Source organism: Anaerosolibacter carboniphilus (assembly GCF_014205875.1).
Classification (GTDB): Bacteria; Bacillota; Clostridia; order Peptostreptococcales; family Thermotaleaceae; genus Anaerosolibacter; species Anaerosolibacter carboniphilus.
Window position 1 is genome coordinate 1 of the sequence record NZ_JACHEN010000024.1, and the last position, 57671, is coordinate 57671.

The 57671-nt window shown below is 38.7% G+C and carries 55 protein-coding genes, 1 tRNA gene and 1 other annotated feature (1 of these 57 running past the window's edge); of the genes, 44 read left to right on the top strand and 12 right to left on the bottom strand.

Going from position 1 to position 57671, the window contains the following annotated elements:
- The first annotated feature begins 166 nt into the window (after positions 1 to 166).
- Positions 167 to 1684, top strand: a complete 1518-nt coding sequence (locus HNQ80_RS17360) for a M1 family metallopeptidase (RefSeq protein ID WP_184311943.1) — start codon at positions 167 to 169, stop codon at positions 1682 to 1684.
- Between the two features lie 75 nt (positions 1685 to 1759).
- Here HNQ80_RS17360 and HNQ80_RS17365 read toward each other — a convergent pair whose 3' ends face one another.
- The 6 genes from HNQ80_RS17365 to HNQ80_RS17390 all read right to left on the bottom strand — a co-directional run bounded on the left by HNQ80_RS17365 (position 1760) and on the right by HNQ80_RS17390 (position 8809).
- The gene (locus HNQ80_RS17365) at positions 1760 to 3016 is read right to left on the bottom strand and encodes a TRAP transporter large permease (RefSeq protein WP_184311944.1); all 1257 of its coding nucleotides are present in this window, start codon (positions 3014 to 3016) and stop codon (positions 1760 to 1762) included.
- 2 nt (positions 3017 to 3018) lie between these two features.
- Positions 3019 to 3519 carry a TRAP transporter small permease gene (locus HNQ80_RS17370; protein ID WP_184311945.1) on the bottom strand — a complete coding sequence of 167 codons (501 nt, stop codon included), beginning with the start codon at positions 3517 to 3519 and terminating at the stop codon, positions 3019 to 3021.
- A gap of 102 nt (positions 3520 to 3621) precedes the next feature.
- On the bottom strand, positions 3622 to 4656 hold the full coding sequence (locus tag HNQ80_RS17375) for a TRAP transporter substrate-binding protein (protein WP_184311946.1): 1035 nt from the start codon (positions 4654 to 4656) through the stop codon (positions 3622 to 3624).
- Positions 4657 to 4682: 26 nt separating this feature from the next.
- Positions 4683 to 6692 carry an FAD-binding protein gene (locus tag HNQ80_RS17380; RefSeq protein WP_330602930.1) on the bottom strand — a complete coding sequence of 670 codons (2010 nt, stop codon included), beginning with the start codon at positions 6690 to 6692 and terminating at the stop codon, positions 4683 to 4685.
- Complete coding sequence (locus HNQ80_RS17385) at positions 6692 to 7447, bottom strand: 3-ketoacyl-ACP reductase (protein WP_184311947.1); 756 nt, start codon at positions 7445 to 7447, stop codon at positions 6692 to 6694. Before HNQ80_RS17385 ends, HNQ80_RS17380 begins: the two co-directional genes overlap by 1 nt.
- A complete protein-coding gene (locus tag HNQ80_RS17390) occupies positions 7448 to 8809 on the bottom strand; it encodes an oxidoreductase (protein WP_184311948.1) in 1362 nt (453 codons plus the stop codon).
- A 146-nt stretch (positions 8810 to 8955) separates the two neighbouring features.
- Between HNQ80_RS17390 and HNQ80_RS17395 the strand changes: the two genes are divergently transcribed.
- The 6 genes from HNQ80_RS17395 (at position 8956) to HNQ80_RS17420 (ending at position 14879) form a co-directional block, all read left to right on the top strand.
- A complete protein-coding gene (locus HNQ80_RS17395; RefSeq protein ID WP_184311949.1) occupies positions 8956 to 9783 on the top strand; it encodes an AraC family transcriptional regulator in 828 nt (275 codons plus the stop codon).
- A 420-nt stretch (positions 9784 to 10203) separates the two neighbouring features.
- A complete protein-coding gene (locus tag HNQ80_RS17400; RefSeq protein WP_184311950.1) occupies positions 10204 to 11409 on the top strand; it encodes a D-alanyl-D-alanine carboxypeptidase family protein in 1206 nt (401 codons plus the stop codon).
- A 72-nt stretch (positions 11410 to 11481) separates the two neighbouring features.
- On the top strand, positions 11482 to 11766 hold the full coding sequence (locus tag HNQ80_RS17405) for a CC/Se motif family (seleno)protein (protein WP_184311951.1): 285 nt from the start codon (positions 11482 to 11484) through the stop codon (positions 11764 to 11766).
- A 146-nt stretch (positions 11767 to 11912) separates the two neighbouring features.
- A tRNA-Arg gene (locus HNQ80_RS17410) sits at positions 11913 to 11989 on the top strand.
- Between the two features lie 521 nt (positions 11990 to 12510).
- Positions 12511 to 13674 carry a DUF3798 domain-containing protein gene (locus tag HNQ80_RS17415; RefSeq protein WP_184311952.1) on the top strand — a complete coding sequence of 388 codons (1164 nt, stop codon included), beginning with the start codon at positions 12511 to 12513 and terminating at the stop codon, positions 13672 to 13674.
- 104 nt (positions 13675 to 13778) lie between these two features.
- On the top strand, positions 13779 to 14879 hold the full coding sequence (locus HNQ80_RS17420; RefSeq protein ID WP_184311953.1) for a M24 family metallopeptidase: 1101 nt from the start codon (positions 13779 to 13781) through the stop codon (positions 14877 to 14879).
- A gap of 369 nt (positions 14880 to 15248) precedes the next feature.
- Here HNQ80_RS17420 and pdxR read toward each other — a convergent pair whose 3' ends face one another.
- Positions 15249 to 16757: a MocR-like pyridoxine biosynthesis transcription factor PdxR gene (pdxR, locus tag HNQ80_RS17425; RefSeq protein WP_184311954.1), complete on the bottom strand. Its 1509-nt coding sequence runs from the start codon at positions 16755 to 16757 to the stop codon at positions 15249 to 15251.
- Positions 16758 to 16871: 114 nt separating this feature from the next.
- Here pdxR and HNQ80_RS17430 point away from each other — a divergent pair, with 114 nt between their 5' ends.
- A complete protein-coding gene (locus tag HNQ80_RS17430) occupies positions 16872 to 17591 on the top strand; it encodes an AzlC family ABC transporter permease (protein ID WP_184311955.1) in 720 nt (239 codons plus the stop codon).
- Positions 17588 to 17902, top strand: a complete 315-nt coding sequence (locus HNQ80_RS17435; RefSeq protein WP_184311956.1) for an AzlD domain-containing protein — start codon at positions 17588 to 17590, stop codon at positions 17900 to 17902. Before HNQ80_RS17430 ends, HNQ80_RS17435 begins: the two co-directional genes overlap by 4 nt.
- Positions 17903 to 18125: 223 nt before the next feature.
- Here the strand turns inward: HNQ80_RS17435 and HNQ80_RS17440 are convergent, their stop codons facing one another.
- Positions 18126 to 18710 carry a pentapeptide repeat-containing protein gene (locus HNQ80_RS17440; protein WP_184311957.1) on the bottom strand — a complete coding sequence of 195 codons (585 nt, stop codon included), beginning with the start codon at positions 18708 to 18710 and terminating at the stop codon, positions 18126 to 18128.
- A gap of 288 nt (positions 18711 to 18998) precedes the next feature.
- On the opposite strand from HNQ80_RS17440, the gene HNQ80_RS17445 reads away from it, so the two are divergent.
- From HNQ80_RS17445 to HNQ80_RS26695, 9 genes are all read left to right on the top strand, one after another.
- Positions 18999 to 21077 (top strand): sigma-54-dependent Fis family transcriptional regulator, encoded by a 2079-nt coding sequence (locus HNQ80_RS17445; protein WP_184311958.1) that lies wholly within the window; start codon positions 18999 to 19001, stop codon positions 21075 to 21077.
- Between the two features lie 364 nt (positions 21078 to 21441).
- Positions 21442 to 22935: a 4-hydroxyphenylacetate 3-hydroxylase family protein gene (locus tag HNQ80_RS17450; RefSeq protein ID WP_184311959.1), complete on the top strand. Its 1494-nt coding sequence runs from the start codon at positions 21442 to 21444 to the stop codon at positions 22933 to 22935.
- Positions 22936 to 23015: 80 nt separating this feature from the next.
- Positions 23016 to 23309 (top strand): NifU family protein, encoded by a 294-nt coding sequence (locus HNQ80_RS17455; protein WP_184311960.1) that lies wholly within the window; start codon positions 23016 to 23018, stop codon positions 23307 to 23309.
- Entirely contained in the window at positions 23306 to 23584 is a 279-nt protein-coding gene (locus HNQ80_RS17460) for a hypothetical protein (RefSeq protein WP_184311961.1), read from the top strand. Before HNQ80_RS17455 ends, HNQ80_RS17460 begins: the two co-directional genes overlap by 4 nt.
- A gap of 17 nt (positions 23585 to 23601) precedes the next feature.
- A complete protein-coding gene (locus tag HNQ80_RS17465; RefSeq protein ID WP_184311962.1) occupies positions 23602 to 24897 on the top strand; it encodes an acetyl-CoA hydrolase/transferase family protein in 1296 nt (431 codons plus the stop codon).
- Between the two features lie 182 nt (positions 24898 to 25079).
- The gene (locus HNQ80_RS17470; protein ID WP_184311963.1) at positions 25080 to 26447 is read left to right on the top strand and encodes a hypothetical protein; all 1368 of its coding nucleotides are present in this window, start codon (positions 25080 to 25082) and stop codon (positions 26445 to 26447) included.
- A gap of 66 nt (positions 26448 to 26513) precedes the next feature.
- Positions 26514 to 26837, top strand: coding sequence for a selenoprotein (locus tag HNQ80_RS26315; RefSeq protein WP_264175379.1), 324 nt, complete (start codon positions 26514 to 26516; stop codon positions 26835 to 26837).
- A 124-nt stretch (positions 26838 to 26961) separates the two neighbouring features.
- On the top strand, positions 26962 to 27696 hold the full coding sequence (locus HNQ80_RS17475; protein WP_184311964.1) for an HAD family hydrolase: 735 nt from the start codon (positions 26962 to 26964) through the stop codon (positions 27694 to 27696).
- A gap of 114 nt (positions 27697 to 27810) precedes the next feature.
- The gene (locus tag HNQ80_RS26695) at positions 27811 to 27954 is read left to right on the top strand and encodes a putative holin-like toxin (protein ID WP_408626324.1); all 144 of its coding nucleotides are present in this window, start codon (positions 27811 to 27813) and stop codon (positions 27952 to 27954) included.
- 130 nt (positions 27955 to 28084) lie between these two features.
- On the opposite strand, the gene HNQ80_RS17480 is transcribed toward HNQ80_RS26695, so the two are convergent.
- Genes HNQ80_RS17480 through HNQ80_RS17490 form a run of 3 tightly spaced genes read right to left on the bottom strand, consistent with a single transcriptional unit; the run spans position 28085 to position 30969 of the window.
- Positions 28085 to 28879, bottom strand: a complete 795-nt coding sequence (locus HNQ80_RS17480) for an ABC transporter ATP-binding protein (RefSeq protein WP_184311965.1) — start codon at positions 28877 to 28879, stop codon at positions 28085 to 28087.
- Positions 28880 to 29947 carry a FecCD family ABC transporter permease gene (locus HNQ80_RS17485; RefSeq protein ID WP_184311966.1) on the bottom strand — a complete coding sequence of 356 codons (1068 nt, stop codon included), beginning with the start codon at positions 29945 to 29947 and terminating at the stop codon, positions 28880 to 28882.
- A complete protein-coding gene (locus HNQ80_RS17490; RefSeq protein ID WP_330602932.1) occupies positions 29944 to 30969 on the bottom strand; it encodes a FecCD family ABC transporter permease in 1026 nt (341 codons plus the stop codon). The genes HNQ80_RS17485 and HNQ80_RS17490 overlap by 4 nt, the downstream gene beginning before the upstream one ends.
- Before the next feature lie 182 nt (positions 30970 to 31151).
- Between HNQ80_RS17490 and HNQ80_RS17495 the strand changes: the two genes are divergently transcribed.
- From HNQ80_RS17495 to HNQ80_RS17510, 4 genes are all read left to right on the top strand, one after another.
- Positions 31152 to 32117 carry an ABC transporter substrate-binding protein gene (locus tag HNQ80_RS17495; protein WP_184311968.1) on the top strand — a complete coding sequence of 322 codons (966 nt, stop codon included), beginning with the start codon at positions 31152 to 31154 and terminating at the stop codon, positions 32115 to 32117.
- Positions 32118 to 32368: 251 nt separating this feature from the next.
- Complete coding sequence (locus HNQ80_RS17500) at positions 32369 to 33046, top strand: hypothetical protein (protein WP_184311969.1); 678 nt, start codon at positions 32369 to 32371, stop codon at positions 33044 to 33046.
- A gap of 147 nt (positions 33047 to 33193) precedes the next feature.
- Positions 33194 to 34309 carry a sensor histidine kinase gene (locus HNQ80_RS17505; RefSeq protein WP_184311970.1) on the top strand — a complete coding sequence of 372 codons (1116 nt, stop codon included), beginning with the start codon at positions 33194 to 33196 and terminating at the stop codon, positions 34307 to 34309.
- A 19-nt stretch (positions 34310 to 34328) separates the two neighbouring features.
- Complete coding sequence (locus tag HNQ80_RS17510; protein ID WP_184311971.1) at positions 34329 to 35015, top strand: response regulator transcription factor; 687 nt, start codon at positions 34329 to 34331, stop codon at positions 35013 to 35015.
- A gap of 241 nt (positions 35016 to 35256) precedes the next feature.
- Here the strand turns inward: HNQ80_RS17510 and HNQ80_RS17515 are convergent, their stop codons facing one another.
- The gene (locus HNQ80_RS17515; RefSeq protein ID WP_184311972.1) at positions 35257 to 35901 is read right to left on the bottom strand and encodes an oxygen-binding di-iron domain-containing protein; all 645 of its coding nucleotides are present in this window, start codon (positions 35899 to 35901) and stop codon (positions 35257 to 35259) included.
- A 270-nt stretch (positions 35902 to 36171) separates the two neighbouring features.
- Between HNQ80_RS17515 and HNQ80_RS17520 the strand changes: the two genes are divergently transcribed.
- From HNQ80_RS17520 to HNQ80_RS17625, 22 genes are all read left to right on the top strand, one after another.
- Complete coding sequence (locus HNQ80_RS17520; RefSeq protein WP_184311973.1) at positions 36172 to 36963, top strand: ParA family protein; 792 nt, start codon at positions 36172 to 36174, stop codon at positions 36961 to 36963.
- A gap of 178 nt (positions 36964 to 37141) precedes the next feature.
- On the top strand, positions 37142 to 37855 hold the full coding sequence (locus HNQ80_RS17525; protein ID WP_184311974.1) for a polysaccharide deacetylase family protein: 714 nt from the start codon (positions 37142 to 37144) through the stop codon (positions 37853 to 37855).
- Between the two features lie 522 nt (positions 37856 to 38377).
- Positions 38378 to 39190, top strand: a complete 813-nt coding sequence (locus tag HNQ80_RS17530; protein WP_184311975.1) for an ABC transporter permease — start codon at positions 38378 to 38380, stop codon at positions 39188 to 39190.
- Between the two features lie 11 nt (positions 39191 to 39201).
- Positions 39202 to 40179 carry an ABC transporter ATP-binding protein gene (locus HNQ80_RS17535; protein ID WP_184311976.1) on the top strand — a complete coding sequence of 326 codons (978 nt, stop codon included), beginning with the start codon at positions 39202 to 39204 and terminating at the stop codon, positions 40177 to 40179.
- Positions 40180 to 40183: 4 nt separating this feature from the next.
- Positions 40184 to 40993 (top strand): ABC transporter permease, encoded by an 810-nt coding sequence (locus HNQ80_RS17540; protein ID WP_184311977.1) that lies wholly within the window; start codon positions 40184 to 40186, stop codon positions 40991 to 40993.
- Positions 40994 to 41014: 21 nt separating this feature from the next.
- Complete coding sequence (locus HNQ80_RS17545; RefSeq protein ID WP_184311978.1) at positions 41015 to 42016, top strand: ArsR/SmtB family transcription factor; 1002 nt, start codon at positions 41015 to 41017, stop codon at positions 42014 to 42016.
- Between the two features lie 44 nt (positions 42017 to 42060).
- Positions 42061 to 42313 (top strand) — a binding site (T-box leader).
- Positions 42314 to 42388: 75 nt separating this feature from the next.
- Complete coding sequence (gene lysS / locus HNQ80_RS17550) at positions 42389 to 43951, top strand: lysine--tRNA ligase (protein ID WP_184311979.1); 1563 nt, start codon at positions 42389 to 42391, stop codon at positions 43949 to 43951.
- 123 nt (positions 43952 to 44074) lie between these two features.
- Positions 44075 to 45319: an ROK family protein gene (locus tag HNQ80_RS17555; protein ID WP_184311980.1), complete on the top strand. Its 1245-nt coding sequence runs from the start codon at positions 44075 to 44077 to the stop codon at positions 45317 to 45319.
- A 131-nt stretch (positions 45320 to 45450) separates the two neighbouring features.
- Entirely contained in the window at positions 45451 to 46377 is a 927-nt protein-coding gene (locus tag HNQ80_RS17560; RefSeq protein WP_184311981.1) for an ROK family protein, read from the top strand.
- A complete protein-coding gene (manA, locus tag HNQ80_RS17565) occupies positions 46374 to 47309 on the top strand; it encodes a mannose-6-phosphate isomerase, class I (RefSeq protein WP_184311982.1) in 936 nt (311 codons plus the stop codon). The genes HNQ80_RS17560 and manA overlap by 4 nt, the downstream gene beginning before the upstream one ends.
- 172 nt (positions 47310 to 47481) lie before the next feature.
- The gene (locus tag HNQ80_RS17570; protein ID WP_184311983.1) at positions 47482 to 48531 is read left to right on the top strand and encodes a sugar ABC transporter substrate-binding protein; all 1050 of its coding nucleotides are present in this window, start codon (positions 47482 to 47484) and stop codon (positions 48529 to 48531) included.
- Positions 48532 to 48611: 80 nt separating this feature from the next.
- Positions 48612 to 50144, top strand: a complete 1533-nt coding sequence (locus HNQ80_RS17575) for a xylose ABC transporter ATP-binding protein (RefSeq protein ID WP_184311984.1) — start codon at positions 48612 to 48614, stop codon at positions 50142 to 50144.
- A 29-nt stretch (positions 50145 to 50173) separates the two neighbouring features.
- A complete protein-coding gene (locus tag HNQ80_RS17580; protein WP_207727068.1) occupies positions 50174 to 51379 on the top strand; it encodes a sugar ABC transporter permease in 1206 nt (401 codons plus the stop codon).
- Positions 51380 to 51811: 432 nt separating this feature from the next.
- Positions 51812 to 52303 carry a hypothetical protein gene (locus HNQ80_RS17585; RefSeq protein WP_184311985.1) on the top strand — a complete coding sequence of 164 codons (492 nt, stop codon included), beginning with the start codon at positions 51812 to 51814 and terminating at the stop codon, positions 52301 to 52303.
- A 157-nt stretch (positions 52304 to 52460) separates the two neighbouring features.
- Positions 52461 to 53531, top strand: a complete 1071-nt coding sequence (locus HNQ80_RS17590) for a baseplate J/gp47 family protein (RefSeq protein ID WP_330602934.1) — start codon at positions 52461 to 52463, stop codon at positions 53529 to 53531.
- Positions 53521 to 54054 (top strand): putative phage tail protein, encoded by a 534-nt coding sequence (locus HNQ80_RS17595; RefSeq protein WP_184311986.1) that lies wholly within the window; start codon positions 53521 to 53523, stop codon positions 54052 to 54054. The genes HNQ80_RS17590 and HNQ80_RS17595 overlap by 11 nt, the downstream gene beginning before the upstream one ends.
- Before the next feature lie 39 nt (positions 54055 to 54093).
- Positions 54094 to 55773 carry a hypothetical protein gene (locus tag HNQ80_RS17600; protein WP_184311987.1) on the top strand — a complete coding sequence of 560 codons (1680 nt, stop codon included), beginning with the start codon at positions 54094 to 54096 and terminating at the stop codon, positions 55771 to 55773.
- Between the two features lie 11 nt (positions 55774 to 55784).
- Positions 55785 to 56153 carry a hypothetical protein gene (locus tag HNQ80_RS17605; RefSeq protein ID WP_184311988.1) on the top strand — a complete coding sequence of 123 codons (369 nt, stop codon included), beginning with the start codon at positions 55785 to 55787 and terminating at the stop codon, positions 56151 to 56153.
- A 1-nt stretch (position 56154) separates the two neighbouring features.
- Positions 56155 to 56295: a hypothetical protein gene (locus HNQ80_RS17610; protein ID WP_184311989.1), complete on the top strand. Its 141-nt coding sequence runs from the start codon at positions 56155 to 56157 to the stop codon at positions 56293 to 56295.
- Between the two features lie 140 nt (positions 56296 to 56435).
- A complete protein-coding gene (locus HNQ80_RS17615; protein ID WP_184311990.1) occupies positions 56436 to 56966 on the top strand; it encodes a phage scaffolding protein in 531 nt (176 codons plus the stop codon).
- Between the two features lie 37 nt (positions 56967 to 57003).
- Positions 57004 to 57441 (top strand): phage tail terminator family protein, encoded by a 438-nt coding sequence (locus HNQ80_RS17620; protein ID WP_184311991.1) that lies wholly within the window; start codon positions 57004 to 57006, stop codon positions 57439 to 57441.
- Positions 57442 to 57444: 3 nt separating this feature from the next.
- A protein-coding gene (locus HNQ80_RS17625) for a phage tail sheath C-terminal domain-containing protein (protein WP_184311992.1) crosses the window boundary here: on the top strand, positions 57445 to 57671 show its 5' end (the start). It continues 832 nt past the right edge of the window; 227 of the gene's 1059 nt are visible here — the first part of the coding sequence; it begins with the start codon at positions 57445 to 57447; its stop codon lies beyond the right edge, outside the window.

Here is a 57671-nt window from a genome sequence, read left to right on the forward strand (position 1 = left end):
TCACTTTATATATTCTACATTAACTTCGTAATCCCTTTTTGACACATAAAAAATATCCACCCTTTCGGGTGGACTTTGTCAACAGTCTCAAGAAGCTAGAGTCCTAGCTTCTTTTTTGTAAGTTCAGTATAATAGGATTATCACATGATAATCCAGGAGGAACAGCATGAATAAAAGAACGAGGTATTTTATCATCTCCATATCTTTATTATTGGTGATTTTGACAGGGTGTAAGGGGGAAGAGGTTCCCAAAGATCAAGGAACGAAACCCACATTGATTGTAGAGGACCTTAATGGAATCAACATAGAAAAGGTCAATCTATACAATATAGATGCTGTTTTTTCACCGGAGGAGGCAACGCTTCAGGCAAAACAGCAGGTAAATTATATCAATCAAGAAGATGCTTCGTTGGAGGAAATTTATTTTCATCTATACCCAAATGCCTTTAGAACTGAGGAAACAGCACCATTTCTTTTCGATGATTTTCAGCGGGCATATCCCAATGGTTTCGAGCCAGGGTACATAGAGTTGGAAAACGTAGTTGTAAATGGTCAGTCTGCTCAATATGAGATCTTGGGTGACCAGAAAACCATCATGAAGATAAAGTTGACCGACCCTCTTGCTGTAGGTGCAAGAACAAAGATCGAGATGTCCTATACGATTAAGCTGCCACCAGCTCAAGAACGCTTTGGATATGGAGAGGAAACCTTTAACTTCGGAAACTGGTATCCCGTGGCAGCTGTATATGATGCGTCAGGTTGGAACCTTGATCCCTATTATCCCATCGGAGATCCCTTTTATAGTGATGTAAGTAACTATGATGTGACCATTCGTACACCCAAGGATATGATCGTGGCAGCATCAGGAAATATACGAAAGGATGAAATCCAGGATAAGGATAGACTTTGGAAGATTGAGGCCAAACTTATGAGAGACTTTGCATGGGTTGCCAGCAAGAACTTTGAAGTGGTGGAGAAGGACGTAGAAGGAACTACTTTGAAAATGTACTATATTAAGAACAAAGAATTGACAGATGAGATCAAGGAATTTACCACTGTGGTAGGGGAAGATGCCCTCAAGGTATTCAACAAAACTTACGGAAAATATCCCTATGGACAGTATTCCATCGTCCAGACCAATTTCCCCAGCGGTATGGAGTATCCAGGGATTGTGTTCATCGGCAAGGATTATTACAATGACAACGCCAGAGAATACCTAGAGATTGTCATTGTCCATGAAACAGCTCATCAATGGTGGTATGGCGTCGTGGGGAATGATGAGATCGACGAAGCATGGCTAGATGAAAGTTTGACGGCCTATGGTGAAGTGATCTATGCCATGGAGATCTTCGGAGAAAAAGAAGGTCAGGAATATGAAAAGGTCTATAACGAGGCCGAATACAATGATGTTGAAGCCACAATTCAAGACAAGAAAATGCTAAAATCCTTGGATCAGTTCGAGGGATGGGATGACTACGGACCATTGATCTATAACCGAGGGTCTATGTTTATGAACGAGATTTATGAGAAGTATGGAAAGGATAAACTTTACAATATTTTTGCCGAGTATTATGACCAATATCGCTTTAAGAATGCTACCACAGAGAATTTTAAGGCAGTCTGTGAAGCGGTGCTGGGAGAGGACGTAGAGCCTCTATTCCAGAAATGGCTACATGCCCAATAGAATAGGGAAGACAGGATAAACGAAATAGCACCCTATAAAGTAGACTGTTAAAGAGTTCTGCTTTATAGGGTGCTTTTATTTCACTAACAACAGAGATAACTGGGGAACAAAGGTAATGACCATCAGGTCAAAAATAAGCAGTGCAATAAATGGAATTGATCCTTTAATCACATCGGATATGGATAGTTTGCTTATGCCTGAAGCAACAAACAGATTCAGCCCAAAAGGCGGCGTCAGCATGCCAATGGCTAGGTTTACAATCATAATTACACCAAAGTGAATTGGATTTACCCCTACATTTGTTACGATTGGTAGGAATAATGGTGTCAAGATAAGTACCGCAGCACTTGAGTCCATAATCATACCGACAAATAGAAGAATTACATTAATCACCAGTAGAATTACAAAGGGTGAACTTTCAAGGGATAAAACCACATCGGCAACTTTAATCGGTACCTGCTGGAAAGTGAGATACCAGCTGAATAGCTTTGAAGTTGCAATTACAAACATGATCATTGCCGAAGTAATAACAGATTTTTTTGCAATAGCTAGGATGTCGCCCGGTTTAATTTCTTTGTAAATAAACAGTGAGATGACTAGACTGTAAATAATAGCAATCGCTGCTGCTTCTGTCGGTGTTGCAAAACCGAGATAGATACCCCCTAGAATGATGACTGGCATCATAATGCTGAAAAAAGCATCTTTAAAGGATATAAGCACTTCCCTGAAGGTAGGAAAAGGTACTTTTTCATGTTTCGAAACACGGGCATAAATATAACTGTAAATCATGAGTGTCAGGCCTATAAATATTCCTGGGATAACTGCTGCAATAAAAAGACGGCTGATAGACTGCTCAGATACGACGCCGTAAGACATCATAGTAATGCTTGGTGGAATAATAATACCAAGAGAGCCTGCAGCACACAGTAGTCCCACTGTGAACTTTTTAGGATAGCTCTTCTCTATAAGATTGGGAATCATAACACCGCCCACACCAGCCACCGTCGCTGGACTGGAACCCGATAATGCCGCAAAAAACATGGAAGAAATAATTGCCGTAATCGGAAGACCGCCTGTGATCCAGCCGAATAATTTATTGGCAAAATCAATCAGACGTTTGGAAGCTCCGCCCTTTAGCATGATATCTCCTGAAAAAACAAAAAAAGGAATGGCCATAAGACTAAAGGAATCTACACCTGAAAACATTCTCTGTACTGCAGTTGTCAACCCGAGGTTATCAGTGGACATGGCGATGATCGTTGAAAGTCCAGTGGTGATGGCGATCGGCACGCCTAGGATCAGCAGTACGATAAAAGATAGAAGTAAAATCATGCTTACGCCCCTTTCTCTTTCTTTCTTTCATTGACTAAAGAAGCCATCTTTTCTTTAAGCTTTACGATATAATGCAGAAGCATCAGAAATACACCTACAGGAACTGATGCATAAGGTATATAAAGAGGAACGTTTATGGCTGTTGCCGTAGACCCTAAAGCAACTGCATCTTTTAGCATTCCTATACCTGCATATACGATAATGATACAAAAAACAATATTTACGATATCAATGAGAATTCCTGCCACCGCCTTGATCTTCTCTGGTAGAACAATGAGTAAAGCATCCATACTTACATGGGCATTTTCCTTGACTGCCATACTGCTTCCCAAAAAGATGAACCATGCGATCATCATCCTAGCCAATTCTTCTGCCCAGGATAGGGAATAGTTAAACTGGTATCTTAATACGAGCTGAGCAAATACAAGGATAGAGGTTAATATCAATAATATAGAAGCGATATGTTCTTCTATATTGTCTATAAATCTCATGACAGCTTTCATAAAACACATCCTATCGTTTTAGAGTTCCAATAGTTGTTTTATGTATTAGGAATAGAGCTTAAGCTCTATTCCTAATACATTGGTAAACCTTCACTATTTTAATTATTTTACATACTTCTTAACAGCTTCTAATAGCTCTGGACCCTTTTCCATCTTGCTGAATTCATCATAAGCAGATTTTGTTGCTTCTTTGAATTCTGCTTTTTCTTTGTCTGTAAATTCATCGATGACCATACCTGCATCTTTAATTTCTTGCAGATACTCTACATCTTTTTCAGCTGTTTTTTCCCATTCCCATTCTGTTGCTTCTTTCGCAGCTTCTTTTACCATCGCTTGAAGATCTTCTGGCATAGAATCGAATTTGTTCTTGTTCATGATAAAGGCATAACCCATAAAACCATGATCACTGATTGTCATATATTTTTGTACTTCGTAAAACTTTTTGCTCGCAATATTGGCATATGGATTTTCTTGTCCATCTACTGCTTTGGTCTGAAGGGCTGAATAAAGCTCACTGAACGGAACTGAAATTCCACCTGCATTGATGGCTCTAAACTGGGATACAAGGATAGGACTTTGGCTTACTCTGATTTTTAGCCCGCTTAAATCTGCTACGTTCTTCACTGGTCGAACAGAGTTCGTAATTTGTTTAAAACCACCAGTCCAGTACCCTAAACCGATAAGACCTTTTTCTTCTAAAGCTGCATTAAACTTTTCTCCAACTTCTCCATTCAATGCATTGAATGCTTCTTCGCTACTAGTAAATAAGTATGGCAAATCGAAAAGCTCAAACTCGCTTACAAAAGACGTCAAAGTGGCCAATAGCGGTGTATTCATATCCAGGGCGCCAGATAAGATTTGTTCATTGATCTCCTGATCTGTTCCCATTTGTGAGTCTGGATAAATGGATACCTTAATTCTTCCATTGCTCTTTTCCTCAATAATTCTTTTGAATTCTTCTGCTGCAGCTCCTTTTGGTGTTGTAGGTCTTACTACATGAGCTAACTTTAATTCATATACTGTATCATCTGCTGCTGTATCTGCGCTTTTATTTGATCCTGAACATGCTGCAAGAGATAAAACCATGGAAAGTGTTAAAAGAACCGTTAATATTTTTCGTAAACCTATTCTTTTCATTATAAATTCGCCTCCATTTTTTAAGTTTATTTTTTAAAGATTTTATTCTCTCTAAAATCAGACCATACATTTTCAAACCATGAATCATATTCTGGAATGGGTCGGACATCCACCCAGGTATTGCTAAATTCGATTCTTTCTTGCTGTTTTTCCATATAGGTCTCACAGACTCTATCTTTATAGTCCTGTTCGATGGAAAACTTAAATGTCATATCTGGCCCTTTGATTTCATGGCTTCCATGATCATCTGCAATCAGATAGGAGCCCCTGCTGTCACCGTTCTGCTCTATATATTCAAGCATGGCGCTGAGGCATGCAATTTGGGTAATAAGCATGTCATATACCCGAAAAACAGCTGGCAATTCTTTTATATCTCTGATATGAATGCGTTCATGGAGATTGTTGTAGGTCTTCTTGAACTTCTTCATCGTCTCCAGTATACTATTTTTGTTTCTTATAAAAGCCCCTGCTTTGGACATCTTCTTTTGCAGCTCTTGCTGGAATGACAAGACGTTAGAAGGTTTTTCCCTGTCTATTTTGATATCTTTTATAAATGCGATACGCTTTTCAACATCGAGTATAACGTTTTCTTTAAATGTAGACATTGGTATCGGTGGATCTGCATACTGACTTTTAATATACTCTGCTGCCCGATAGCTTCCAACTTGCGTAGAATTGAGGGCTGTACCACCTGGGCGGTAAATGCCAAGGGTACCGTTTACCTCTCCTACAGGGAAGAAATGCTTGATATTGCTCTCCCACCATATATTGCCTGCTAATCCGCCGTTTTGATGTTGGGCACAGACATCAATTTCCAACCATTCCTTTTCTAAATCAATATTGTTATCTCTATAAAGATCAATAGCTAAAGGATTCATTTTTTTCAAACGCGCAATAGGGCTAGCCAAAAGGGCATTTGAATTTTTCAGATATCCATAAGCTTCTTCACCTAATTGCTGAAAGTCTAGATTGCCATCAACATCAGCACAGCTTGGATTTCTCAGAAAATCCATGAATACCCGTCTTCCTTTGATTTGGGTTTCGATATAGATCAGGAGATCTACGATGGAAGATCCATTGTTTCTCAGTTTCTTGGCGTCGAAGGGCCATTGATATCCTTTTAGGAAAACTGCATTGAGCAGTTCCGTAGGATTTTCAAAATAATCTTCTAAAAACTCTCTTTCATCACCCATATCCTCATCGGTGGAAATATATCTCGGGATGACCTGCTGGTATGTTCCCGATAGATTCCATCTGAATTTGGTGGAGGCAATGCCATACTGCCATTCGGTCAGGTTATTCGCTCTAGCCCCTGCTTCAAGGGCAATTCCTGTGGCACCAGACTGGCTCTTGGGGTAGACAGAGCGGTAATAGATGCTTGCCGGACCCCCAGTGCCGTAAATAATGTTTCGGCAGTTAAACAAGGTGAGACCGTAATTCTGCTCATTGATCTGCTTTGTATCTAAAGCTAAAATACCTATGGCTTCATCCTTGTTTTTTTCTTTTAGAATTCCAATTACCATGAAGGAGTCAAAGATATCTGTCCCATTGTTTTTGACCTGCGCTTCTAATTTTTCTGTCATTAGCTTGGATGTCAATGGGCCAACAGAGCTTGCTCTGCTGTTTTCATCATGGTCTGTCTTGTATCCAACATACTGGCCAAAGGTATCGTGGGGAAAAGGGACACCAATTTCTACAAGATTGTAAAAGCTCTTGAGGGAAAGGGCTGCTTCCACCAGGGCAATATCCCCATGCATGGCTCCCCCGTGAAAGAGGGTCTGAGCCATCTTCAACGGACTGTCAGCATCTTTGATGGATGTAGACTGTTTGTAATAAGTCTGCTTATCAGAGCCCGTATTTCTGGATGTACCTCGATTCATGCCGTCTGTAATCAATGCGATATCCTTTTGCCCCAGCTTATATAAAGAATCTGCTGCATTTAAGCTCGCTGCCCCTGAGCCTACGATAATGGTATTGTACGCATAGATATTTATCGGAATATCATGGATCATAAATTGTTCTTTATATGGTTTCACTATAACCTCCTTAAATGATAGCCGCCATCGACATTAATCACATCTCCAGTTGAATAAGTCATCTTAGGAGAGCACAGAAGGCTCACTACGCCGGCTATATCTTCCGGTGTTCCCCATCTCTTGATAGGAAGCAGCCCGCCTTCAATTGCTTGGTCATACTTTTCGCTTACTTTTGCTGTCATATCCGTTTTAATGATGCCTGGTCTGATTTCATAAACGAAAATACCGTAGCCAGACAGCTTGTCTGCAAAAAGGGTGGTTATCATACTGATACCAGCCTTTGAAATACAATATTCTCCTCTGTTTACAGAAGACGTATAGGCAGACATTGAGGATATGTTGATGATTTTAGGCGGAAAATACTGATTATCTTGCTGAATCATTACATTTGCAACTTTTTGAGTCATAAAAAAGGTGCCTTTTAGATTTGTATCTATTAAAAAATCAAAGCTTTCAGAAGTTGTTTCCAAAAGATCCTTACGCTCCTTAGGTGCAACCCCTGCATTGTTTACTAAAATATCAATACGTCCAAAGGTAGCGATCACTGCATCTACAGATTGCTCAATCTGGTCTATCGAACTGATGTCTGAAGGAATGAATTTTATTCTTCCATCGGAGTTTTCGATCAACTTTTCTACATTTTCATTTAAGCTTCTGCCAAGACACGCGACTAAAAAACCTTGCTCAAAAAGCTCTTTTACGATACCAAATCCAATCCCTCTGGTTCCGCCCGTTACAACTGCTACTTTGCCCATTTATTTCACCTCCGAAGCTTTCATTTCTTTATAGATCGGCAGATAAACCTCCGCATCCCGTATGACACAGCCGCAGGTTCCAATTTTTGATTTCATTTCACTGCATTTGCTGCAGGAGATACAGACACCTGTGCGCTTCATTTCCTGATTTTCTAGGATATCTCTGGCGAAATCTGGATAGGCAATAGATTCCCTACCGAATCCTACCACCTTGCAGAGGCCATGTTTTAGGCTGCCTGCCCCCACATAAGGAGCTAGATGTCTAAACCAGCTGTACCCCAGGCCTACAAAGGTGATTTCAGGAAAGCTTTTTTGCATATTTCCAACCTCGCTGATCAGTCTATTACAACTGTGGAGAGCGTTTTCCGGTGGAATATAATTTCCTAAATCAAAAGGCTTGTTGATATGGGGGAAAGCATAGGGATTACCCATGGTAAGGCTGATTAATTGAACACCTTTGTCTGTTAAACTCTTAATGAGTTTCTTTGGTTCGGTTAAATCTACTTCAAAGCCTTTTCCTTCTGACACACCCCAGCCCTGGGGATATGGAAGTCCATCATAAATGTTGAGTCTGGATGAGATCACCAAACCTTCACATGCTGCATCTTCTTTGATCGCTTCAACAATACTCATCATGAGACGTGTACGATTTTCAAAACTGCCCCCATATTTTCCTTCTCTTTCATAGGCAGAAAGCAGTTCTGACAGCAGGTAACCGTGACATGCTTTAATGTCTACGCCATCAAATCCAGCTTTTTTGCTGAGTCTTGCGGCTTGTACATACTTTTCTTTCAGACTATCCAGATATTCGTCTGTTACGACTGGATAACTTTCGTCAATCCCCAATCTTTCATCTAAGTTTTTCTTATGGGTAGCAATAATGGGACTTGGTTTGCCTTTTACTTTACAGTAACGTCCTGCATGATTGATCTGGATAATTGTCATCGGATGATAGTCTTGTCCGAATTCTTCCTTTGCAGATTTTTTGATGATATCATTTAATGCTTTGAAATCTCTCCAATTATCCTCGGTAATCCAAAGCTGTTTATCATTGGATCGACCATCCTTACATATGCTGACTGCTTCCACCCAAATGAGTCCAGCTCCGCCCTTTGCTATTTTCTTGTACTTTCTAAACGTCATGTCTGTAGGGCTGCCTTTTTCGTCGGCGTCTCCGCCTTCCATGGGATGGGTGGCAATGGCATTTGGTATCACATGAGTGCCTATTTTAACTTCTTGTCTATAAAGAGATAGATCTTCAGAGAGTTTAATATCAAACTGCATCTCTTGGATATCTTTTTCCAGTTCTATCAAGTTTTTATAATTGAATTTTCTGTCATTTGAATGTATGGAATTTGACAACACGCAGCCTCCTTGTTTGGTTTTGATAGTGCACTATCTATTTTTGAAATTTTATGACATAATAAGTATAATATAGTTAAATAAATACCGATATTGACAAGTTGCCAAAAAATTGATAAAAGTTGCGATTGTAGAAAAGGGGCGTTATGAATTATAAAAATATTGATATGAATTATAAGACCATGACTTTTCAAAGTGAAAAGTTAAAAGAACATTTTCATATAGGCTATGAAATCATTCTTGTTACGCAGGGTGAGTCGGTTTTTAAAATAAATGATGAGTTATGCCATTTTGAAAAGTACAGTATTGTTTTTATCAATAATCTAGAGAAACACGAAATGCAGACCCTTAAACTTCCTTATTCTAGGTATATGGCTATCATCGATGCAGATTTTTTTGATAACATCATTAAAGATCCCGTACTTTTATCCATCTTTAAAATAAGGCCAAAGGGCTTTAAAAATGGTTTTAAACTAAAAAAAGAACATGTGGATAGTATAGAGGAAATCTTCTATCAGCTAAGTCTTATCCACAGCAAGAAACAGGAATTTTGGCAAATAGAGTTTAATGCCCTTCTATCTAAACTTATCGTGCTGATCTATCGCAATTATAAAGAGCATTTTCCAATTCAAAATATCGATAAAGCAGAAAAAAGAATTCTCGATATCCAGAGTTTTATCGATGAGAACTTTAAGAAAGAACTCTCCCTTGAATCTTTGTCTGCTCAATTTTATCTAAATAGATATTATCTGGCACATCTGTTCAAAGAAGTAACTGGCTTTACAATTAAGCAGTATATCTTGCTGAAAAAAATTGCTTTTGCCAAGAATGAACTTTACTTTACAGATAAAAGCATTACAGAAATTGCTCTGGATTCAGGATTTAATAGCCAGAGTAATTTCATACGAATTTTTCAAAAAAAAGAAGGAATCACCCCTTTGCAGTTTAGAATGCATTATCGTAAAAATGAATAAGTGCTGTAAGATAATAACAAGATGATTCCGATGAATTTCGGGATCATTTCTTTTTGTCTTGATAAAGAGGACAGGAAAAATATGCTTGTGGCTTTTATGCATCAAATCATTGTAAGCTAAAAAGAGATAGTCTAATCAAAAAGCTTAAAACATATCCATAGAAATAGAGAAATGTTCTTAAAAACATGAGTATCTGATCCCTAGGAAACATCGTTAAAGGCGCATATAGAAAAATATTCCCTGTAGCGGCGATTCACGAATCGCCCTTAAGTCAAATAGACCTTTTAAACCTTTGAATCAAGTAGGGTAGATGCAGATCTGTATGTCTGCCTGCTCTATAGATAAAAAATGAGTCGATAAGCCTGTTCACAAATTTGTGGATAAGGGTATGATTGATATTATATGGGAGGAGAGATGTATATGAAGGGATTGAAAAGAATAGGATGCCTGACATTGATCTTCTCGATCCTCAGCGCATCGGTGGGATATGGCGTGGAGCCAGGGGAAATTCAATCAAAGGCTGCCATTTTGATAGAGGTGGAAACGGGTCAGGTTTTATATAGTAAAAATAGTGATGATCAACTGCCATTGGCTAGTATTACGAAGCTGATGACCTATTTATTGGCTATGGAGGCTGTAGACAGCGGGCAGGTTTCCTTGGAAGATAAAGTGAAAATTAGTCCAAGGGCAGCTAATGAAAGAGGCAGCAGCTATTCCCTCAAGGCGGGAGAAGAAATCCCTCTGAGAGAATTGATAGAAGTGATGTTGATCATATCTGCCAACGATGCTGCCTTTGCCATTGCAGAGCATGTGGGCGGTACAGCAGAAGACTTTGTAGCGAAGATGAATGAGAGGGCTATGGAGCTGGGGATGACAGCTACCCATTTTCTAAATCCCAACGGGATGCCCATGGCCGAAGGTACCAATGTATCTTCTGCCCAAGATATTATGATTTTATCTCGCCATCTAATAGAAGACTACGGAGATAGGATACTACTGGTGACGGATAAAGGCTTCTATGAAAATCAAGAAAGAAAGTTCTTCAAGGAAAATACCAACAAGCTCCTAAAGCAGATCCCAGAGATCGATGGCCTCAAAACAGGTTATACCCAAGAGGCGGGATATTGCCTTTCTTCCACCATGGTATCAAAGGCTAAAGGGGAAGATGAGGAGGATTTCCGTTTGATCGTAGTAACCTTTGGTGCTGCAACAGAAGCTGAAAGAAATACAGATGTGCAGAAGTTATTGACTTATGGTCATGAAAACTATGGAAAACAAAGAGTTATAAAAGCAGGAGAACGAATTGCAGAGGCCTACCAATGGGGGATGAAAGAGCTGCCCATTCAGCTTTTGGCCAAGGAAAATATGGTGGTTTTTGGCCCTGGAGAAGGCTTGATAAAAAATACGGAAGTTCGTATGATGCCCAACTATTCCTTCTTCATTCGAGATGGGAAAAAGCTAGGGGAATTACACATTACCCTGTATGATGATCGCATAGTTGCGGTAGACTTGGTTGCGGAGGAAGACATGATCACCCTGCCTATTGGAATGATTATCGGAAAAGGATGGCATAACATGATTACCTATATTTCTCAGTTTTTTGGCTGGGGTGTGTCGGAAGGATAGATAATTGACAGATTTCTTTTTGTTGGTACAATAGATATAAAGAAATACGCATAGGAAAAGGAGGCAGCGCAGATGGAAATAAAATTGGATCAAAAAGTAAAGCAGCACTTGGAGAAAAAAGGAGAAAAGGTTTTGACTGTGGAACTTGAGGCCAGCCAATCCTGCTGTGTCCATGCCTCTATACCCCATGTATTGATAGGAGTTCCCCAGGAGACCTATCGGTTTGACCGCTTTGAAGTGGATGGATTGGAAGTTTTCGTATACAAAGGAGCTGTGGTCAAGCATGCCCTAAAGCTTACCCTGGCTAATTATTTATTGTTTAAAGAGATTGAGGTAAGTGGCATACAGATTATATAGGAAAAGAAAGACGCTGAAAATATAAATATAGAGCTTCTATGTATAAATAGCGCCATATAATTCAATAATACTGCTGTATATTGAGGTTTTTCAGATTTGCGAGATTGTGCAGACTGTGGTAATATATTTACTGCACATGTTTTCTTGCATCTGTAGCTCAGTAGGATAGAGCGGCGGTTTCCTAAACCGTGTGTCGGAGGTTCGACTCCTCTCAGGTGCACCATATAGAAATGAGAAATCCCAATACTTTGACGGTGTTGGGATTTTTACTGTTGAGTTTTTTCGTCCTCTATTTGCGCTATTATTTAGGGAGAATGTTATTATAGAGCCTGTTGAAACAGTATTGTTCGGGGGAGAGAAATGTACTTTTGCTATTAGATTAAACAGTTGAAAGGTGTAAAATAATGTGACCCATGAAGAAATACATGCGACAGGGGACGGGCGAGCTGGCGATGGAGTTATTTCCCTATGCAATGTTTTAGGAAGTGCTGATGGGTGCAGCTAAAAAATGGAATCTTTAGGATACAAGGAGCCTAAGAGGCTAGAAAAAATGTATAAATATCAATACAATGTCCTAATAATGAGCAAATTTTTGTCTCTAAATTAGGACATTTTTAATTGGAGAGAAGGTGACCAAGTCATGGGAAAGCTTTAAAATAAATTTGAGACTGGCATAAAACTTGCTAAATTTATTTTGAAAATTATAAATATTTAAACAAAATAAATTTTGAGGGGGAAATCTACGTGCTGAAAAGAAGTTTAGCGATTCTTTTATCTTTGTTGATGCTTTTGGGGCTGATGGCGTGCCAGCAAAATCAGCCATCGAGTTCAGAAGCGGAAAATCCAGCGGGGGATGCAGCAGGAAAGTTCAAGATTGGTATCATGACAGGAACCGTATCTCAAAATGAAGAAGAATTCAGAGCTGCCGAGAAGATGAAGAAAAAATACGGGGACATGATCATACAGCAGACCTATCCTGATAATTTTATGAAAGAGCAGGAAACAACCATTGCCAATGTCCTGTCCATGGCTTCGGATCCAGAATGTAAGGCGATTATTATTTGTCCTGCCATCCCAGGCACATCTGCGGCCATTGATAAAACAAGGGAAATTCGGCCAGATATTCTATTTGTTGTGGGTGTTCCTGGCGAAGACCCAGATATGATTGCTTCAAAAGCGGATGTAGTTCTTCAGTCTGATGAATTGGGGATGGGAACTTTTATCATCGATCAGGCGGAAAAGATGGGTGCAAAGACCTTTGTTCATTACTCATTCCCAAGACATATGTCCTATCAGTTGCTTGCCATGAGAAGGGATATCTTTAAGGAAGAATGTGAAAAGAGGGGGATGGCCTTTGTAGATGCTACGGCACCAGACCCCACAGGAGATGCCGGAGTTCCAGGGGCACAGCAGTTCATTCTTGAAGATGTGCCAAGAAAAGTGGCGGAGCTTGGAAAGGATACAGCCTTCTTCAATACCAATTGCTCCATGCAAGAACCCTTGATCAAGGCGACCTTAGAGCAGGGAGCCATCTTCCCTCAGCAATGCTGTCCAAGTCCCTATCATGGTTATCCCGGAGCCCTAGGTATTGAGATACCAGAAAATAAGGCCGGAGACGTGGCCTACATCATTGAACAGATCAAGATGAAAGTTGCTGAGAAAAATGCTTCAGGAAGATTTTCCACTTGGCCGGTACCTATCAACATGATGTTTGTTGAAGGCGGCGTTGAATATGCCAAAGGATATGTGGAAGGAGCCTTTACAAATAAGGTAGATCCAGAACAGTTAAAAGAAATCTTTTCGAAGATTGCAGGGGCAGAGATGACCATGTCTACCTATACCGATGAGAATACTGGCAATACCCATGAAAATTTCTTTATGATCCTATCGGACTATATTACATTCTAATCCCATATTTTTGAAGGATTGATAAAGAAGGAGAGCAAAACTTGAAAAGCAAAAGATTGTCGCGGATGAGGCAATCTTTTGTCATGCTAAGAGGAGGAATCAAAATGTTAAATGAAAAATATATTGTCAAGCTGGCAGGCATCATGGAGATGGAAAAAATGGACGCTGTATATATCGCACCTTCTGAAGAATTGGAGTTTTTAATGGGTTTTTCTCCCCATATGGATGAACGCTTCCAAGGACTGTTTGTGACAAAGGAAAAGAATCTTTTTTATATAGTACCCAAGCTCAACGAAGAGGAGATTCAGGACATCCTTAAAAATCATGGAAAGATCTATGCTTGGAGGGATGGAGAAGGGTTTCTAAGGGCTGTTCAAAAGGCTTTTGAAGACCATGATCTTATCCATAAGACCATAGGGGTAAATGGGGCTGCCCGGGCCATCAGTATGCTGGATATCCATGAGCGGATGTCTGTCATCTTTAAAAATGGAAAAGGAATATTGGAGGAGTTAAGGATCATCAAAACAGAGGAAGAAGGAGACCGACTCAGAGAAGCGGCAAAGCTGGCAGATAAGGTTTTTGAAGAGTTGGTCCATTTCATAAGACCAGGGATGCAGGAAAAAGATATAAAGGTAAGAATCGAAGAATTATTTATGAAGATGGGTGCCGATGGCCTTTCCTTTGAACCCATCGTGGCTTCTGGCCCCAACAGCTCTAAGCCTCACTATAACAGAGATACAAGATATATCGAGGAGAAGGATATTATCATCCTTGATTTTGGGTGCAAATACAGGGGGTTTTGTTCAGATCTTTCAAGGACTGTTTTTATAGGAGGCATATCAGAGGAGGAGAAAAAGATCTATGATATTATCTATCAATCCAATGAGGCTGGAGAAAAGGCTGCAAAGCGAGGGGTGCCGGCGGAGAAGGTGGATCAAGCAGCACGGGAAATCATTGAAAAGGCTGGGTACGGAGAAAATTTTTTGAACCGCCTGGGTCATGGTATCGGATATGGTGTCCATGAGGCGCCGGACATAAAGGAAGGAAACGGGAGAAGCCTTGAAAAAGGGATGGCTTTTAGCATAGAGCCAGGCATTTATTTGCCCGGGAAATTCGGCATAAGAATTGAGGATATTGTCTATATGGGAGAAAATGGTGCAGAAGTGCTCAACAAAGCTTCCAAGGAGATCATTGTCATCAAATAAGTCCTTGCGTTCCCTCTACATAGAAAATGCAAAATCCTCCATGATGAAAATAGAATGAAGAGCTTATTTTAAGATTCAAAATTAAACGACAATAAAGGATATATTTCTTTTAGTATTATTAAGTGATATATACTGATAAATGTTTCTTGGATAAAAAATTTCCTAAACCGTGTGTCGGAGGATCGAATCCTCTCAGGTGCGCCATAAACAAATGAGAAATCCCAATACTTTGATGGTATTGGGATTTTTGCTGCACTTAGCTTCAGACCTTTCTCACCTCTGTAGCTTAGTCAATTAAAGCTATAATACAGACTTATTTCAAGTTGGTCTGATTTCGATATTGGGACATTTAGGAGATTTCTTAATTTTTTAGATAATTGGTCGTATTTCCTTTTTAGAAGTAGAAAAAGGATCTTTTTTTAACTTTCCTATTGCCTTTTCTAATCTGCTTATCCCTTCCAATATTACCTTTTCATCATGCTGAGAAAAGCAGAGACGAAATTCCTTGTCTTCCCCTGTCGTCGCATAAAATGCTTCTCCAGGAACAAAGGATACTCCCATTTTTAAAGCTTCTTGTAACAGTTTTTTTGATGAAATATTTTCGTTGATTCTACACCATATATAAAATCCTCCTTGAGGAGCATGGAAGGAAAGCTTTGATTTTAGCCCCGAGTTAAGGGCATCAGCCATAACATTTCTCCGATTCCTATAGATTCCTCGCATCTTTATCAGATGTTTTTCAAGATATCCATTCTTAATAAACAAGTCAAGCAACCATTGTGAAATATTGTTACTGTGTAAATCAATATATTGTTTCTCTAAAATGATTCTATTAATCAATGATGGATGGGCAGCCATGTATCCTAGCCTTAATCCTGGCATCAGGGTTTTTGAAAAAGTACTTAAGTATATAACTCCACCATAGTTGTCTAAAGATTTCAAACTTGTTGGGGGGACGTCTTCATAGTAGAAGTTGCTGTAAGGGTCGTCTTCTAAAATAGCCAGCCTATAACGTGCTGCAAGTTGGATAAGCCTCTTTCTCTCTCCGGTAGTTATGACAGCACCGTTAGGGTTTCGGAAGGTAGGAATGCAGTACAACAATTTTGGCCTATAGCGGGCTAAATAATCTTCCAATATTTCAAGGGGGAAATCCTCCCTTTGAGGCAGGCATAATATTCTTGCACCCAATGCTTGAAAAACTTGGATAGCGCCTAGATAAGTAGGGGTCTGGATAATCACATAATCACCTGGTTCAATCAGTGCTCTTGCAGTAAGATATAAACCCTGTTGAGACCCTGATAGAATAATAACTTCATCAGAGTGGCATTTGATACCTTCTGAACCTAACAGTTGCGTAATCGTATGTCTCAAGGGTTCATATCCATGAATTGGTATATGTCCAAAATCTCTAGGGTCCAAGGCTTTTAAGTAATCCTTGTGAAGTTTAGAAAATATATCGATAGGATAATAATTAGGATCCGGCATACCGGCATCTAGAGAAATTTTATCCGCCAGCACATTGCTAACCATAAGCTCGCTCATAAGTGAAGTCATGGAGGACTGGATGTAGGGTTTTAACAATTGAGGCCAGGGTATTTCATGGTTGGTTCTATTTTCTAATGTATACCGATCGCTGACATATGTACCACTGCCATTTTTTATGTTTACATAACCATCCTTTTCTAGATGACGATAGGCATTGATTGCTGTAGTTCGACTAACCTTGAACAATGAAGCCAGTTCCCTTTCGGCAGGAAGCTTTTCACCTACTGTCAGGGAACCATCAACAATCTTCGCTTTTATAAGGGTAGCAATCTGTAAGTAATATGATGAGGTAATGTCCAAATTTGTATTCGCGATCAATTTGGATATATCCATTTTCTTATTTTCGCTCCTTTGGTATCCAATTTGACTTAATGATAGTATAATTGGATATTTATTCGGTATTTCCTTCTAAATTATAATAAACAATGAAAGGAGTTGAAATCTCTAATGGATAAAAATACACCTTACACATTGTCAAATTGGAATAGAATTATCTGGAAGGAAGTATTAAAAGATTGTTTACCCATCACCGCAGGAATTGTTCCTTTCGGATTGACCTGTGGAATAATGGGTAGAACTGCAGGTTTTTCAGCTTTTGAGATAATCTTTATGTCTATGATAGTCTTTGCAGGAGCAGCCCAGTTTATGGCTATTGCTATGATTAATTCCGGCATGATCAATTGGGGAGTAATTGTCTTTACCACTGGCTTAATTAACCTGCGTCACTTGTTAATGGGTGCATCCTTATCACCGTATCTTTTTAAGCAACCCAAATTTCTACAGTACCTTTTAGCCTTCAGCATGACAGATGAAAGCTATGCATTGACGATTAATCGAATTGAGAAAAAGGGTTATGATCCATATTACCAACTGGGAGCAAGCTATTTTTTATATATCATATGGGTTTTGTCTACCTTTTTAGGAGCTTTTCTTTATCATAATATACCTAATCCATTGGAATGGGGACTTGACTTTATCATACCATTAACGTTTCTGGTTTTGCTAATACCTCGATTGATTAACCGAACTGCGCTGATTGTAGCCTTAGTTGCTGCTCTAACGGCCGTTTTTGGAGCTTTATATCTGCCTGGTAAGTGGTATATTATTCTAGCTGCCGTTGCTGCAAGTATTGTTGGAGGGTTAACTGAAGGGGGAGGAAAAAAATGAATTTTAAACTAATTTTTATTATAATAGGCATGGCTTTCGTAACCTTCATCACACGTATTGGCTCACAGATTATTTTTACTAGCACTGGAATACCAGCTTGGCTGGAGAAGTGGTTGAAACATGTACCGACAGCATTTTTGACGGCTTTGATAACGCCAGCTATTTTTCTACCCAAGGGTTATCTGGATATATCATTGAACAATAGTTATCTTTTGGCAGGAATTATTGCTGCATTTACTGCGTATAAAACTAAAAACATGCTAATTACCATAATTATTGGAATGGCTATGATGATATGGGTGAATAATTGATCCTGTAAAAACTATATACTCCAACTGTCTGAGTCATTGAAAATAGAAATGTAAGCTACTATATCCAAAATAGTAAATAGAGTACCATTTTGCGACGGGGAACGGTTTGAAAATGTCGCATTTCTTTTCGTATTATTAAGTGACATATACTGATCTTATGGGAAATAGCTGAGTTCCATAGGGGATTTATATGATCAAACTAGAATTATTGATCGCTTTACGTCTACTTTATAGCAAAGCCAAAATGTTTTAAGAGTGATACTGCATCCGGCAATGTAACGATGGTCTTGATTGTCTTATTTTCCAATGGGTTTATTTCATAATCTTTAGCAAAAGAAAAATTTGCCTTTGATAAATTCGAATTAATAAATTTGGTTCCAGTTAGTATTGAATAGGTAAAATCGCTTTCGGATAAGTCTGTATTGACGAAATCGCTTTCTAATATCTTACATCGTTGAAATAGTCCTTTCTTTAAGGAGAGATCTGAAAAGTTACAGTTTTGAAGTAAACAATCTTTAAAGTTCATGGCAATAATAAAAGCATCAATTTTGCTAAAAGTGATCCCTAATAGTTTACAGTTTTCAAATTGAACAGTTCTTAACTTTGAGTTATTAAATTGTGACAAGCTTAAATTACACTCTTTAAATAGGCAATCTTCAAAGGTTGTTGAAGAAAAATCTGACTGAGAGAAATCACAGTTTGTAAATTGGCAATTGGTAAATGTCTTATTGGTCAGGTCTTGGCTGATTGCCTTTATATGTGTAAAAGATATATCTTCATATTCACTTTCGTATAACACATCTATCATTTCTATTCTCCTTTTTGTTTTCAATATCATTAAGGTCATGTTCTTTGAAATATCTTTTCTATCAAATACAACCTATTACATTAAAATATTCCACATAAAGTCGTAAATTTCCTTTATAGTCAAATGTGTAAAACGAACTCTGTTAAAACCGGTGATGGACCCAACTATGTAAGCAAATTATACAGTAATCTCGTTTATGATAGAATTGGAAGAATAAAAGGGTTATAATCTAAGTAATGATAGAGAGGACAAGCTTCAAAGGAAGCTGTTTCGCTGGGAGGCATAGAAATGAAAGTAAGAGAATTGATGACGCCAAATCCTATTCGATTAGCTATGAATGACTCTCTAGGAGATGCAGCAAAATTATTGATAAGCTACCAGGTTGATGGTGCAGCCATTGTAGATGGAAAAGCGAAGGTTATGGGAATCATTACAAAAACCGATCTTGTAAAGGCTTTTCAAAATGGAGTAGGACCCTATACTATTTTAGAAGAGCTTCCGAAAAGAAGGATAAAAACCATTCACCAAGATACAAGCGTGAAAGACGTTTGTGATCTCGAAATGGAAATATTACCGGTAGTAGATGATAAAATGTGTCTTGTGGGAATGCTGACACGGACGGATGTAAGAGATAGGCTGATTGAGAAATCTCAGCAGGAGATAGGACTTTTAAATAGTATTCTGAAAAGTACCAATAATGGTGTAATCATCGTTGATGAGCAAGGTGTTATCGTGAGGATGAATCCTTCTGCCCTAAGAATTCTTGATTTGGAGCAACATACAGTTGTAGGATTTCCAGCAAATGTTGTTGTACCGAATCTAATGCTTGATGAGATCATTCAGACCGGGGCAGAGAAAAAGAACGAAAAGTTAAAATTTAAAGACAAGACGTTAATTTGTGACAAGGTTCCTTTGTATAAAGAGGGGAAGATCCAAGGTGGGGTATTGATATTTCGAGACAGCTCTGAATACCAAAGCATCATTGATGAACTGGATACTGTCCAAAGACTGTCTAAAAAGTTAGATGCAGTGATTGAGTGTTCATATGATGGAATATATATAACGGACGGACAGGCAAACACCCTAAGAATCAATAAATCCTATGAGAGTATTACAGGATTGAAGAGAGAAGAAATGCTGGGAAGAAACATGGTTGAACTGGAAAGGGAAGGATATGTTTCAAAATCTGCAACCCTCATTGTGTTGAAAGAAAGAAAAACCACGACCATTGAACAAGAGTTTAAAACAGGGAGAAGGGTACTTGTAACGGGTACACCTATTTTCGACGACCGTAGTGAAATAACAATGGTTGTAACCAATGTTCGCGATGTTACATCACTAGTGAAGCTTCAGGAACAACTGAAAGAGAATCAAGAGCTTACACAAAAATATTTTACAGAAATTGAAGAAATGCGGTTACAAATCATAGGAGATCAAGACATCATTGCAAAAGATGAAAAAATGATTAATACCCTAAGGCTGGCAAAAAGAGTAGCGAAGGTAGATACTACGGTTTTGATTTTAGGAGAGACGGGTGTAGGGAAAGAGGAAGTTGCAAAATTTATCCATAAAAACAGCAAAAGAAAGGATAAAGCGTTCGTAAAAGTGAACTGTGGTGCGATACCGAAGAGCTTGATGGAATCGGAATTGTTCGGTTATGAAAAAGGTGCATTTACAGGGGCAAATAGAGAAGGAAAGATGGGATTGTTTGAAGTAGCTGATGGAGGTACCCTATTCTTGGATGAAATTGGAGAATTACCAATGGAAATGCAGGTAAGACTGCTTCGCACCCTACAGGAGCAAGAGATTACCAGAGTGGGCAGCACAAAACCCCTGAAAATCGATGTGCGAATATTAGCGGCAACAAATCGTGATCTTAAAGAAATGGTAGATGCCAAAGCTTTTCGGCAGGATCTATACTATCGGTTGAATGTTGTACCTTTAAATATATTGCCTTTAAGAGAACGAGGGATGGATGTTTTTCCCCTTATACAACATTTTTTATCTACTCTTAATGAAAAATATGGGTGGGACAAATCTTTTTCACGGGATGCAGTGGACTGTCTATGTGAATATAACTGGCCTGGTAACGTCAGAGAGTTGAAGAACATTGTTGAGCGTGCAATTGTTATGAGCGACAATAGTGTTATTGCTTCCAGTGATTTGCCAAAAACCGTCATGTGTAACGATGGGGAAAATATCATCGTATCAGGCTCAGAAATTATACCGCTGAAAAGTGCTATTGAAAATATTGAGAAGCAGCTAATAGATAGCGCTTTTCAAAAGTATAAAAGCGTACGCCGTGCTGCCAAAGCATTAGGGATAGACCCCTCTACCTTTGTGAGAAAACGGCAAAAATATGATTGAAAAGATCTGCTGCAAAAATGCAACACCGTTGCAACTGGACAACGGACGGAAAAAAGATAAGTCACATTTGATAAATTCAGAAAATTCTATGAAAATTTCCGATAAAACGGTATAAAAACAGAAGATGTGTTGCATTTCTGCAACGCTTCTTCTGTTTTTATGTTATCAAAGAGCATTAATGAAGAAAGAACCTGATGGTGCAAATTAAGTCTGGGAAAAGGGTATCGCTGGGCACGATGGATAAAAAAATTTTTTGTTATTAATTAAACAAAGTGGCACAAACTTTGCGTATTTACCATACCGAATACAAAGCTATAAGGCTTTGATGAAAATTAATCATATAAAAATAAAGGAGATGGATTTTATGGCATTAATGACAGGTGAGCAGTATATAGAAAGCATGCGTAAACTGGATGTAAAAGTGTATCTATTTGGAGAACTAGTTGAAAATCCTGTAGATCACCCTATTATCAGGCCTTCATTAAACTCTGTTGCAATGACTTACGAGCTGGCTCATCAACCTGAATATGAGGATTTAATGACAGCTACCTCAAATCTAACCGGCGAAAAAATTAATCGCTTCTGTCATCTGCATCAAAGCACAGATGATTTGAGAAAAAAAGTAAAGATGCAAAGGCTTTTGGGACAAAAAACGGCATCGTGTTTTCAGCGATGTGTAGGCATGGATGCTTTCAATGCAGTCTATAGTACTACCTATGAAGTGGATAAGGCCCATGGCACCAGTTACCATGAAAAATTTATAAAGTATATGAAATATGTACAAGAGAATGATCTCACTGTAGATGGTGCGATGACAGATCCTAAAGGAGATAGAGGACTGGCTCCTAGCAAGCAGGCGGATCCTGATTTATTTGTTCATGTTGTTGAAAGAAGACCTGATGGTATTGTGGTAAGAGGTGCAAAAGCCCATCAGACAGGATGTGTAAATTCCCATGAACACTTGGTAATGCCAACCATAGCCATGAGGCCTGAAGACAAGGATTTTGCTATATGCTTTGCAGTACCCACTGACGCAGAAGGGCTTTTCATGATCTACGGACGTCAATCATGTGATTCTAGAAAGCTGGAAGAAGATGCTGACATTGACGTAGGAAATAAAAACTTCGGTGGACATGAAGCCTTGGTCGTTTTTGATAATGTATTTGTACCAAATGATCGGATATTCATGGATGGAGAAACAGACTTTTCCGGTATGCTGGTGGAAAGATTCGCAGGTTATCATCGCCAAAGCTATGGAGGATGTAAGGTTGGTGTAGGGGATGTATTAATAGGTGCCACTGCCCTTGCAGCTGATTTTAACGGTGCTGCAAAAGCTTCCCATGTGAAGGATAAGCTGATTGAAATGACCCATTTGAATGAAACATTATACTGCTGTGGAATCGCTTGTTCTTTGGAGGGATATGCCACAGAAGCAGGAAATTATCAGATAGACATGTTATTAGCCAATATTTGTAAGCAAAACGTAACACGTTACCCTTATGAGATTGCAAGGCTGGCTGAAGATATCGCTGGAGGGTTAATGGTAACAATGCCTTCTGAAAAGGATTTAAAAAATCCTCAAATAGGGCCATACGTAGAAAAATATTTAAAAGGGGTAAGTTCTGTGCCTACAGAGCATAGGATGAGAGTTTTAAGATTAATTGAAAACCTTACATTGGGAACCGCAGCTGTGGGTTATCGAACAGAATCCATGCATGGGGCAGGTTCACCTCAGGCACAAAGAATCATGATAGCCAGACAAGGAAACCTAGAACATAAGAAGGAGCTGGCAAAAAAGATTGCAAGAATTGATGAACAGTCTATTGCACAAAGAGAAGCAGCAGCATCGGAGAAATAGAAAGGAAAGTCTACTGGGAACTGTGATGTACATGGGGAGGCAGATGCCATGCCTCTCCTTTAAAAAGATGGAGGGATAATATGTTAGATGCAGTTAATGAGATCATCGAAAAGAAGATTAAACCTCAATTAAACAATCATCAAGGGGATATCGAATTACTAGAAGTGAAAGATGGAATTGTGAAAGTAAAGCTTTTGGGAGCATGCAGCAGATGTCCTTCTATGAAATATACATTACAGACAGTAGTAGAAGATACGATTAGAACTGATATTCCTGAGGTGCAAGAAGTGTTATTGATTGAAGAAATAAGTCCTGAATTATTGGAAATAGCAAAGCTGATTTTATTAGATAGAAGTAGGAGGAAGGATGTTTGAAGATTGGAATCAAATACTGCGGTGGCTGCAACCCACGTTTTGATAGATTACAGTTTATAGGCAGACTAAAAAATAATATGGAGGAAGACGTTGGTTTTGAAAAGGCGGAAGAAGAATGCATCTATGATTTCCTATTGATTGTGGGTGGGTGTACCCAATGCTGTGCAGAACATGGCCGATTAAAAAGCAGGCATGGTAAAGCATATATAAGAAGTCAGCAAGATTATGGAGAAATTGTGCAGCAATTGAATGCAGTGAAAAATGCCATATCGTAAAGAAAGGATGATACTTGATGGATTGGCAGGCTGTCTATAAAAATAAACAAATTTCTGCTGTAGAAGCTGCAGAGAAGATTAAATCTGGTGATAGAGTCGTGATCGGACACGCAGTGTCAGAGCCTAGTGAAATAATTCAAGCCATGATAAAAAATAAAGAACAATATCAAAATGTAGAAATTGTCCATATGGTCCCCATGGGCAAGGGGGAATATACGAAATCGGAGATGGAATCACACTTCATACATAATGCATTGTTTGTGGGCGGAGCAACAAGAAAGGCTATCAGAGAAGGGAGAGGGGATTATACACCTTGTTTCTTTTATGAGATTCCCAGATTATTTAGGCAGGGTTATATGCCGGTGGATGTTGCGCTGATTCAGCTGAGCTCTCCCGATGAACATGGCTATTGTAGTTTTGGATTATCTGTTGATTATACAAAACCTGGGGCTGAGGCGGCAAAGCTTATCATTGCAGAAGTGAATGAGCAAATGCCGAGAACGATGGGAGATTCCTTTATTCATGTATCGGAAGTAGATTATTTTGTGAATACCTCCCGTTCCATCATAGAGCTACAACCACCAGCACTTGGTGATGTTGAGAGAGCCATCGGAGAAAATTGTGCAACTCTTATTGAAGATGGTGCCACGCTGCAATTAGGTATTGGTGCCATACCAGATGCAGTGCTTATGTTTCTTAAGGATAAAAAAGATCTTGGAATTCATTCCGAAATGTTTTCTGATGGGGTTGTGGAACTAGTAAAAGCAGGTGTGATTACAAATAAAAAGAAGAGCATCCATAAAGGCAAGATGATCGCTACATTTTTGATGGGCACGAAAAAGCTTTATAATTTTGTGGATAACAATCCAGCTGTGGAGCTTTATCCTGTTGACTATGTAAATAATCCTGCCGTTATTATGAAAAACCATAAAATGGTCTCTATTAATTCCTGCATACAAGTGGATTTAATGGGGCAGGTGGTTTCAGAGAGCATTGGATTAACTCAATTCAGCGGTGTTGGTGGACAGGTGGACTATGTAAGAGGTGCGAGCATGGCGGAGAATGGCAAATCAATTATTGCAATGCCATCAACGGCTTCCGGTGGAAAAGTATCGAGAATTGTAGCCTTATTGGATGAAGGCTCAGCGGTTACGACTTCAAGAAATGATGTTCATTATGTTGTTACAGAATATGGGATCGCAGAGTTGAGGGGCAAAACGCTGCGGGAACGGGGGAAGGCTTTAATCAATATTGCTCATCCTGACTATAGAGAATCATTGACGGAAGAATGGGAAAGAAGATTTAAAAGGTAAATATAGACTCTTTTCATGCAAACATTCTGTGTTACTATATGGAAGCTCTTTGGAAGAACCTTTACTGATTACAGCTAGGTCTTATCCGTTCTATTTAGAATACCTCTTATGCCGATTCCGAGAATGCTTGTGAAAAGTGGCACTTAATGATAAATCTATCCAGATAAAGGAGGAGAAAAATCATGACGTTAAAAAGAGAGTATGGTAAGGAACAACCTTATATTCCTGCGGGTCCTTTTAAGATTAGGATACCATTTATTCATTATCGTTTTGAATGGGCAGATTATTTCCAAGGATTGTTGATGTGTGCTGTCTGTCTCGGAGCAATTCCAATGCTGCAGGAGTATTTGGGAATGCCTTTTGAAGTTGCGATCGCAGTAGTCGTATTAAATGGCTTGTTATATTGTGCCCATATTTTCTTGGGGGATCCGGTTATCCCAGGATGGGTGACACCTGCCATCCCATTATTAATGCTGCATGTAAGCCAGTTTGAAATGGGACCTGAAAGGCTGCAGGCATTGATTTCTTTTGAGATGACATTAGGTATATTGGCGATTATTCTTGGGGTTACAGGGCTTGGCAAAAAAATTGTATCTATCGTACCAAATGCAATGCAATCAGGTATTATTTTAGGCGCTGGTTTTGCCGCCGTTATGGTTATTTTTAATAAGGGTGCGAGATTTGATACTTTTCCATTGTCCATTACCATTTGTATCGGACTAGGCTTTTATCTCTTATTTTCGAATCATTTCAAGAGAATAAGAAATAAAAATAGACTACTGCAAATTATCTCTAACTTGGGTATTTTGCCAGTAATCGCATTAGCGATTGTTGTAGGTCCTTTAGCAGGGGAAGTACCATGGCCACAAATTGAATGGGGAATTACAAAGCCTGCATTCACTACACTTTTTAGAGAATGGACATTTTTCGGCGTAGGGTTTCCGCCAGTATCGATGTTTGTTAAAGGATTGCCTACGGTTTTCTCGGCATACATTGTGCTGTTTGGAGATATGATTCAATCTCAAGCTTTACTTGAGGATGCTGGGAAATTCAGACCAGATGAACTAATAGACTATAATCCTAATCGATCTCACCTGGTATTTGGATTGAGGAACCTAATTATGTCAATATTTGGACCAGACATTACAATGTGTGGACCTCTATGGGCGGCAATGCAGGTTGTTGTCTGTGAGAGGTATAAGCATGGCCATGAGGCTATGGATTCTATCAATGGAGGTGCTGGTTCTTTCCGTTTCGGAACACTAACTGGATATCTGATTTTACCTATCGTTACGCTTGTAAAGCCGATATTGGGGATTGCCCTTGCCTCCACCATGTTGATACAGGGGTATGTATCTGTTAGAGTTGGTGTGATGAAAGCGCGTACGTTCAACGACTTAGGAATTGCAGGAGTTATGGGTGCTGTTCTGGCTACGAGAGGAGCTACTTGGGGGCTTGCTACAGGTATCGTTCTTTGTCTGTTAATCAATTTGGGTAATAAAGGAGAATTTGATACATATATCTTTGATCAAGAGAAGCAGGCAGCATAGCGTAATGTGAAGATATCCTGATGGGTATCTTCACATTCTGATTTTAATGAAAAAAGGAGCTGTATTATGAAAATTATCTTAACAGAGGAGATAAAAAGATATATTCAAAAGAATAAAGCTTCTTCGTTGATTGTTGATATGATCCCACAGGAGACGAATCCGGGATGAGGCTATGGAAAAATAAAGTCGTACTTTTCCCCCTCCGTGAGAATGGGGTTTTATAAAGAAATCGAATTAACGGGTTATTTAAAATTTCAAACAGATGGAATTGATGTTTATTTATCACCAAAGATAAAAGCGAAAGAAGGAGAAAACATCACGATTTATTTAGAGAAACTATGGTTTTTTCGTAAATTGGAGGTTACTGGCGTAGATTGTTTATTAAGCTAGGATTAAAACAGATAAAATGGAGCTAACCTATGATAGCTCCATTTTATCTGTTTTAAAAGAGTATTGATTGTTAGAAGGATAAATTTGGAAGTTAGAGAAATATAGATTGTATGGAGGTGGATTAATGGATGGAGTTAAGGTAGTATTCTTTGATATGGGAAATACGTTATTACATTTTCATTATGGAGAATCAGATGAAGAAAAAGATATGCAAGGTTTAATATATTTAACGGAGTATCTAAATAAATTTAATGAGAATATTAAATTTGACGAAGTGAAGCAAGGTTTTTACACAAGCTGGATGAACGGAATCAGAGATAGAAAAATAACCCATATAGAGTATCCAATCGAAGATTTTCTAAATAATTTTCTACAAAAATACCAAGTAAGCCTGGATTTAAAACAGTGTATAGAAGCCATTCATTTATTCTATACAGAATATAGAGAGCAAGTATATTTTGAAAATGATATATATGATGTTTTAAAGATGATAAAACATAAGGGTTACAAAATAGGAATTATATCGAATACTTGTTATTATGATGAAGTCATGAAAGCGTGTTTTAAAAAAGCAAAAATCTATGATTTGATTGATAGTTTTACTTTTAGTTATTCGTTAAGAATAGGAAAGCCAAACAAAGAAATTTTTACAAGGGCTATTGATGCAATGAAAATTACCCCTCAGGAAGCAATAATGGTAGGGGATAGCTTGGAGAGTGACATTAAACCAGCTATAGACTTAGGCATGAAAACGATATGGCTTAATCGCGAAAGTAGAAATATAAATAAGGAAGTTATGGCCGATATTGAAATATCATGTATATCTGAAATATATAAACATATAGAGACCTGGAGATAGAGAAGACGTATAAACCATATATTCTAATCAGGTAATTATTTACTTATTTTCTATATATTGAAGATCCTTCTGCTTATATGATAGTATATGTACAAGGTAATCGGATAAAGCAGGGTGTGGTTGCCACTTCACTTTATTGAAGAAGGGAGGTGGTGTGGTATAAGCGTATATGAAGCAATATCGTTAATGATAATGTTTTCTGCGTTCCTAGTATCGCTTATCTCCTATTTAGATAGGAATAACAACCAAAAAAAATAATCACCCTGCCTCGCCCGCAGCGTGATTATATGATCTTAAACACGTATGCTGGCAACCGCACTATGCGGTGCCGATTGCCTTTTTTATATTATAGCATAAAAATGAAGAAATAAACATCAATCGTTGTAAATTAACAGCTAATCATATCCAGGTTTTGGTAAGTGATACACATAGGGGTTTTGAACAGAGGACATTCAATAATCTTAGAATTTATGCCAAAAACGTCTTTTATTAGCCCTTCTGTGATGATTTCTTTAGGTTCACCCTCTCCATAGACTTTACCGTCTTTTATTGCGATGATATGATCTGCATATCTGCAAGCTAAATTGATATCATGAAGTACAATGACGATGGTTCTTTGCTCGTACTGATTCAAGCTTCTTAACAAGTCGAGTACTTCGATCTTATATTTGATATCCAGATGATTTGTAGGTTCGTCAAGCAGGATGGTGTCTGTCTGTTGAGCCAAGGTCATGGCGATCCAGACTCTTTGCTTTTGTCCACCAGATAAATCTGAAATCTTCTTATGTTGGATATGGGTTAATCCTGTTTTTTCCAAAGCATAATTTACAATTTTTTCGTCTTCCTTACTCCATTGACTAAACCAGCTTTGATAAGGATATCGCCCCTGTTTTATCAGGTTAAATACAGTCAAATCAGAAGGAGCTGTAGGTGATTGTGTAAGGATAGCGAGCTCCTTGGCTATTTCCTTCGAGGACTTTTCAAATATGTTGACATTTCCTAAGAACACTTTCCCTGACATAGGTTTTAAAAGCCTAGCCATAGTCTTTAACAGCGTAGACTTGCCACAACCATTACTTCCAACCAAGATGGTAATCTTATTCTTTGGAATGGTTACATTGATATCTTTCAATACAATATAGTCGCCGTAGCCTAACGTTAAATCCTTTGATGATAAACTCATTTAGATCCCCCTTTTAAGAGCTTGTTGGTTTTTAACCAATAAATAGATAAAGAATGGTGCACCGATTCCTGCGGTAAATATTCCTACAGGTAAATCCAGTGGGAAGAACAGGGTTCGTGCAGCGACGTCCGATAAAACTACGATGATACCACCTACCAAGGTGGATAGTGGTAATATATTTTCAAAAGATGAGTTTGTGAGCTTTCTACATATATGAGGCGCAATGAGACCAACAAAGCTGACTCCTCCGCCGACAGCTACTGCACCACTGGCTAGGGCAGCACTTAGAACCATTAAAATAAAGCGGTTTTTTTCAACGGAGCTGCCTAAGCCTATGGATATGCCATCATCTAAATTTTGTATGTTCAATTCTCTTGTATAAATAATCGTTATAATAAAGAGAACAAAAAACCAAGAGGATAGAAGCTTAACGTGAGACCAGTTTGTGCCATATACAGTTCCTGTGATCCAAAGCTGGGCTTCCTTGATAAATACGACCGGACCATTGATGATGAGTATGGAGGTGACCGCTTTTGCTGCACCAGCGACGGCAATGCCGATCATGATGAGCCGATAGGGAGTAACACCTTTTTTAAATGCAAGCAAATAAACGAATAATACTGCTGAAAAGGCTCCTACAAAAGCAAACACAGGCATGTAAAATATGCTAGTGGTTAAGGCATTATTTTTAGGATCCGTAAATAAGGTCAGGAATATTAAGGCGCCTACAGAACCGCTGTCGGTTATACCAATGATATTTGGTGCAGCCAGCGGGTTCTTTACAACGCCTTGAAGAATTGCTCCCGAAAGCCCTAGTGAAGTACCTACAAAAAAGGCTACTAATGTTCTCGGCAACCGTATAGTATGGATAATCAAGGAATCGCCCGTATTATTTCCGCCAAAAATGATCTGAACAATCTTAAACATCGATATATGCTTTTGTCCCATGCTTAGACTGAAGAGTATGGATAAAATACAGATTATAGCAGCACTAAGTATGATGAAAACACTTCTTTTTTCATATATAACGGAAAATCTTCCTTTTCGAGCGATTAAAAAATTCTTCATGATCTATTTTCCTCCTTTCTAGCAATATAGATGAAAAATGGTGCCCCAATGATAGCCGTTACTGCTCCCACGGGAATTTCTTTGGGATATATGATAAAACGAGAACCAATATCTGCCAGTAATAAGAATATAGAACCAAGTACGATATTATAAGGGATGGCCCACTTAAATTCTGATCCGACGAGGGAACGGGTTAGGTGGGGAATGATTAACCCTACGAGTCCAATAGGTCCTGCCACAGCCACAGAAGCACCCGCGAGCAAAACGACCAAAAGTATCATTTGAATCTTTAAAAATTCCGTATTTAAACCCAATCCTTTTGCCATTTCTTCTCCAAGAGAAAAGATGTTTAGTTTCTTTGAAATAAAGAAACATATAACCCAGGCCCCTAACATGTAGGGAATCACATGAAATAATACATCCATACTCCTTCCTTCCACGGAACCCGTAAGCCAGAACAGAACCTCTTCCATGGTTCTTTGATCTTTGTAGAGTATTACCTGGGTAAAGGACATGAAAAAGGCGGAAACTGCTGCTCCTGCAAGGGTTAGATCAAAGGTCTGAATAGATCCTTTCATGCCGCCGGCTAAAGCATATACAAATAGAACTGCCAAGGCTGCGCCGACGAAGGAAAAGATTATCATGTGGTCTTGGGTAAACTGTGGAAAATAGCTATATGCAAAAACCATAAAAAAGGCTGCACCTGAGTTCACGCCTAATAACCCTGGTGAAGCCATAGGATTTTTTGTAAGGGTTTGCATCAGTGCACCGGATAGGCTTAAGCTAGCACCTATAAAGAGAGCTGTCAGCGTTCTTGGCATTCTTGACGTTTTTATGATGATGTGTTCCGTAAGATCGGAATAACTCCCATAGGCATTTACTAAATCAATCCACGAAGTTTTTATGTAACCTAATAGCAAACTTCCTAAAAGACAAGCCATCAGCAAAGTAATAAATATCAGTAGTACAATGAATCTTGCTCTATTACTTTCCAATGAAAGCTTGAGATCCTTGATATTCACCAAATAAAACATCCTCTCATCATGTAAATTCATAAAATATAATTACAATCAGAGTATAAGCTATTGTCGAAAGAGTGTCAATGATAATGATTGCTATAATTAGATGATAATTACTTGCAATTAAAAAACATTTATGATATGATCTGAAACGTAACAATAAAACTTACAATGGGAGGATTCGTATGAAAGCAAAAAAAATATTAGCAATGTTAACCCTTTTAGTCGTAGCAATTGCATTTACAGCATGCACAACCGTGAAGAAAAATGAGGATGCCCAGCAGGTGTCGAATACAAATGCTCCAGTAAGAGTCATTGAACATGCCATGGGTCAGACAGAAATTGCAGGGGAGCCAAAGCGGATCGTTATATTGACGAATGAAGGTACGGAGGCATTGCTTGAGTTAGGTGTGAAGCCGGTAGGCGCAGTTCAATCTTGGACAGGAAATCCTTGGTATAAGCATATTGAAAAGGATATGGAAGGGGTTCAAAACTTAGGGGAAGAAAGTCAAGTGAATATAGAAGCAATCGCAGCATTAGAGCCAGATCTAATTATAGGAAACAAGATGAGACATGAAAAGATTTATGATCAGCTTTCTCAAATTGCACCGACAGTGTATTCGGATACCCTAAGGGGAGAATGGAAATCCAACTTTGCGTTTTATGCGAAGGTATTAAACAAAGAAGAAGAAGGAAATGACATCATTAAAAAATTCGATGACCGTGTCGCAAGCATTGCAGCATTAGCAGGAGACAAGTTGAAAACTGAAGTATCTATCGTAAGATTTATGCCTGGTAAGACAAGGATTTATCTAGGAGATACTTTCTCGGGTACCATACTGAAGCAAATCGGCTTTGCAAGACCAGAAAACCAAAGAAGTGATGAATTTACAATCGAAATCGGTAAAGAAAGATTGAAAGAAGCAGATGGGCAGGTAATGTTCTACTTTACATATGAAAAGGGAGACGGTGAAGGGACTGCTAGAGAAAAAGAGTGGTTAGAAGATCCGATGTTCAAAACCCTAAATGCTGTTAAGAATAACAAGCTTTATAAGGTTGATGACGTTTCATGGAACACTGCCGGAGGTGTGAAAGCAGCAAATTTAATGCTTGATGATATTGAAAACTTTATAAAGTCAGATAAATTCTAATAAAAAGTCAAATAAGAAATTATGAGAGAGAGTCACTGGAAGGTCGTCAGTGACTCTTTTGGTTGTGTAAGAAAAAGCTATTGGAGAATTTTCAATAGTCCTATTCTTAAGATGATCCTTACTTTCTTTAAGGGATATTGACGGTTATAAATACTTAAACAATCTTTATAGAATTTTTAAAATTGCTTTATGGGCAGTTTAAGTTCATTTTTTATAATGACCTTGTAAATAAAAAAAGGAGGTCATTTGATATGAACAAAATTAAGTTAATGTATGATGTGGTGAAAACATTAAAGGAAAAAGAAATTTTTAAAGGAACTTTAAAAGCAGATGCCAGCAAAGATCAAGTCAAAGTATTTCGTCTAGAAAAAGAATTTGAAAAAAATACTTTAAGTGGTCAAGTGAAGTCTAAAATTAGTACAGAGCTAGACTATGAAGGAAAGAAAGTAAAGCATGAGAGTAATACAGAATTTAACTTGCAGGATTGTTGTAGAGGTGAAGGTTCTCATCCTGGCTTTATGAAGCACATCCATGAACATCCACACCTTCATAACAGGAAATGCTGCGGCGTAAAGGGCAAGCTTTCAAAAATTGCATTTGTACTGAATACCTTGAACAATATGAAGGTGGAGGAACAGGAAGACAAGCGTGTAATACTGTCCATTAGCATTGATGAGATACCTGAAGAATTGAAAGATATCATCCAAGAAAAGATGCAACATAAAGGGAATCAAGAGGAAAAAGGCCCTCATGGCTGCTGCATGGAAGCGTGCTGCTTAACAGAAGACATAAATATTGATATCCAAGCACAAATTAATAAAAACAATGAACTAGAAAAGGTGCAAGTTGCTGTTCGCGGAAAGCAGAAGAAAGAGTCCGGCGAGATTCATGATATCCATCTTGAGGCAGAGCTAAACTTAACATGGTAAGCAAAGAAATAGCGACTATTTAACAAGCAGGTTCTAATGTAAGGGTGTTAGGAAGCCAGGGGGTTTTAACACCCTTATATTCTATTCTTTTTAGGTATAAAAAAGTGGTATAATGGAGGAAATAATCAGGAAGAACAGGTGGTTAATATGTTCAAGCGTCATAAGCAAATTCATAGATATTTTCATGAGGATCATGAGCAATATTGTTGTTATCATGAGGACTTTCATTTGTATCACCGATATGTTAAATGGGGTCGGTTCATTGCTTTTTTATTTAACCTTTCCATTGTGTATTTATTGCTTAAATGGATAGGCAACCAAGGAATAGCCATCTTCTTCGCCGTATTTATCAGTATCAAGGAAATCATACAGTTATCTTTTCTTTGGCGTTTGGAGAAAAGAATATTCCAGCCTATGGACCAGCTGAAAGATGCAGTAGATGAAATCGCAAAAGGAAATTATAACGTAAGAGTGGATGGTGAGATTACCAATGAATTTGGTGTATTGATACACTCCTTCAATGCGATGGCGGAAAAACTAAAACAAAGTGAGAAAATGAAGCTTGCCTATGAAAAAAATAGGAAGGATTTAATTGCTAATATTTCTCATGATTTAAAAACGCCCATTGCATCTATTCAAGGTTATATTGAGGCAATTCTCGATGGTGTTGTTACATCCCCGGAAAAGAACAGCAAATACTTGAAAATCATACAGCATAATGCTACTTATATAAATAAATTAATTGATGATCTTTTTTTATTTTCTAAACTGGATATGGAAAAATTGGATTTTCAATACCAGGACATTCAGATACGCTCCTACATGGATGATCTCATGGAAGAATTTCAGTATGAATTAGAGGAAAGGCGAATTGAATTCAAATATATGGATAGAATGGAATCCAACTATGTTGTTCAGTTGGATGGAAAAAGGATACAGCAAGCTATAAGAAATATCATTGGCAATGCTGTAAAGTATGGAAATGAAGAGTGCTTGAGTGTGTGTGTTGAGTTGTCTATGGAGGATGGCTTCGCACGAATACAGATAAAAGATAATGGACCTGGAATTCCTGAAGATAGGCTTCCTTATATATTTGATAGATTTTATCGAATTGACCTAGAGCGTACAAAAGATCTTATGAGTACAGGTCTTGGCTTGGCAATCGCCAAAGAACTGGTAGAAAGCCATAAAGGGAAAATTATGGTTTCCAGTATAGAAGGACAGGGAAGCTGCTTTACAATAATGCTTCCGGTTGTTAGATAAGGTGAAGGGAGGATTTCAGATGAAAAGTATCTTAATTATTGAGGATGATATTAACATTGCAGAATTGGAGCGAGATTATCTTCAGCTAAATGGCTATAAGGTAGATATGGTACATGATGGTACCCAGGGATTAAAGAAGGCATTATCGAGTATTTACGATGTCATTCTTGTGGATTTGATGCTTCCCAACACAAATGGTTATGAGATTATTCAGGAGATCCGAAAAAAGCTGGAAATTCCCATTATCGTTATCTCTGCCAGGAATGAAGATATTGATAAAATCAGAGGATTAGGGTTCGGTGCCGATGACTATTTAACAAAGCCTTTTAGTCCAGCAGAATTGGTGGCCAGAGTAAAATCCCATATTAAAAGATATGAACGTCTCATGGGAAAAAAGGTAACAAATGAGACAATAAGCCATAAAGGCCTAGAAATCAACACCGCGTCCCATAAGGTTTTTGTAAACGGAAAAGAAGTTCAATTGACGACAAAAGAATATGAACTTTTGCTATTTCTAGCTTCCAATCCCAATAATGTATTTAGTAAGGAACAGATTTTTGATACCATATGGGGAGAAGAATATTATGGGGATTTGGCAACCGTAGCCGTTCATATTCAAAAGATAAGAAAAAAAATCGAAAAAGATTCATCAAATCCAGAATATATCGAGACCATATGGGGAGCAGGATATAGATTTAATGCATAATCAGAAATAGGACAAAAACAGAGAATATTGCTGGGCTATACCATAAAACCTTCCTGTTTTCGAAGATAATGAGGAATTATTTTTTGTTTATTGAGAGGAAAAAATTTGTCTGAGGAAGACATTCCATTGAAAAGAATTAAAGTTTATCTATCACAAAGTGAAAAACATCAGATTCTATGTGAGAATCAAAGACCACCTATAAAAACATGTAGGTGGTCTTTGAATTCTTTAAGCATTCATACTATTGTACTTTTAAAAATGGTCCATGGCCTAAGGCAACATACCTAACTGGCAGATTTAGCAATGTGGATTGTAATGCTTCACGGGCACTGGAGGAAGGAATATTTTGATCTGTAATGCTTTTCACTTCCTCCGCCCATTTTGAATCAACTATAGGATCCGTAATATTACCCATGCGAATAAACAAATCAGCACTAAAAAATATTCCTCGCTTTTCTTCCATAACCAGCAGACCTTCCCATAGGTGCATTTCAGATGGATAGGCGATGAAATTCAGCTGACAATCATCAGTTTCTAGGGTTTCATTTGGCTTTTTTATGATGATTTCATGGGTAATGCCAAAACCTTTTAATTGACGGGCAGTAATTTCAGAGCATATGGTTTTTGCTTGAGGGTAATGTTCCAAGAGAAAACCTAATCCGCCGCACTCATCACTTTCAAAATGAGAAACAAAAATATAGGATAATTGCTGGCTGCCTAAAAGATCCTTTATTTTAGGTAAAAGCTCCTTTGTCTGATCAATGCTACCCGTGTGAACAAGCAGAGGTTCGCTGCCTAAAAGCAGATATTGATTAAAGGTAATGGGAATGAAATCACTTCCACTATTAAATTGATAAAAATCATCAAAGAGTTTGACTTGCTTCATATGTACGCGGCTCCTTTCATATTTGAAAAAATTACACCATTCATAGTTTTCCTTTGTGGGCTCTAAATAATTCTACAGCAGTAGAGTGTTAAAAACAATAAATATAGCTATCGTTCCAATGGAGATATGCTATCGCTGCATATAGCAATCTGGAGAGAGGTGCCAGAAAATAAATATATGGAAAAAGGAAATGATTCATTAATGAAGACAGCCTTGGAATATACTTGTACTAGATATATTTCGGAAAGAGATTAAGGGGGGAACCAGAATATGAAAAGACTAGGTGTATACAATAATAAAGGCGGAGTTGGAAAAAGCACCCTTACGGCAAATCTAGGGGCAGGGCTGGCTGTGAAGTTTGGATATAAGATCCTAATTTTAGACCTGGACTCTCAAAGAGATTCGTCAAGATTTTTAGGGGTACTGGATGCTGCAAAAGCGATTAACGACGTGTTTGAACAAGAGGATGCAAGAAGAAAAGGCAGAGTTGTGGCAAACGAAATCAAACTAAAAGATTGCATCACATATAATGTACGGACAAATCTGGATCTGCTTACAAACAGAGGGTTGAAAGATATTGAAAGCTATATCAAAGATACAAGGCGGTTTGATCTTGTTTTTGGAAAAATGTTGGTCGATCTAGAAAAGATGAATTATGATTGTATCCTGATTGATTGTGGACCATCTCAGACAAGCATCAATGATGCTATTCTTTCTTATATAGATCATGTTCTTGTGCCCATCCAAACAGAAACTGCAAGCGTAGAAGCCATTGGAAATGTATACGCTTATCTAAATGAGCTGGATCTACCCAGTGCAAAAATCAAATTTATTGTTCCCAATATGTTTGATAGCAGATTGCTTGATGCGAAGAAGAACCTGGAACGCATCCATGAATATTTTAAAGAGGATACCAATGTAGTTATTACAGAGCCCATCCAGAGAAAGGTGAAAATCACTGAGGCTGGCTCCCTTGGAAAGAGTACCTTTGAGTATGATTCGAAAGCTGCCGATCAGATTTCAAAAGTAACAGAAATTGTGGCAGGATATCTGAAAGCATAAGAATATAGAGATATACTTAAAATAGAAGCGATATAGATTTAAAGCCCCTGTTGCCTTTTGATTTTTAAAGGAAGCAGGGGTTTTTAAACACAATAGCTTCTTATTGAGATTTTTATAGAATGAAATGAATATAGATAGTTAAGTAAAAAATGAATCATTTCATTTTAGGAGGTTGAAAATGAAGATATTGGTTATTTCTAAGAGGCGTCTATACACTGGATTCATCATCATCGTGATGCTGTGTGCAGGGATCTTGCTTTGGAGGAGTCTTGCAAAAAGTACACTATGGTATACCAATGAAAATGAACCGATACGGAATGTTGATCCAGAATCCAATAAATTTGCCATAACCTGCAATGTAGATTGGGGAAATGAAGTGATACCAGACATACTCAAAACATTGGAAGAAGAAAACGTTAAAATTACCTTTTTTGTAACAGGGCGTTGGGCCTCAAACAATCCAGAAATATTAAAAGAAATATATAGTCATGGACACGAAATTGGGAATCATGGTTACAGTCATAAGATGCATAGCAAAATTGATCGGGAAACCAATCGCATGGAAATAAAAAAGACGGAAGAAGTCATAGAAAGCATTTTGGGGATTAAGACCCATTATTTTGCGCCTCCCTCGGGAGATTTCAATGAGTTAACCCTAGAGGTAGCACAAGAGCTAGGGTATAAAACAATACTCTGGAGTGTAGATACCATAGACTGGAAAGAGGGATCTACCGCACAAGTGATTTTAGATAGAGTGCTGAAGAAACCTCATAAAGGAGGGATTTTGCTGATGCATCCTAAGCCTGAGACGGCAAAGGCACTACCGGTGATTATCAAGAATATAAAGAAAGAAAATATACAGCTAGGAACGGTTTCGGATTTGCTTAACTGAGTATACCGCAAGGTTAGTCAACGAATCTCCCTCCTCTATTCTTAAAAAGGGATTGATGGAGAGCAAAGAGACTTTGGACCTAGCAACGCTACAACCGTGATCGGGGATGATGTATATGTGATGGCTTCAGTCTATCTTGAAGAAAGAGATAAATTAAATAGAATTTACAAGAAAAATTTAAGCACAAATGAAACCACAAAGATTATAGATTTTGAAAGGTAAAATTTTAATGGTTTCATCAGAAAATGCATCCATAAAGATTGTTCAGTAAAGAGACAACATATAAATGCTATAATGCTGGATATTACAAAGAAGTTCATCTTCCTTGGCTTTCAAGGAAGATGGACTTCTTTGTTTTGAGACAAGCGTTGAGTTTTGCATCAAGTAACCATCTAATCTCCATGGATTTTCCAAATTAAATATTGACAAGAATTCCCACCCTACATATAATCTATACACCTTAAGGGCAGTCATTAAATGATTAGCTAATTAGTTAATTCAATTTTAGAAAGGAGTTGTTTTATGGATTTAAAGACACTGAAAGCCACCATAAAAAGAAATTTTATTATCCAGCTGAGGGCATACCCAAAGCATTTCTTTATCGGCAATTTGTTAACAGGTCTATATACTGCCATATCTGCATACTTCATGTATCATTTATTCTTCAAGGGAAATATGAAGAGCTCCTTTGCTGATTATGCGGGAACAGAAGATTATATGAGCTTCGTTATCGTTGGAACAGCGGTATACATATATGTGGTCAGGACATGTCTGAATGTAAGCAGAAGCCTTATTACAGAACTACGGGAGGGAACCCTGGAGAGTGTGATGATTGCACCCTTTAGGAGAGTGCAATATTTTCTGGGGAACATGCTGCAGCAGGTAATCACCACAAGCGGAGAAGTATTGATCATGGTACTGTTTAGTATTCCTTTTGGGCTGAAATTTTCAAACTTTAATGCTTTATCTTTTGTTTTTTCTTTTGTATTGGTCTTGTTTGCTTTCTTTTCTATCTCAATGATTTTGGCCTGCATCATGCTGCATTTTCGGGATACATATATCTCTCAAAATACGCTATTTGCTCTTCTGTTCCTTTTATGCGGCATTACGTTTCCCTATCAGTATTTGCCCAAGAGCATCCAATGGATATCAAAGATCATTCCTGTAACCGATGCAGTCACCTTGATAAGAAGTGCGGTGCTTTTAGGCCAGGGCATAGGGGAGCAGATGGATCGGATGGTTTATTTGTTTATTTTAAGTTCTGTTTATTGTTTTGTTGGTTTTAAGCTTATGGAAAAGATAGAAGGAACTGCCCTTGAGAAAATTCATGGATAGGAGGCAAGAAAATGATTATCGTAGAAAGCTTAAAGAAGACCTATGAAACCAAAATAAAAAAAGGTTTTTTAAAATCAGAAAAAAGATATGTTGAAGCAGTCAGAAAACTAGATATGGAGATAGAAAAGGGCCAAATTGTAGGGCTCTTAGGAATAAATGGGGCGGGAAAAACAACCAGCATCAAGATGCTGTCCACATTGCTTCTGCCCACAGCGGGAAAGATTACGGTGGATGGAATGGATGCAGTGAAGGATGCCATGAAAGTGAAGCAGAGAATAAACATGGTAGCTGGGGGAGAGCGAATGATCTATTGGCGGCTTACAGGCAGAGAGAATCTCTGGTATTTTGGACAGCTCTATGGAATGGAAAACAAGATGCTCTCCGAGAGAATCGACTATCTTTTAAATCTTGTAGGCATTGAGGAGAAAAAAGATGTACCCGTTGAAAACTATTCAAAAGGAATGAAACAAAGACTTCAAATCGCCAGGGGACTTATCAATAATCCCGATTATATCTTCATGGATGAACCAACCTTAGGGCTGGACTCGGTGATATCAAAGGAATTAAGAGCCTATGTTAAGAATATCGCCCGCAAAGAGGGAAAGGGAATATTGCTGACATCCCACTATATGGCAGAAATCGAAGAGCTTTGTGATTATGTATATGTACTAAATCATGGAGAGATCATAGCCCAGGGAACTCCTAAGGAGCTGGCAGCGGTTGGGATGAACAAGAAGATCTTATATCTTGGCATTGAAAGAGGCAGTGCAGAGATAAGTCCGATTATTGATCAAGCATGCAGAGCAGCGGATCATACAGCTATTGTGCAGAATGATACCCATGAAGGGACGTTCATTATCACCTCATCCTTGGATCTAAAAGGTGTTATCTCAAGGACTTGCATCGATCACAGATTGGTTATCAACAGGCTTTTCGAGGATGAGCCGAAGCTTGAGGATGCGATTATAAAGCTCTCAAAGGGGGCTTGATAAAATGAAGAACTTCTTAAAGGTAGTTCAGGCGGAAATGATAAAACAGCATAAAAATTATTTTCATAGCAAAATCATTTATGTCTCTCTTTTTATCTGGCCGATTATCAGCTTTATCTCTTCCTTTTATAGTTTTAAACCCTTTCATATAGAAAATATGCCAGTACCTTATCTCAATCAGGAAAATCTGATTATTTTCATCCTCTTAGGGTATATTTGTATGAATTTTTTTAGATCCCTTGTGCAATCGGCATGGTTTTTTTCCTTTGAAAGGCAGTATGGAACGCTGGAGCTGATCTATCTTTCGCCAACCAATAGACTGGGAGTGATTCTCGGTAATGCCATCTCCTCTGTATTTGAAAGCGTATGGGTTATGGTGGTATTTTCAGGGGGCATGTTCATATTAAAGCATAAGTATCTGAATATGAATCTCTCCGCAGCCGTTATAGTCATCGGGCTAATGATGGTCATGGCGGTGATGTGGGGGATGCTTTTAAATGCTTTGTTTCTGTTTTCACGGGATACGGGATTTCTATTTACCGTATTGGAAGAGCCGATGGAGATATTTTCAGGGGTGAAGGTTCCTACGATGGTATTCCCACTCTGGGCAAAAATGATTAGTCTGATGTTTCCACTGACCTATGCTGTTGAGGCCATGAGAAGAGTGTTTTTGAATAGGGAGAATCTTTACGAAATACAAGACTTCCTCCAGATAAGTCTATTGTTAATCGTGGCTATGGGTACCCTCATTTATGTTTGTTTGAAGCTTGGAGAGCGACATGCAAAGAAAACTGGTAATATGGCGCTGTTTTAAACTATGATATAATGGATCAAAATGGAATTTGGTGATGGGATGAGAGTCTATTCTGGAAGCGATAAGAATTGGAATATAGAGTTTGTTTATTCTCCGTTATTTGAAATGCTGTGCAGCATTCACGTCCTGATAAAGCCGGATCATCATCTGGAGAGGCTGATATGGGCTCAGGCGATGAGAGAAAATATTTCGGATAAACTATTAGATGATCTATTGGAATTGGGTAAAAGAACAGCCGATTGGTGTGTTATCATGGACCTTTGCAATGTTTATGAAGCATGTAACGATTTCAATGTGATGTCAGCCCTCAATTATATGGAAGATCTGTCCTTGGAAGATTTTCGATATGTATTTTCAAAATACCAAGTCTATGGCTTGGAAGACTTTACAGAGGATATCAAAAGAAAAATGATAAGGGCTCTTAAAGAGTACTATCTTGGTTATTTTGAGCGGGAGCTGAGATTTATTGAACCATTGCTGGTGAGATGTCTAAAAAGAGATGCTGAACGATATGAGAAAATAGGGATTATAGATTATGCCAAAAGAATCCACAGCAGAATTGAGGTAACAGAAGAAGCCTTTCTATTCCATAAATACACACTGTTTACCATACCCTTTCATAGTCTCAAAAGAGTGATTGTGAGGATAAGCTCCTTTATCGATCCCCACCTCCTCATGGATTATGGGGAAGGAATGGTACAATTTACCATAAGAGCCCATCTTGATAGAGGGGAAGATGCTGTTCCCAGGGATTTGTTAAGGATCATGAAGGCCCTATCAGATGAAACACGACTTAAAATATTGAGAATCGTGTACAAAGGGAAGACTTCGACCCAGAGCTTGGCCCAAGAACTAAATCTCACAGAGCCATGTATTTCAAAACACTTGAGGCTGCTATATGATGCAGAACTTGTATATAAAGAAAGAAGTGGCAGCTTTATCTATTACGATTTGAATACTTTGCTCTTAGACAGAATTCCACTGGAGATCCATGAGTATTTGAATTTTTCTTTTAGAAAATAATTTACAATATTCAAATACTTTGATACAATGTATCAAATAATATCATAAAGGCCATGAAGAGAAGAGTAATTAAGAAGAAGGATTCTACAGAGAACTCCGGTAGCTGAGAAGGAGGAAGATATCTCTTAATGAATAAAGCCTCGGAGCTGCGTATTGAACTAATTTTAGGGATGGTACGACGTGTTCTCACGTTATAGGGATAGGGTATAAGCATTCTGCCGTACTCGAAGAGGTTGATATGGTGACATATCAGCGAACTGAGGTGGTATCATGAAGTTAACAACTCTCGTCCTCAAGATGAATAATCTTGGAGGTGAGAGTTTTTTATTTTGGAGTTGAGTAAAAAAATAGTAAAGATGAAGGAGTGATAGGATGCATTGGGCGTATAGAACAGCGCAGGAGTTGATTGAAAAACATCCAAATCAAGATATCTTTGTGTGTGCATCAGGAATTAGCCCTTCAGGGTCTGTGCACATTGGCAATTTTAGAGAAGTAGTCACCACATACTTTGTGGTGAGAGCACTACAGGATTTAGGCAAGAAAACACGTTTTATATTTTCATGGGATGATTATGATCGGTTTAGAAAGGTTCCTAAAAATATAGATCAATCCTTTGAGCAGTATATAGGGATGCCCTATTCAGAAATTCCAGATCCCTATGGCTGCCATTCATCTTATGCAGCCCATTTTGAGAAAGAGTTTGAAGAGGCCTTGGGTATATTCGGCATTGATGTGGAGTTTATCTATCAGAGTAAGGAATATACGTCGGGCAGATATAATTACCATATCCTTCATGCCCTAAAGGGAAGAAAGGAAATATACGATATATTGATGGCATTCAAAACCCAGGAGTCCTCTGAAGAGGAAAGGAATCATTTTTATCCCATTACACTATACTGTGAACGGTGCAGAAAAGACAATACAGAGGTGAAGGCTTTTGATGAGATGCAAGAGGAAATTCAATTTGTTTGTAGCTGTGGACATCATGGCACTGTCAAAGTAATGGACGCAAACAATATCAAATTAAACTGGAAAGTAGACTGGCCCATGCGGTGGATGGTGGAAAGGGTGGTATTTGAGCCAGGTGGTAGAGACCATTCCTCTGAAACAGGAAGCTACAATGTGTCAAAAGAAATCGTTAGAAGAATCTTTAACCATAGAGCCCCTGATTACGTAGCCTATGAATTCATAGGAATAAAGGGTAACAGTGGGAAAATGTCGAGCTCATTAGGAAACATCATCACCCCAGGAGAACTTTTGAAAATCTACCTTCCAGAGATAATACTCTTCATTTTCTCTAGATATAAGCCAAATGCTGCTTTCAATATTGGTCTAGATGAGGATGTAATTAGAAATTATTCTGAATATGAAAGGTTTTACGAGAGCTACCGTAATGATACTTTAGGAAATGAGGATCTATATGATTCCTTCAGATTGTTGGCGTTTACCAATAACCAAAGAGTACCATCCTTTAGCCAGGCAGCAGGAATTTTACCTTTGATAAACTTTGATGTTCATATATTAGGGGATGTATTGAGGAAAATTGGAGAAGAATATGCATTAGAGGACATCATGAAGATCAGTGATAGAGTGGAACACTGGATGAAACACTGGTATCCCGAAAAAATGCTCCATCTGAATCAAGAGAAGGATATGGAATACTATGAGCAATTGAAGGATATAGAAAAAAGATGGCTAAGGGATTTATGTGCTGTGATTCAAGAGAGTGAAGCCTTAAGCAGCGACGAGTTGATGAAAAGAATATATGCGGTATGTCATGATGAAGATCATAAAGTGAAGAAAAACAATCAAAAGACTTTATTTGGCATCGTATATAAGCTTGTGTTGGACAATACCAGCGGTCCCAGATTATCCATACTGATTAAGACCTTAGGGATCGAAAAAGCACTCTCTTTATTAGATTTTAGTTCCTGAGCATAGGGAGTTTGAGAACAAACTCCCTATGCTCAGGATTTTAGTTTCAAAATTTTATATATAATTTGACAATATAACAAACTCATGGTATATTTTTTTTAGAAAGCTGAAAGAGGGATAAAGATGATGAATACATATAAAAAAGGCGGCAATACAGCGATTATAAAAAAGAGTAATTTATCCCTGATTGTTAGGCTTGTAAGGGAAATGGGCATGGTTTCAAGAACAGACTTAGCGAAGATTACGGGCTTGAGCAAAGGTGGTTTGACCCCCATCATACAGGAATTAATAAACAATGGAATCATTCGTGAAACAGGTGTGATGGATTCTGATGCGGGAAGAAAACCTATCATGCTTGAGATATGTTCCCATGCAGCTTATGTCATTGCGGTGGATTTAAACAGGAGCAGCGCACAAATTGCGCTGGTGGATTTTTCAAATAAGGTAAGATCTTCTTATGAATATAAATATGCAGGCAATGAGTCTACTCAGGAGATCATTCGAAGAATAAAAAGCATGATTCGGTTTTTTATCGAAGAAAACCATGAGTGCAGCATTGCAGCGATTGGTGTTTCATCCCCTGGGCCCCTTGATTGCCAAGAAGGGATCATATTGAATCCTCCTAGGTTCCATGGATGGAAAAACATACCGATTAAGCAGCTTCTTGAAGAGGAGTTTGGCATACCAACCATCCTTGATAAAGATGCCAATGCCTATGCCATGGCAGAGAAAATAATGGGATTAGGGAAAAAATATAAAAATTTTATTCATGTTACCCATAGCGAAGGTATTGGTGCTGGCGTAGTCATTGATCGTATGTTATATCGGGGTGTAAGGGGGTTTGGGACTGAACTCGGGCACCTTGTTGTCGACTATCGGGGGAGTAAATGCGATTGTGGGAATATCGGATGCCTGGAACAATATGCATCCATGACAGCCATTATTGAGTGGATAGAATCAAGGATTCAACATGAAGTGGATGAGGCAGATGCCCCCATCAAGATGATTTATGAACGACGGGGACGAATAGAATGGGAAGATGTATTGGACGGTCTTGATAAGAATAGCCCCATTTGCTTAAAAGCGGTGGAAAATGCAGCAGTATTTTTAGGGTATGGTTTAATCAATATGCTGAATATATTCGCACCAGAGGCTGTTATTATTGGGGGAAGAGGTATTTCTGCAGGTAAATATCTAGTGAAGCCATTAAAGAAAATGATGGCAGAGAGCACCTTTTATAAGGATTTTTATCTACCGGATATATTGGTTTCAGATCTGAAGGATGGTGCTTTAATAGGCATTGCAAATACTGCATTTGAACATATCATTGATAAATCGACTGAACAATTATTTAAACCCAAAATGTAAAAGGCATAAAAATTTTAAGTAATTAATTAGATAATATAACAAATGAAAATGATCAATATATTATCCGTATTATAATTATAATTACGAAATATATATATTATAGGATACAGAGCTAAATATGAGGGGAAAGGATGAGTTTATCGGTGGAGAAATATTGGATCGGCGTTGATCTAGGGGGGACCAATATTCGAGTTGGGTTATTCGATAACGAGGGTGTAATACTGAGGGAACAAAAGGAGTTGACTGAGGTAGACAAAGGTCCAGCCCACGTCATACATAGGCTCGAAACGATGATTGATAAGGTTAAGGGCAGTAATCGTATACAGGGTATTGGGATTGGCATGCCAGGACCTTTGGATCCTTATGAGGGCGTAGTATTAAATCCTGTAAATTTAACGGGATGGGATGGCATTCCGTTAGCAAGTATCATGAACGATTATTATAATGTCCCATGCTATATTGAGAATGATTGCAACGTAGCCGCTTTAGCGGAAGCAGTAGAGGGTGCAGGAAAAGGATATCCTATTGTATTCTATATTACCGTAAGCACTGGTATTGGTGGCGGTCTGTGTATCAACAGAGAAATTATCTCAGGAGCTACTGGAAACGCAGGAGAGATTGGGAACATTATCGTTAAAGAGAATGGAATTTTGCATAGTTACTTAAATCCTGGCTCCATGGAAGGTATGGCCAGTGGGACGAGTATATTAAGGATGGCAAGGGAAGAGGGCTTAGACATTCAACAAGCCCATGAAGTATTTTTAGTGGCGGAGGAAGGTAACCCTATTGCTTTGGAAATTGTAGAAACCACTGTAGATGCACTGGCGCGAGGAATGGCAGCCATCGCCCATGTGATTGATCCCTATATCTTCGTATTAGGAGGTGGCGTAGCCCTCTCCGTTCCCGGCTTTGTAGATAAGGTTAGAGATCGATTTGAGCAATATATCTATCAAGTCATGAGAGGAAAAATAAAAGTAGAATTAGCCCAACTGTCGGATGCAGGCATGATCGGCGCCATGTACATGATAAGAAAGAAGATGGAGGGGCAAGACCGATGAGGGAGATTCTATTTTTTCAGAAAGTATTTAAAGAGAAAATGTGGGGCAGCGATCGTTTGAAAACTTTGTTCGATATGAATATTCCATCGGATCATACGGGGGAATGCTGGGTGATTAGTGGACATCCAAGCGGACAAACGGAGGTGCTGAATGGCACTTTTGCAGGATGGACCTTACAAGATATCTGGGGCAAGCGGAGAGATATCTTTGGACATATTGAAGGCGAAGAATTTCCATTATTGGTAAAAATCATAGATGCCTGTGATGACTTAAGTATACAAGTCCATCCTGATGAGCACTATGCGATGTCGAAGCCTAAGGATGTCTTTCCAAAGACAGAATGCTGGTACATCCTTGACTGTGAAGATGGAGCAGAAATCATTTTGGGTCATAAGGCTCAGACAAGAGAAGATTTTGAACAAATGGTGCGGCAAGGCAAATGGGAGGAGCTCCTTCAGAAAATACCTGTGAAAAAAGGAGATTTTGTCTATGTCCCCAGTGGGACAGTACATGCGCTAACAACAGGAATATTGGTTTTAGAAATTCAACAATCTTCGGATACGACCTACCGATTATATGATTACGATCGGTTGGAAAATGGTGTGCCTAGAGAACTTCATATAGAGGAATCTCTGGAGGTGGTAAGGGTTCCTCACAGCATAGAGAATCAGATGATACAAGTAGAAACATATCCGCATGCAACGAAATCAATACTTACAGAGACACCCTATTTTTCGGTCTATAAGTTTGATATAGATGGCCAAGTCTCATTGCATCAAGATAAGCCTTTTATGATTATGGGTGTTGTTGAGGGTGCTGGGAGCGTTGATGGATATCCAGTAAAAAAAGGAGATCACTTCATACTTCCCTGTGACTATGGAGATTTTGTGCTGGAAGGGACAATGTCTTTGATTGCCTCTACAAAAGAATAATTTTTGGGAAAATGAAAACGATTATACCAGGTTTGTTTATGGCAAGAGGGGAGTCACCATGATTGTATTGCTTGAATAACGGCACACCCAAGCTCTTTTTCAAGGGAGATGGGTTGTTCAAAGGTTATTTGAGTAGTATATAAATAATAAAAGGAAAAAGGGGGAAAAAACAATGAAAGGCAGTAAAATTTTAGTTTTCATGCTAGCAGTTCTGTTAGTAGTAACGATGTTCGCAGGATGCAGCAAGCCTGCACCAACAGGAGAACCAGCAGCAGCGGAACCATCAGGGGAAAATCAGATTAAAATTGGTTTATCTTTACCTACCCAAAGAGAGGAAAGATGGGTAAGAGATAAAGAAAAGATGGAAGAGGTTGCAGCCCAAATGGGTGTTGAACTAATTGTAAAAGTTGCTGATGCCAATACACAAGAACAAATTACACAAGTGGAATCTTTATTGACACAGGGTATTGACGTATTGATCTTGGCGCCCCATGACGCTTCTGCTTCTGCCACATTGGTAGATAAAGCAAAGCAAGAGGGAATTCCTGTAATCGCCTATGACCGCTTGATTACGAATACAGATAAACTTGATGTATATATGTCCTTTGATAACGTAAAAGTTGGGGAACTTCAAGGCAAGTACATTACGGAGCAGGTTCCAGAAGGAAAATATATTATCATGTCTGGTGCACCAACAGATAATAATGCCAAATTATTTAAAGAAGGCGCAATGAAATATATTCAACCGCTAATCGATTCCGGTAAGATTCAAGTGATCACCGAGCAAGCCGTTGAGAACTGGGTACCAGAAAATGCATTAAAGATTGTTGAAGCTGCACTGGCTGCAAACAATAATGAGGTTGATGCGATCCTGGCACCGAACGATGGGACTGCCGGAGCAGCGATTCAAGCCTTAGCAGCCCAAGGGCTAGCGGGCAAAGTTCCTATCACAGGACAAGACGCTGAAAAAGCAGCTGCAAAAAGAGTGATGGAAGGTACACAATCCATGACAATCTATAAAGATACAAGAGCGCTTGGGAAAAAAGCCATTGAAGTTGCCGTTGCCCTTGCAAAGGGAGAAAAGCTAGAGACAAATGGCGCATTAGACAATGGTAAGATCCAAGTGCCATCAGTATTAATCGAGTCTACAATCGTTACCAAGGATACTTTAAAAGAAGTTCTTATCGATAGTGGTTACATAACAGAGGATGATTTAAAATAAAGCTCGTTTGTTTTAAAACCCTGTGGAGGGATAACTTAGCTGGTTATTCCTCCATCTTTTAGAAAGGTGGGCAGCGGTAGATGAGTGAATATATTTTGGAGATGCAGAATATTGTAAAGGAATTTCCAGGGGTGAAAGCATTAGATCATGTGAACTTTAAAGTAAGAAAAGGAGAAGTCCATGCACTGGTCGGAGAAAATGGTGCGGGTAAATCTACCTTGATGAAGGTTCTAAGCGGCGTATATCCATATGGAACCTATGACGGTAAAATCATTATCAATGGAAAAGAACAAAGATTTAGCAACATAAAGGACAGCGAAAAATCAGGGGTGGGCATTATTTATCAAGAGTTAACGCTGGTAAAGCAGATGAACATATGCGAAAACATTTTTTTAGGCAATGAGTTTAAAAATCATGGTGTCATTAACTGGAACAAAGCAATGGTTGAGGCCAAGAAGGTTCTGAAGGAGGTTGGATTGGCGGAAAGCCCGGACACAAAACTCATCCATTTAGGCATTGGGAAACAACAGCTGGTCGAGATTGCGAAAGCCATATCGAAGGATGTAAGCATATTGATATTGGATGAACCAACGGCGGCCTTAAATGAAGATGATAGTGAAAACCTGTTGGAGCTTATACGAAAGCTAAAAAGCCAAGGGATCAGCTGTATCTACATATCCCATAAATTAAAGGAAGTAAAGGCCATTGCGGATACGATCACCATATTAAGGGATGGAAAAACCATAGATACCTATGCAAACGATGAGCACATCAATCAGGATAAAATCATAACGGGTATGGTTGGAAGAGAATTGACACAGCTTTTCCCAAGGAAAGAGCATAAGCCTGGGGAAGTTGTTCTCGAAATCAAGGATTGGACAGTATACAATCCAGAATTACCAGATCGAAAGGTAATTGACAAGGTGAGTTTTCAGGCAAGAAAAGGGGAGATATTGGGGATCGCAGGTTTGATGGGGGCAGGAAGAACGGAATTAATGATGAGTTTGTTTGGAGCCTATGGCGTCAATCGGTGTGGAAGTATATTCATTGATAATCAAGAAGTAGAAATTAAAGGGCCGAAGGATTCTATCGAGAAAGGATTCTGTTATTTATCTGAGGATCGAAAAAAGACCGGATTGGTATTAATGATGGATATAAAGCAAAATGTAACCCTTGCGAGTCTAAATAAAATATCCAGCTATAAGGGGATTAATGAAAACGAAGAGATCAAAATGGCAAATCACTATGTGAATGCATTAAAAATAAAGACACCTTCTATTGAACAGAAAACAAGAAACCTAAGTGGTGGAAATCAGCAAAAGGTTGTTATTGGAAAGTGGCTGATGGCTGCGCCAAAGGTACTGGTTTTGGATGAACCGACCAGAGGCATCGATGTGGGTGCGAAATATGAGATTTATAACATTATGAATGACCTTGTAGAACAAGGGGTTTGCATCATCATGATTTCATCGGAGCTGCCAGAAGTGCTGGGGATGAGCGATCGGATACTGGTTATGCATGAAGGGAAGCTAGCCGCTGAATTAGACTATAAAGAAGCAGATCAAGAAAAAGTGATGTACTATGCAACGGGTGGAGAATTGGTACATTCATAGGATATAGGAGGATAGAAGGAGGATTTATCATGTCAACAAACACGAAAAGCATACAAAGCCCCATGGAAATTATAAAATTTTCTTTGCGAAACAACATTCGGCAATATACTATGTTTATTGCACTTATAAGTATTATGCTAATCTTTTCTATTTTAAGCCCTAATTTTCTAACACCAAGGAACTTGTCCACCTTGTTCCTGCAGACGGCTCATATCGCCATATTGGCCTGTGGCGTTGTTCTCGTGATCGTGGCTGGCCACATTGACCTATCCATTGGGGCTGTCGTAGGTTTAACAGGAGCGATTGTTGCAATTCTGCAAGCAAAATTTGGCCTGGGCATATTGCCATCGATTGTGATAACTTTGGGTGTTGGTGGCATTATCGGATTGTGGCAGGGCTATTGGGTTGCCTACAAAGATGTTCCAGCATTTATTGTTACCTTGGCAGGTATGATGGTTTTTAATGGACTGCTGCTGGGTGTTACAAAGGGAGAAACCATCGCAACCTCCAGTGCGTTTAATCTAATCGGACAGGGTTATCTTCCAACTTTATTTCTAGAGAATACACCAAAGGATCTGATTCCCCATGATACCACTTTAGTCGTATTAGGGCTTGTGATCATTGGATATCTGTGGCTTGAGTTCAGCAACAGAAAAGAAAGAATCAACTATGAATTTGAAGTTTTGCCCCCATCTTTGTTTGCGTTAAAGATTGGTGTGGCGATACTATTGATTGCATCGGTGTTTATCATCATGGCCCTTTATCTAGGCATACCCTACTCGATTTTGATACTTATGGCAATCGGCGGTCTTTATATCTTCCTTACAACAAAGACTACGTTCGGCCGTCATGTCTATGCCATTGGAGGCAACAAAGACGCAGCAAAGCTTTCGGGTATTAATATTAGACAAAGAACACTATGGATCTTTATTTCATCAGGAATCCTATGTGCTGTAGGTGGAATCATCTATACTGCAAGAGTAGGCTCTGCTGCCGCATCCGCAGGTCAAGGAATGGAGTTGGATGTGATTGCTTCCGCCATCATTGGCGGCACCAGTACCCTCGGTGGAGAAGGCACCATCGTAGGAGCAATCATAGGCGCTTTGGTAATGGCTACACTGAACAATGGGATGCTCCTCTTGGATGTAGGTACAACCCAAAGGCTCATTGTAAGGGGTCTCGTCTTGCTCCTTGCAGTTTGGGTGGATATTTCGTCTCGTAAAAAGAATGGATAAAGCTATTTCCCTCCCATAATGATAGAGTTTTATAAAAAGTCTGCTGCTGTATTATAAGCGGCAGGCTTTTTATTATGGGCTGGAAAGGCGTATTATCAAGGGGATGGTCTTTGTGTGAGTAGATATCGCTGAAAAGCTTCTGATAAAATGCCGGAAGTACGCCATTATTGGCAGTAAATCTATCATATACTGTAAAATGTGGAGAAGTTGTTAATAAGATTTTGATTTTGAAAGAGTTATCAACAGCCCCACAAACATCTCCGAAAAATCGCCGCAAGTGTGCCCAAATTTTAAAACAATCCCTAGTATACTTTAAAATAGGAAAAATTGTTGAAAGTAAATTTTTCAAAAAAAGCTGCGACAAAGTATTATAAATTTGATCTGGAATTTACATCTATATGTATATTCTACATGATGAGGTGGTGGATGTTCATGAATACAAATTGTTTGTATGAAAAGGATCATTTCTATAAAGAAAACAAAATACTAGGCTTAAAAGAACTGGAGAAAATACTCAAGAATCTGAAACAATATGAAGCCAGGATCAAGGAAATTGAAATTCAGATCGAAGAGTATAAGGATATGCAGTGTTTATGCTTAAAGGGGGTTAGCTATGAAAACATCATTAGAACCCATCAAATTTTTTCAAAGACAGAGATGCAGGTGTTGGAAGATTTAGAGCTAGAGCATCAAATAGAATTGCTGGAATTCGAGAAAAGGCATTTGGATCGATTTACCAAGAGAATTCACAATGCCATCGAAAGCTTGTCTGACCTGGAAAAAGAGATCATACAAAAGAAGTACCTGGAAAACAAGATTTGGCGGTACATAACCTATGACATCAACCTAGAAGAAAGACAATGCAGAGAAATCAAGAACAAAACCTTGCGGAAGATACTAAACCTGCTGAAGATGGCCAATTAGTCAAATATATTCAGGAGATAGCCTGTAGGGGTGGACGACCCTGTCCACCCGAAGAAAGAATCGCAGAATTGTACTATATGACATCAAGGATATCACCAGACACAAAACGTGTCGGTGTATCCTCGATATATAATACTGATTAGGAGGTGAAGAAAAGGTGGATGAAAGCAAAGAAAAAATACTCAATCGTATGTTAGGCAACATACAAGGCCAATTTGACAAGTCAGAGGGGTCTTTTTTTTATGACGCTTTAAAACCTATGGCGATTGAGTTGGAGACTGTGCATCAAAGGATGGAAGCTGCCCGAGGGAAATTAAGCATTGAGAACCTTATAGGACAAGAACTAGAACAGTTCATATTTGAAAGAACTGGTATCCAAAGAAAACCTGCAGCCAAGGCCAAAGGATATGTAACCATTAGGGGTACAGCAGGAGCCATCATACAGGAAAACAGCATCGTTGCCAGTGAGACCGTTAACTTCATTATTAAAGAAACAAAAACCATTGACAGCACAGAGTTATCAGAGGTACTGGTGGAATGTGAATTCTATGGGCCTATTGGGAATGTTCCTGCCGGTACCATTCAATATTTTCCTCAAACCCTTACAGGACTTAAAGGTGTAACCAATCATGAGGATTTTACTGGTGGTTACGAAGAGGAAAGTGATGAAGAACTGCTGGTTCGTTACTATGAACGGATTCAGGCTCCTATTACCTCAGGGAATAAGTACCATTATAAAAACTGGGCAAAGGAGGAACCGGGTGTAGGAGACGCCAAGGTGATTCCCCTGTGGACAGGAGATAATACCGTCAAGGTGATCATCATCGACGCCAATAAAGAACCAGCCAGCGAAGAATTGGTACAGAAAGTCCAGCAGTCCATCGATCCTGGCAGTGAGGGCTTAGGTGAAGGGAAAGCACCCATCGGTGCCCGCTGTACAGTTGTTAGTGCCAAGGGGAAGCCTTTGGATATTACTTTTAGAGTAATAAAGGATACTTCTGTAACCGATGGAGAGAGGATGGAAGATATTAAAAATAATATCGAGCAATACATCAAGCAGACCGCTTTTAAAGAGAACATCATAAGCTACAACCGAATTGGCAGCATTGTATTGGATTCCAAAGGAGTCATTGACTTTTCCGCATTGACCATTAACGGGCAAACGGGAAACATCGCCATTGTAGAAGATGAAGTGGCAGTTTTAGGGGTGATTACCATTGAAGAATAACGAGATGATGGCATACTTGCCTACTTATGAAAGAAAATCAAAGGTATTTCAAGAAATCATGAATGCGGCAGCAAAAGAGGTAGAGGTAAGGGATATAGATGTGGAGGACTTGAAAAATCAGTTCTTTATCCATAGCGCTACTTGGGGGCTTTCCATCTATGAACAAGAGTTGGGCATCCCAACGGATGTCAACAAAAGCCATGAGGAACGCAGAAACGTCATCATTGCCAGATGGAGAGGTATAGGGAAGGTAGATAAAAAGCTGATTCAGTTGATCACCGAATCCTATGCGGTAGGAGATGTATTGATTGTATTTAATAATGGAATCAATATCTACCTACTAGGTGTCAATGAAACCCTGACCGGGGTGCAGGATTTGCTCAATGCCATTGAAGAAATCAAGCCAGCCCATTTAAGGACACAAATAATTTATGTCTACATAACCTATGGAGAGTTAAGTCCATCAACCTATGGAAGCCTGGGAAGCCTTACCTATAGACAGATCAAGATTCATGATTTTTAAGAAATATGCAAATGAATGATATTTTGGAGGGAGATGTAAATGAAGTATACAAACAATTTAAATTTAAAAAAGCCCGAGTCAAATGATTTTTTCGATCAGGAGAATCATGCCAATTATAATATGGATGTGATTGACAGTAGTATCTCGTCCCATTCGGCTGATAATGTAATACATACAAGTTATGCTGTTAATACCTCAGCAAGTGATTCCTATATTATTACTATTCCAGGAATTACTGCATATACAGCGGGGATGATCGTAAGCTTTAAGGCCACTATTGCAAATACAACCGCAGCAACACTTAATATAAACAATCTTGGAGCTAAAGCTATAAAGAAAAATGTAACAGCTGACCTTGAAACTGGAGACATTGTGGCAAACCAAATAGTACAAGTAATCTACGACGGTACGAATTTCCAGCTTTTAAGTATACCGAGTGCAAATGTTACAGCTAATAGCGCCCAGACGTTGACAAATAAAACCCTTACGGCGCCTAAATTTGCAAATACTGGATACATAGCTGATACGAACGGTAACGAATTAGTTAAGTTTGCTGCTATAGCATCGGCTGTGAATGAGATCACAGTAAAAAATAATACAGCTGGTAGTGGTCCAGAAATCCAAGCCAGCGGTGGTGATACAAACATTGATCTATGGCTAGCACCCAAAGGTACAGGTGATGTTATAACAAACACAGGATTACATGCGCGGGTTCTGGGTGCAGGACCTACCAATGGGCGGTGGGGTCAGTTTAGTGCTGGCAGTAACGGTAATGTATTACTAGGTCATAATTGTTATATAGATGCGAATGACGCAAATAAAATAAAATACAAACATACTCATGCGAGTCTAGGGGCTAGAGGTATTGTATTTGATTGGGGTGGACAAGGTACACCGATGTACTTTGATATGGGAAATATAGCAACAACCGCGGGTACTGCGTTTACACCCACATTTGTTAAAATGTATCATGAAGGGTCGCCAGGTGTATTATCGTTAGCAAGCAGTGGCGAAGCTGTACTTCTAACCGCTGGACAGACATTTGGGGGGTTAACGAAGACAGGCTTCTATATGGGGGCATTTATGGCGGATAAACCTCCTTCAACGCATGATTGGGCGTATGTACAACATATAAAGCATAATAATGTATGGGCGATGCAAATAGGCAAAGGGTTCCATGATGCCGATCCTATGTATTATAGGACCAAATGGAGTCAAGATGGATCAACAGCAATATGGGGAGGGTGGAAGCAGATGGGAAGCGGTGCATATGTAGTGAGTAATAACGTTAGAGAGACCATATTGGCTACTGAATATAATAATGGTGCTGCCAATTCATTCAGATATATAGGCAAATGGATTCCGAAACGCGATGGAACGGTAATGGTAAAAGCGAACATAGCAAGGTCTGGTACTGGTACTGGTAATGCCTTCTTATATGCTTTATATGATAGGGCTAGTACTAATGTAGAGTTCGGTGCGCATAAGATACACGAGAATATATATAGTCCACTCATAGATTCCATTGCAGTTGGTTCATATTTGACCGCCAACCTAAATGGACTTTACGTCGACCTAGGATATGCATCGGCACCAGGATATATAGAGAGGACAGCACTACTCACAGTGAAGGCAGGTCACCCTGTGGTATTCGTATTATTTGACGGCTACCAATTAGCATACTGTAACTCAATAAAGATCTACTATGATGAAATTTAGGAGGTGCGAATATGCTTATATGTTTTATAGAGAACTCGACCAATGATATAAGACGTGTGCTAGGATATCATGACGCCACCGAGACTATAGAGGATTTAGAGAGATATAACTATATCGAAATCGACTCAATACCTGTAGTTCCGGCGTATGACGTACAAAAACAGTATGTAGAAACGTACATTGATATCGACACAAAGGAATTCACGCACTACATAATAGACCTACCTACGACACCAGAAGATAAAATTTTACGGCTTACTGAGAATTTAACCGATGTACAGATTGAGTTGGAGATGGCAAAATTTCAAAACAAGAGTCTAACGCAGGTTATCACAGACCTGCAAATTGAAGTTGAATTATTAAAGATGGGAGGAATATAAAATGCCTACAACTTTTGATTGGTATACCATAGCAAAGGAAAGATATCCAATTGGAGGGATGTCCCTGGATCAGTTAGACAGAATTTTTTCTTATAGTTGGATTACTGAGGTGCAGTACGATGAAATATTATTAATGAAATAATAGCTTTAATCTCTATTTAAAAAGTGATTTAGTAGATATTATTACTACACAGAATCATTCTATTTTTAAGTAAAGACTGAGAATCTGTACTTTCGTGCCGTGACACGTATAACGTTAACCAGAAGATTGGAGGAGTTCTAATGGAACAGTTAAAAGGACTATTGGGAGAGGAGATATATCATCAAGTCAAAGAAAAAGCTGGGGATAGAAAGCTCATGTTTGACGATGAAAACTTTATTCCAAAGAGTCGCTTTAACAAGGTGATTCAGAAAAAGAATGCCTATAAAGACCAAGTAAAGCTTCTGAATGATAAACTAACAGAAATCCAGAAGATCGTTCAAGACAATGAAGAACTTGTAAAAAATCTTCAAGAGATCAATGAAAAATTGAGCCAACAGAATGAAAAGATCAAGGAGAAGTGTTTCTTAAATGCGATCCATCTTCAAGCAACCAAGATGAATGGAAAAAATATGGATGCAGTCAGCAGACTGATTGACAAAAAGAGCTTGATAATGCTTGAGGATGGTACCATTATGGGCTTGGAAGAACAGTTGAAAAGTTTGCGGGAGAGCAAACCATTTCTATTTGCTGAAGATACCTTGTCTTATCTAGGAAAAATCCATGATTATGTGGAAAGTCTGATGCATACAAGGATGATCGAAAAACTGTAAATCTTTCAAGGTCAATCGAGAAACCAAAGGAGTAGATATGATAAAACTGGTTGAAATTCAAAACGAAATTTACAGCAAACTAAATACGGAATTTCCTACCTACCACATATACGTAGGAGAAATACCGCAGGAAATCACGAGACCTGCTTTTTTTATGCAAATTTTACCCCTGTCTACCATCACGGAAAACCAATATCATCGAACCAGAAAAATCCATATCAGGATCCGCTATTATTCACCAAATGGGACTTATCTGGAAAGTCTGGAGATGGCAGATCAACTGAATGAAGTGATTGGAGCTGTTTTGGTTGCAGGAGATCGAAGATTGATCATACATAAGATTCGAACAAGTATGATTGATAATGTCTTAAATTTTGCCTTCAATCTTGAATTTGAAGACAGCATCGATGAAACAAAAACATACAACTATCAAAATTACGACTATATGCAAGAATTATTAATTAAGGAGGATTAATTTATGGGATTACCAGAGATTTTAATAGAGTTTAAAACCCAAGGAGTAACAGCAGTGCAACGAAGTGCCAGAGGGATTGTGGCATTGATTTTAAAGGATGATACCAAAACCTTCACATCCATCGAATACAAATCCATTGATGAGGTAAGTCCAGAGGATTGGACTGTAGATAACAAAGATTATATTGATAAGACCTTCATGGGAACACCAAGCAAGATTATTGTGGAAAG

Excerpts from the sequence above, each read along its gene's own strand:
- HNQ80_RS17430 (WP_184311955.1), top strand. The coding sequence starts at position 16,872 with ATGGATAAAAATACACCTTACACATTGTCAAATTGGAATAGAATTATC.
- HNQ80_RS17360 (WP_184311943.1), top strand. The coding sequence starts at position 167 with ATGAATAAAAGAACGAGGTATTTTATCATCTCCATATCTTTATTATTG.
- HNQ80_RS17505 (WP_184311970.1), top strand. The coding sequence starts at position 33,194 with ATGTTCAAGCGTCATAAGCAAATTCATAGATATTTTCATGAGGATCAT.
- HNQ80_RS17370 (WP_184311945.1), bottom strand. The coding sequence starts at position 3,519 with ATGAAAGCTGTCATGAGATTTATAGACAATATAGAAGAACATATCGCT.
- HNQ80_RS17530 (WP_184311975.1), top strand. The coding sequence starts at position 38,378 with ATGGATTTAAAGACACTGAAAGCCACCATAAAAAGAAATTTTATTATC.
- HNQ80_RS17610 (WP_184311989.1), top strand. The coding sequence starts at position 56,155 with ATGCCTACAACTTTTGATTGGTATACCATAGCAAAGGAAAGATATCCA.
- HNQ80_RS17375 (WP_184311946.1), bottom strand. The coding sequence starts at position 4,656 with ATGAAAAGAATAGGTTTACGAAAAATATTAACGGTTCTTTTAACACTT.
- HNQ80_RS17470 (WP_184311963.1), top strand. The coding sequence starts at position 25,080 with ATGACGTTAAAAAGAGAGTATGGTAAGGAACAACCTTATATTCCTGCG.
- HNQ80_RS17570 (WP_184311983.1), top strand. The coding sequence starts at position 47,482 with ATGAAAGGCAGTAAAATTTTAGTTTTCATGCTAGCAGTTCTGTTAGTA.
- HNQ80_RS17465 (WP_184311962.1), top strand. The coding sequence starts at position 23,602 with ATGGATTGGCAGGCTGTCTATAAAAATAAACAAATTTCTGCTGTAGAA.
- HNQ80_RS17495 (WP_184311968.1), top strand. The coding sequence starts at position 31,152 with ATGAAAGCAAAAAAAATATTAGCAATGTTAACCCTTTTAGTCGTAGCA.
- HNQ80_RS17440 (WP_184311957.1), bottom strand. The coding sequence starts at position 18,710 with ATGATAGATGTGTTATACGAAAGTGAATATGAAGATATATCTTTTACA.
- HNQ80_RS17480 (WP_184311965.1), bottom strand. The coding sequence starts at position 28,879 with ATGAGTTTATCATCAAAGGATTTAACGTTAGGCTACGGCGACTATATT.
- HNQ80_RS17620 (WP_184311991.1), top strand. The coding sequence starts at position 57,004 with ATGATAAAACTGGTTGAAATTCAAAACGAAATTTACAGCAAACTAAAT.
- HNQ80_RS17365 (WP_184311944.1), bottom strand. The coding sequence starts at position 3,016 with ATGATTTTACTTCTATCTTTTATCGTACTGCTGATCCTAGGCGTGCCG.
- HNQ80_RS17540 (WP_184311977.1), top strand. The coding sequence starts at position 40,184 with ATGAAGAACTTCTTAAAGGTAGTTCAGGCGGAAATGATAAAACAGCAT.
- HNQ80_RS17535 (WP_184311976.1), top strand. The coding sequence starts at position 39,202 with ATGATTATCGTAGAAAGCTTAAAGAAGACCTATGAAACCAAAATAAAA.
- pdxR (WP_184311954.1), bottom strand. The coding sequence starts at position 16,757 with ATGGATATATCCAAATTGATCGCGAATACAAATTTGGACATTACCTCA.
- HNQ80_RS17385 (WP_184311947.1), bottom strand. The coding sequence starts at position 7,447 with ATGGGCAAAGTAGCAGTTGTAACGGGCGGAACCAGAGGGATTGGATTT.
- HNQ80_RS17500 (WP_184311969.1), top strand. The coding sequence starts at position 32,369 with ATGAACAAAATTAAGTTAATGTATGATGTGGTGAAAACATTAAAGGAA.
- HNQ80_RS17520 (WP_184311973.1), top strand. The coding sequence starts at position 36,172 with ATGAAAAGACTAGGTGTATACAATAATAAAGGCGGAGTTGGAAAAAGC.
- HNQ80_RS17405 (WP_184311951.1), top strand. The coding sequence starts at position 11,482 with ATGGAAATAAAATTGGATCAAAAAGTAAAGCAGCACTTGGAGAAAAAA.
- HNQ80_RS17400 (WP_184311950.1), top strand. The coding sequence starts at position 10,204 with ATGAAGGGATTGAAAAGAATAGGATGCCTGACATTGATCTTCTCGATC.
- HNQ80_RS17555 (WP_184311980.1), top strand. The coding sequence starts at position 44,075 with ATGATGAATACATATAAAAAAGGCGGCAATACAGCGATTATAAAAAAG.
- HNQ80_RS17445 (WP_184311958.1), top strand. The coding sequence starts at position 18,999 with ATGAAAGTAAGAGAATTGATGACGCCAAATCCTATTCGATTAGCTATG.
- HNQ80_RS17510 (WP_184311971.1), top strand. The coding sequence starts at position 34,329 with ATGAAAAGTATCTTAATTATTGAGGATGATATTAACATTGCAGAATTG.
- HNQ80_RS17525 (WP_184311974.1), top strand. The coding sequence starts at position 37,142 with ATGAAGATATTGGTTATTTCTAAGAGGCGTCTATACACTGGATTCATC.
- HNQ80_RS17515 (WP_184311972.1), bottom strand. The coding sequence starts at position 35,901 with ATGAAGCAAGTCAAACTCTTTGATGATTTTTATCAATTTAATAGTGGA.
- HNQ80_RS17615 (WP_184311990.1), top strand. The coding sequence starts at position 56,436 with ATGGAACAGTTAAAAGGACTATTGGGAGAGGAGATATATCATCAAGTC.
- HNQ80_RS17435 (WP_184311956.1), top strand. The coding sequence starts at position 17,588 with ATGAATTTTAAACTAATTTTTATTATAATAGGCATGGCTTTCGTAACC.
- manA (WP_184311982.1), top strand. The coding sequence starts at position 46,374 with ATGAGGGAGATTCTATTTTTTCAGAAAGTATTTAAAGAGAAAATGTGG.
- HNQ80_RS17475 (WP_184311964.1), top strand. The coding sequence starts at position 26,962 with ATGGATGGAGTTAAGGTAGTATTCTTTGATATGGGAAATACGTTATTA.
- HNQ80_RS17450 (WP_184311959.1), top strand. The coding sequence starts at position 21,442 with ATGGCATTAATGACAGGTGAGCAGTATATAGAAAGCATGCGTAAACTG.
- HNQ80_RS17455 (WP_184311960.1), top strand. The coding sequence starts at position 23,016 with ATGTTAGATGCAGTTAATGAGATCATCGAAAAGAAGATTAAACCTCAA.
- HNQ80_RS17575 (WP_184311984.1), top strand. The coding sequence starts at position 48,612 with ATGAGTGAATATATTTTGGAGATGCAGAATATTGTAAAGGAATTTCCA.
- HNQ80_RS17585 (WP_184311985.1), top strand. The coding sequence starts at position 51,812 with ATGAATACAAATTGTTTGTATGAAAAGGATCATTTCTATAAAGAAAAC.
- HNQ80_RS17545 (WP_184311978.1), top strand. The coding sequence starts at position 41,015 with ATGGAATTTGGTGATGGGATGAGAGTCTATTCTGGAAGCGATAAGAAT.
- HNQ80_RS17485 (WP_184311966.1), bottom strand. The coding sequence starts at position 29,947 with ATGAAGAATTTTTTAATCGCTCGAAAAGGAAGATTTTCCGTTATATAT.
- HNQ80_RS17600 (WP_184311987.1), top strand. The coding sequence starts at position 54,094 with ATGAAGTATACAAACAATTTAAATTTAAAAAAGCCCGAGTCAAATGAT.
- HNQ80_RS17580 (WP_207727068.1), top strand. The coding sequence starts at position 50,174 with ATGTCAACAAACACGAAAAGCATACAAAGCCCCATGGAAATTATAAAA.
- HNQ80_RS17395 (WP_184311949.1), top strand. The coding sequence starts at position 8,956 with ATGAATTATAAAAATATTGATATGAATTATAAGACCATGACTTTTCAA.
- lysS (WP_184311979.1), top strand. The coding sequence starts at position 42,389 with ATGCATTGGGCGTATAGAACAGCGCAGGAGTTGATTGAAAAACATCCA.
- HNQ80_RS17420 (WP_184311953.1), top strand. The coding sequence starts at position 13,779 with ATGTTAAATGAAAAATATATTGTCAAGCTGGCAGGCATCATGGAGATG.
- HNQ80_RS17605 (WP_184311988.1), top strand. The coding sequence starts at position 55,785 with ATGCTTATATGTTTTATAGAGAACTCGACCAATGATATAAGACGTGTG.
- HNQ80_RS17560 (WP_184311981.1), top strand. The coding sequence starts at position 45,451 with ATGAGTTTATCGGTGGAGAAATATTGGATCGGCGTTGATCTAGGGGGG.